General features: G+C 66.8%; 33 protein-coding genes (1 of these 33 running past the window's edge). 16 read left to right on the top strand and 17 right to left on the bottom strand.

The features are described 5' to 3' along the window. The 3 genes in view from APH44_RS14195 to APH44_RS14185 are tightly spaced (at most 1 nt apart) and all read right to left on the bottom strand, a layout consistent with a single transcriptional unit that may run on beyond the window. Positions 1–3223: the beginning of a non-ribosomal peptide synthetase gene (locus APH44_RS14195; RefSeq protein ID WP_054893239.1), read on the bottom strand. The gene continues 9170 nt to the left of window position 1, outside the view; the window shows 3223 of its 12393 coding nt (coding positions 1–3223); the start codon lies at positions 3221–3223; the stop codon falls past the left edge of the window. After that, a complete protein-coding gene (locus APH44_RS14190) occupies positions 3223–14226 on the bottom strand; it encodes a non-ribosomal peptide synthetase (RefSeq protein ID WP_054893238.1) in 11004 nt (3667 codons plus the stop codon). Before APH44_RS14190 ends, APH44_RS14195 begins: the two co-directional genes overlap by 1 nt. Before the next feature lies 1 nt (position 14227). After that, positions 14228–29710, bottom strand: a complete 15483-nt coding sequence (locus APH44_RS14185; protein WP_054893237.1) for a non-ribosomal peptide synthetase — start codon at positions 29708–29710, stop codon at positions 14228–14230. A 569-nt stretch (positions 29711–30279) separates the two neighbouring features. On the opposite strand from APH44_RS14185, the gene APH44_RS14180 reads away from it, so the two are divergent. From APH44_RS14180 to APH44_RS14145, 8 genes are read left to right on the top strand one after another with little or no spacing between them, the layout of a single operon-like run. Further along, positions 30280–31476 (top strand): PepSY domain-containing protein, encoded by a 1197-nt coding sequence (locus APH44_RS14180; protein ID WP_054893236.1) that lies wholly within the window; start codon positions 30280–30282, stop codon positions 31474–31476. Further along, the gene (locus tag APH44_RS14175) at positions 31473–32015 is read left to right on the top strand and encodes a hypothetical protein (RefSeq protein ID WP_054893235.1); all 543 of its coding nucleotides are present in this window, start codon (positions 31473–31475) and stop codon (positions 32013–32015) included. Before APH44_RS14180 ends, APH44_RS14175 begins: the two co-directional genes overlap by 4 nt. Continuing rightward, on the top strand, positions 32015–32335 hold the full coding sequence (locus APH44_RS14170; RefSeq protein ID WP_054893234.1) for a hypothetical protein: 321 nt from the start codon (positions 32015–32017) through the stop codon (positions 32333–32335). The genes APH44_RS14175 and APH44_RS14170 overlap by 1 nt, the downstream gene beginning before the upstream one ends. Beyond that, complete coding sequence (locus tag APH44_RS14165) at positions 32332–32901, top strand: DUF6162 family protein (protein ID WP_054893233.1); 570 nt, start codon at positions 32332–32334, stop codon at positions 32899–32901. Before APH44_RS14170 ends, APH44_RS14165 begins: the two co-directional genes overlap by 4 nt. 16 nt (positions 32902–32917) lie before the next feature. Beyond that, the gene (locus tag APH44_RS14160) at positions 32918–33820 is read left to right on the top strand and encodes a metal ABC transporter substrate-binding protein (protein ID WP_054893232.1); all 903 of its coding nucleotides are present in this window, start codon (positions 32918–32920) and stop codon (positions 33818–33820) included. Beyond that, a complete protein-coding gene (locus APH44_RS14155) occupies positions 33817–34563 on the top strand; it encodes a metal ABC transporter ATP-binding protein (protein ID WP_054893231.1) in 747 nt (248 codons plus the stop codon). The genes APH44_RS14160 and APH44_RS14155 overlap by 4 nt, the downstream gene beginning before the upstream one ends. Continuing rightward, a complete protein-coding gene (locus tag APH44_RS14150; protein WP_054893230.1) occupies positions 34563–35462 on the top strand; it encodes a metal ABC transporter permease in 900 nt (299 codons plus the stop codon). The genes APH44_RS14155 and APH44_RS14150 overlap by 1 nt, the downstream gene beginning before the upstream one ends. Next, positions 35459–36361 (top strand): metal ABC transporter solute-binding protein, Zn/Mn family, encoded by a 903-nt coding sequence (locus APH44_RS14145; RefSeq protein ID WP_054893229.1) that lies wholly within the window; start codon positions 35459–35461, stop codon positions 36359–36361. Before APH44_RS14150 ends, APH44_RS14145 begins: the two co-directional genes overlap by 4 nt. Positions 36362–36461: 100 nt before the next feature. Here the strand turns inward: APH44_RS14145 and APH44_RS14140 are convergent, their stop codons facing one another. Beyond that, positions 36462–37379 carry an AraC family transcriptional regulator gene (locus APH44_RS14140; RefSeq protein ID WP_054893228.1) on the bottom strand — a complete coding sequence of 306 codons (918 nt, stop codon included), beginning with the start codon at positions 37377–37379 and terminating at the stop codon, positions 36462–36464. A gap of 334 nt (positions 37380–37713) precedes the next feature. On the opposite strand from APH44_RS14140, the gene APH44_RS14135 reads away from it, so the two are divergent. Continuing rightward, positions 37714–38448, top strand: coding sequence for an SDR family oxidoreductase (locus APH44_RS14135; protein WP_054893227.1), 735 nt, complete (start codon positions 37714–37716; stop codon positions 38446–38448). A gap of 99 nt (positions 38449–38547) precedes the next feature. Here the strand turns inward: APH44_RS14135 and APH44_RS14130 are convergent, their stop codons facing one another. The 3 genes from APH44_RS14130 to nikR form a co-directional block, all read right to left on the bottom strand. Beyond that, positions 38548–39099, bottom strand: a complete 552-nt coding sequence (locus tag APH44_RS14130; RefSeq protein ID WP_054893226.1) for an AAA family ATPase — start codon at positions 39097–39099, stop codon at positions 38548–38550. Between the two features lie 64 nt (positions 39100–39163). Beyond that, on the bottom strand, positions 39164–39715 hold the full coding sequence (locus APH44_RS14125; protein ID WP_054893225.1) for a GNAT family N-acetyltransferase: 552 nt from the start codon (positions 39713–39715) through the stop codon (positions 39164–39166). 96 nt (positions 39716–39811) lie between these two features. After that, on the bottom strand, positions 39812–40231 hold the full coding sequence (gene nikR, locus APH44_RS14120; protein WP_054893224.1) for a nickel-responsive transcriptional regulator NikR: 420 nt from the start codon (positions 40229–40231) through the stop codon (positions 39812–39814). Positions 40232–40373: 142 nt separating this feature from the next. On the opposite strand from nikR, the gene nikA reads away from it, so the two are divergent. From nikA to nikE, 5 genes are read left to right on the top strand one after another with little or no spacing between them, the layout of a single operon-like run. Continuing rightward, positions 40374–41891 (top strand): nickel ABC transporter substrate-binding protein, encoded by a 1518-nt coding sequence (gene nikA, locus APH44_RS14115; protein WP_371105623.1) that lies wholly within the window; start codon positions 40374–40376, stop codon positions 41889–41891. 1 nt (position 41892) lies between these two features. Beyond that, entirely contained in the window at positions 41893–42834 is a 942-nt protein-coding gene (gene nikB / locus APH44_RS14110) for a nickel ABC transporter permease subunit NikB (protein ID WP_054893222.1), read from the top strand. Continuing rightward, on the top strand, positions 42831–43676 hold the full coding sequence (nikC, locus tag APH44_RS14105; RefSeq protein ID WP_054893221.1) for a nickel ABC transporter permease subunit NikC: 846 nt from the start codon (positions 42831–42833) through the stop codon (positions 43674–43676). Before nikB ends, nikC begins: the two co-directional genes overlap by 4 nt. Continuing rightward, positions 43677–44447 (top strand): nickel import ATP-binding protein NikD, encoded by a 771-nt coding sequence (gene nikD, locus APH44_RS14100; protein ID WP_054893220.1) that lies wholly within the window; start codon positions 43677–43679, stop codon positions 44445–44447. Then, positions 44444–45259: a nickel import ATP-binding protein NikE gene (nikE, locus tag APH44_RS14095; protein ID WP_054893219.1), complete on the top strand. Its 816-nt coding sequence runs from the start codon at positions 44444–44446 to the stop codon at positions 45257–45259. Before nikD ends, nikE begins: the two co-directional genes overlap by 4 nt. 53 nt (positions 45260–45312) lie before the next feature. Here the strand turns inward: nikE and APH44_RS14090 are convergent, their stop codons facing one another. From APH44_RS14090 to APH44_RS14080, 3 genes are all read right to left on the bottom strand, one after another. Further along, positions 45313–47724 carry a TonB-dependent receptor gene (locus APH44_RS14090; RefSeq protein WP_054893218.1) on the bottom strand — a complete coding sequence of 804 codons (2412 nt, stop codon included), beginning with the start codon at positions 47722–47724 and terminating at the stop codon, positions 45313–45315. A gap of 124 nt (positions 47725–47848) precedes the next feature. Then, positions 47849–48769: a FecR domain-containing protein gene (locus tag APH44_RS14085; protein WP_054893217.1), complete on the bottom strand. Its 921-nt coding sequence runs from the start codon at positions 48767–48769 to the stop codon at positions 47849–47851. After that, the gene (locus APH44_RS14080; RefSeq protein ID WP_054893216.1) at positions 48766–49281 is read right to left on the bottom strand and encodes a sigma-70 family RNA polymerase sigma factor; all 516 of its coding nucleotides are present in this window, start codon (positions 49279–49281) and stop codon (positions 48766–48768) included. The genes APH44_RS14085 and APH44_RS14080 overlap by 4 nt, the downstream gene beginning before the upstream one ends. Positions 49282–49520: 239 nt before the next feature. Here APH44_RS14080 and APH44_RS14075 point away from each other — a divergent pair, with 239 nt between their 5' ends. After that, positions 49521–50747: an MFS transporter gene (locus APH44_RS14075; protein ID WP_054893215.1), complete on the top strand. Its 1227-nt coding sequence runs from the start codon at positions 49521–49523 to the stop codon at positions 50745–50747. Positions 50748–50789: 42 nt separating this feature from the next. Here the strand turns inward: APH44_RS14075 and APH44_RS14070 are convergent, their stop codons facing one another. The 7 genes from APH44_RS14070 to APH44_RS14040 form a co-directional block, all read right to left on the bottom strand. Next, complete coding sequence (locus APH44_RS14070) at positions 50790–51842, bottom strand: DUF1615 domain-containing protein (protein WP_054893214.1); 1053 nt, start codon at positions 51840–51842, stop codon at positions 50790–50792. Between the two features lie 26 nt (positions 51843–51868). Further along, complete coding sequence (locus tag APH44_RS14065; RefSeq protein ID WP_054893213.1) at positions 51869–52420, bottom strand: hydrolase; 552 nt, start codon at positions 52418–52420, stop codon at positions 51869–51871. 61 nt (positions 52421–52481) lie between these two features. Next, entirely contained in the window at positions 52482–53201 is a 720-nt protein-coding gene (locus APH44_RS14060; RefSeq protein WP_054893212.1) for a thioesterase II family protein, read from the bottom strand. A 3-nt stretch (positions 53202–53204) separates the two neighbouring features. Continuing rightward, on the bottom strand, positions 53205–53426 hold the full coding sequence (locus APH44_RS14055) for an MbtH family protein (RefSeq protein ID WP_054893211.1): 222 nt from the start codon (positions 53424–53426) through the stop codon (positions 53205–53207). Positions 53427–53595: 169 nt separating this feature from the next. Beyond that, a complete protein-coding gene (locus APH44_RS14050) occupies positions 53596–55014 on the bottom strand; it encodes a short-chain fatty acid transporter (protein WP_054893210.1) in 1419 nt (472 codons plus the stop codon). 188 nt (positions 55015–55202) lie between these two features. Continuing rightward, positions 55203–55859, bottom strand: a complete 657-nt coding sequence (locus APH44_RS14045; protein ID WP_054893209.1) for a CoA transferase subunit B — start codon at positions 55857–55859, stop codon at positions 55203–55205. Positions 55860–55893: 34 nt separating this feature from the next. Beyond that, positions 55894–56592, bottom strand: coding sequence for a CoA transferase subunit A (locus tag APH44_RS14040; protein WP_054893208.1), 699 nt, complete (start codon positions 56590–56592; stop codon positions 55894–55896). Between the two features lie 121 nt (positions 56593–56713). On the opposite strand from APH44_RS14040, the gene APH44_RS14035 reads away from it, so the two are divergent. Next, positions 56714–57625: a LysR family transcriptional regulator gene (locus APH44_RS14035; RefSeq protein ID WP_054893207.1), complete on the top strand. Its 912-nt coding sequence runs from the start codon at positions 56714–56716 to the stop codon at positions 57623–57625. The last annotated feature ends 46 nt before the right edge of the window (positions 57626–57671 follow it).

The following is a 57671-nucleotide window of genomic DNA, read 5'->3' as shown; positions in this document are numbered from 1 at the left end:
GGTGTTTGGGGGTGAAGCGAATACCCGCCTGGCGCGCACGGCTGACCAGCTGGATGGAGACGATCGAGTCGCCGCCCAGCTCGAAGAAGTTGTCGGTCACGCCCAGCGCCTGGCACTTGAGCACGTCCTGCCACAGCGCGTGCAGGCGCAGTTCCAGGTCGTTGGCCGGTGCGACCTGCTCGCTGCCCGCGTTGGCTTCAGGCAGCGGCAACGCCTTGCGGTCGAGCTTGCCGTTGCTGGTCAGCGGGAACGCGTCCAGCAGCAACAGATGGTTGGGCACCATGTAGGCAGGCAGCTGCCCTTGCAGCGCCTCGCGCAGGGCCACCGCCAATGGCTCGTCCTGGCCCGGCTCGGGCACCACGTAGGCCAGCAACTGCTGCTCACGCGCCAGCACCAGCGCCTGGCGGACACCCGGCAGCGCGACCAGGCGCGCCTCGATCTCGCCCAGCTCGATGCGCAGGCCACGGATCTTCACCTGATGGTCGATGCGCCCGAGGTAGTCGATCACCCCGTCGTCAGCCTGGCGCACCAGGTCGCCACTGCGGTACAGGCGCGCGCCGGGTCGGCTGGAGAACGGATCGGGCACGAAACGCTCGGCAGTCATCGCCGGGCGCTGGTGGTAACCGCGCGCCAGGCCTTCGCCACCGATGCACAGCTCACCGGCAGCGCCCGCCGGACACACCTGCAACGCCTCGCCCAGCACGTAGGCGCTGGCATTGTCGATCGGCATGCCCAGCGGCACTACCGCCCCTGACAGCACGGCCGGGACTTCGCACGCGGTGCTGTCGATGGTCGCCTCGGTCGGGCCATAAAGGTTGACCAGGCGCCCTTGCCAGCGCTCGCGCAGCTGTGCACACAACTGCGCACTCAGGGCCTCGCCGCCGCACAGCACGGTGCGCAGGCTGGCCAATTGTTCAGGGCGCGCCTGGGGCAGCATCGCCTGCAACAGCGACGGCGCCGATTGCAGCACGGTGATGCCGTGCGCCTGAACCTGCTCCCACAGTTGCGCCAGCGACTCATCCTGCCCCGGCGCCGCCAGTACCAGGCGCGCGCCGCAGATCAGCGGCAACCAGAACTCCCACACCGACGCATCGAAGCTGATCGCGGTCTTCTGCAGCACGCGGTCCTCGGCCGTCAGCGGCAAGCACTCGCGCATCCACGCCATGTGGTTGCCAAGGCCGGCATGCCGCACTGCCACGCCCTTGGGCTGGCCGGTGGAGCCGGAGGTGTAGATCAGGTAGGCCAGGTGCTCGCCATCCACCGCAACCTGCGGCGCGATGAAATCGCCATCCTGCACCGCGCTCGCAGGCACGAGCGCCAGCACGTCCAGGCCCTGCGGCAGCGGCAGTTGCGCCAGCAGGGCTGGCTGGGCGAGCAGCAGGCCGATGCCGCTGTCGTCGAACATGTAGGCCAGGCGCTCGGCAGGATAGGCCGGGTCGAACGGCACATAGGCCCCACCGGCCTTGAGCACGGCCAACAGCGCCACCACCAGCTCCAGGCTGCGTTCGGCAGCGATGCCCACGCGCACCTCGGGGCCGACGCCACGGGCGATCAGCTCACGTGCCAGGCGGTTGGACCGCGCGTCGAGCTCGGCATAACTGTACTGCTGCCCGGCGCAGACCACGGCGACGGCCTGCGGCGTGCGCTCGGCCTGGGCCTGCACTTGCAGGTGCACCGGGCGGGCATCGGCATGCACCACCTGCGGCCCCTGGGCACGCAAGCGCACCTGCTCGGTTTCGGCGGCGCTCATCAGCGCCAGCTCGGCGCAACGCTGGTCAGGCTCGGCGACGATGGCCGCGAGCAGCGTTTGCCAGTGGGCGACCAGGCGCTGCACGGTGCCGCGCTCGAACAGGTCGGTGGCATAGGTGAAGGCGGCGATCAGCGCGTCGTCGGACTCATGGGTTTCCAGGGTCAGGTCGAACTGCGCGGTGGGATTGTCCCAGGCCACCCCTTCGACGCGCAGGTCACTGCCCGGTGCAGCCTGGGCCTGGCCGCGCGCCGGGGCACTGCGCTGGTGGTTGAACATGACCTGGAACAGCGGCGCATGGCTGAGGCTGCGTTGCGGTTGCAGGGCTTCGACCAGTTGCTCGAACGGCAGGTCCTGATGCTCCTGGGCGCGCAACGCGGTGTGCTTGACCTGCTCGAGGAAGGCGCGGAACGGCTGCTGCCCGTCGATCTCGGCGCGCAGCACCTGGGTGTTGACGAAGAAGCCGAGCAACCCCTCGGTTTCCGGGCGGTTGCGGTTGGCCACCGGCACCCCGACACGGATGTCGTGCTGACCGCTGTAGCGGTGCAGGAACAGTTGGAAACTTGCCAGCAACAGCATGAACAGGGTCGCGCCCTGCCCCTGGGCCAGGCTGCGCAATTGACGACTGAGGTCGGCATCGAGGCTCACCTCCAGGCGCTCGCCACGCAGGCTCTGCACCGCCGGGCGCGGGCGGTCGCCCGGCAGCGCCAGCAGCGGCTGCTCGCCACCCAGTTGCTCACGCCAGTAGTGCAACTGGCGCTCGCGCTCGCCGGCTTCCATCCAGTGCCGCTGCCAGATCGCATAGTCGGCGTACTGGATCGGCAGCGCCGCTGCCACTGGGTCCTGCCCCTGGCTGAATGCACCGTAGGCCCGCACCAGTTCGCCGATCATGATCTGGATCGAGGCGCCGTCGGCGATGATGTGGTGCTGGACGATGGCCAGCACATGGTCGTGCTCACCCACCTTCAGCAGGCTGGCACGCACCAGCGCGCCGTCGAACAGGTCGAACACCTGCTGGGTCAGGGCTTCGACCCGGGCCTTGATGCAGGCATCCAGCGCCGCATCGTCCGGGGTGTCGGCGATCAGTTGCTCGTGCGCCAGGGGTAGCCCTGCGGGCGGCAGGATACGCTGGCTCAGGCGCCCGTCCTGCTCGGCAAAGCGGGTGCGCAGGCTTTCATGGCGCTGCTCCAGCCAGTCGAGGCTGCGCTGCAGGGCGTCGATGTCCAAGTGGCCGCGCAGACGCAGCACGGTCGCCAGGTTATAGGCGGTGCTGCCAGGCTCCATCTGCCAGAGGAACCATTGACGCTCCTGGGCGTAGGACACCGGCAGCGTGTCGAAGGCCGACTGCACCTGCGGGATCGGCAGGTTGGCCGGGGACACCCCCTCCGCCAGCATCTTCTCCAGGTACACGCGGCGCTTTTCCAGCGGCAGGGTAATGAAGCGCTGCGCAATTCTCAGGGCTGCTTGGGTTTCCATCAAACTTCCTCCATTTCGTCAAGCAGCCATTCGAGCTTGCTCAATTTCGATTCATCGACCACTTGTCCACCTGCCTGGCCCAGCGCCTCGGCGAATTGCTCCAGCACCGGCGCCTGGAATACCAGTTGCGGCGACAGCTTCAGGCCCAGCGCCAGTTGCAGGCGCGAGACCACGCTGACGGCCAGCAACGAATGCCCGCCCAACTCGAAGAAGTGGTCGTGCACCCCAACCTGCTCCAGTTGCAGCACCTGCTGCCAGACCTCGGCGACCTGGCGCTCCAGGTCGGTACGTGGGGCCTGGTAGAGCTGGCGCGAAGCGCTGGCGTCGACGGCCGGCAGGGCCTTGCGGTCGAGCTTGCCGTTGGGGGTCAACGGCATGCGTTCAAGCACCTGGATATGCGCCGGCACCATGTAGGCCGGCAGCCGCTCGGTCAGGCACTGGCGCAGCGCCTCGCGCAGATCGTCGCTGCCCGCCTCGGCGGCCTCCTGCAGCACCACGTAGCCCACCAGCTGTGCGCCGCCCGCGCCGTCGCGGGCAATCACCACGGCCTCGCGGACCTGCGGATGGTCCTGCATCAGGGCCTGGATCTCGCCCAGCTCGATGCGGAAGCCGCGGATCTTCACCTGATGATCGAGGCGCGCGAGGTACTCCAGCGTGCCATCGGCCAGGTGGCGCACCAGGTCGCCCGTGCGGTACAGCCGCGAGCCATCGTCGGCGAACGGATGCGGCACGAAGCGCTCGGCGCTCAGTGCCGCGCGGCCGTGGTAGCCGCGGGCCAGGCCCTCGCCACCGATCAGCAGCTCACCGGCCACGCCCGGCGCCACCGGTTGCAGGTCGGGGCCGACGACGAACAAGGTGGTATTGCCGATGGCCTCGCCCAGCAGCGGTGCCGGCTGTGTGGCATCCAGGCGTCGCCGTGCCGACCAGATGGTGGTCTCGGTGGGGCCATACAGGTTCCACACTTCGCCACCCAGGGCGAGCATGCGCAGGCTCAGTTCCGGTGCCAGCGCCTCGCCCCCGCAGAGCATGCGGCAACCGCGCAGCAGCTCGGCCTGCGGGTTGTCGAGCAGCATGCGCCAGGTCGACGGCGTGGCCTGTACCACGTTCACGGCCTGCTCGCGCACCACCTCCAGCAGTTGCTCGGGATCGCGTGCAGCCTGGCGATCCACCAGCACCACACGTGCGCCGCGCACCAGCGGCAGGAAGATTTCCAGGCCGAAGATATCGAACGAGAAGGTGGTCAGCGACAGCACCCGGTCTTGCGCCTGCAACCCTGGCGCAGCCGCCATGCTGTCGAGGAAGTTGCCAAGCCCCCGGTGCGGGACCATCACCCCCTTGGGCCGCCCGGTGGAGCCGGAGGTGTAGATCACGTAGGCCAGGTGGTCGTCAGCCACCGCTACCTGCGGGTCATGTGCCGCCAGCGCGTCCAGCGCATCCGACTCCGCTGCCAGCAGCATCTGTTGTACGCCCTGAGGCAGGGTGCGCCGTTCGGCCAGGTGGGGCTGGGTCAGCAGCAGGCCGATGCCGCTGTCCTGGATCATGTAGTCCAGACGCTCTTCAGGGAAGTCCGGGTCCAGTGGCACGTAGGCGCCACCGGCCTTGAGCACGGCCAGCAGTGCGACCAGCATTTCCAGGCCGCGGTCCAGGCACAGCCCCACCAGGCGGTCTGGCCCCACACCCCGGGCGATCAGCCCATGGGCCAGGCGATTGGCGCGCAGGTTGAGCTCGGCATAGCTGATCGATTCAGCGCCATGAACTGCGGCGATAGCCTGGGGCTGGGCCTGAGCCATGGCCTCGAACTGGCGGTGCACTGGCAGCCAGCTCAAATCGTGGCCGACCTGGCCGCTCCAGTCGTGCAGCACCTGGCGGCGCAGGGCCGCTGGCAGGCTGTCGACCTCGCCCAGCGGGCGTTCGGCATCTTCGACCAGGGCGTCGAGAATCTGCGCCAGTTGCGCTGCCAGCCCAGCGATCTGCGCCGGGGTGAAGCACTGCGGGTCGAAGCTGTATTGCAGGCTCAGTTGCTCGCCGGCGTTGACCAGCAGGGTCAAGGGGTAGTTGGTCTGTTCGAGGTTGTCGATGGCGCCGAAGCGCAGGCCATCCGGTGCGCGCGCCTGCAGCACGTCCGACACCGGGTAGTTCTCGAACACCAGCAGGCTGTCGAACAGGGCTTCACCGCCCTGCCCGGCCCAGCGCTGGATGTCGAACAGCGGCGTGTATTCATGCTCGCGCAGACTCAGGTTCTGCGCTTGCAGGCCCTGCAGCAGGCTGGCAACACTGTGCTGGGCATGCAGGGTCAGCGCCACCGGCAAAGTGTTGATGAACAGGCCAACCTGCTGCTCGACCCCCGCCAGCTCCGACGGGCGCCCCGCCACCGTGGCACCGAAGCACACGGTCTGCTGCCCTTGGTGGCGCTGCAACAGCAGCGCCCAGGCCGCTTGCAGCACGGTGTTGAGGGTGACTTTCTGCTCGCGGGCAAATGCCGCCAGGCGCGCACTGCGCTGGGCATCGAACACCTGGTCGTGCTGGGCGTGGGCCTGCTCATCGCTGGCAGGCGTGGCGCCACGGAAGACTTGGGCCAATAGGGTCGGCTCGTCCAGCTCGGCCAGTTGCGCGCGCCAGAAGTCCTGGTTGCCCTGCTGATCCTGGCGAGCCAGCCAGTCGATGTAGTCGCGGTAGCGTCCGCGTGGCGCCTCCTGTGACTGGCCGTTGTAGTGCTGCAGCACTTCGGACAGCACCTGCGCGTGGCTCCAGCCATCCATCAGGATGTGGTGATAGGTGTAGATGAAGTGGTGACGGCCTTGGCCAAGGTCCACCAGCAGCAGACGCAACAGCGGCGCACTGGCCAGTTCGAAGCCCTGCTGGCGCTGGGCATCGGCCAGGGCCTGCAGGGCCGGGGCTGGCGCGTCCAGGTCACGCAGGTCATGAACGCTGAAAGGCACCTCGACCTGCTGGCGAACCACCTGCAGCGGCTGGGCCAGATCGCCTTCCCAGACGAAGGCGGTGCGCAGGATGTCGTGGGCCTGCACCGTGGCCTGCCAGGCGGCATGGAAGCGCTGCGGGTCGAGGCCATCGATGTCGACACGCATCTGGTTGATGTAGTCGCCGCTGGCCTGCTCGTAGAGGCTGTGGAACAGCATGCCCTGCTGCATCGGCGACAGTGGGTAGAGGTCCTGGATCGTCTGCGCCGCCACTGGCAGGGCATCGAGCTGGGCCTGATCCAGCCCGGCGAGGGGGAAATCCGACGGCGTCACGCCGGCGACACCGGCCGTGCAGCAATGGCTGACCACCGCCACCAGCTCACGCTGGTAGTCCTCGGCCAGACGCTGCAGCGTGGCGATATCGAAGCGCTCGCGGCTGAAGGTCCAGCTGATCTGCAAGCGCCCGTCGAACACCTGGCCGTTGAGGTTGAGCCAGTTGTCCAGCGGCGCCTCGGGTGAATGCTCGGCGCCACGGTTCTCCCCGGCAGGCAGCCAGGCAGGCGACTCGTCGGTGAAGCTGGCATCGAGCTGGCCGAGGTAGTTGAAGGTGATGCGCGGGGTCGGCAGCGCACGCAGGGCGTCGCGCACCGAGGCGTCGCCCAGGTGACGCAGCACACCGAAGCCCAGGCCGTTATCAGGGATCGCGCGCAGTTGCTCCTTGATCTGCTTGAGCGAGTCGCCCAGGCCTGCCGCCGGGGTCAGGCGCACCGGGAACACGCTGGTGAACCAGCCGACGCTGCGGGTCAGATCGAGGTGCTCGAACAGGTCTTCGCGGCCATGGCCTTCCAGTTGCACCAGGGCGTGGTCGTGGCCAGTCCAGCGGCAGATCACACGGGCCAGGGCCGTCAGCAACAGGTCGTTGATACGGGTGCGGTAGGCGGCGGGCGCCTGCTGCAACAGTTGGCGGGTCTGCTCGGCATCCAGTGTGCTGTGCACCGTCACGCCGTCGCAGTTGCGATTGGCGGCGTCCAGGCGCTGGCACGGCAGGCTGTCGTGGGCGCCTTCTAGGGTTGTACGCCAGAAGTCCAGCGACTGCTGCAAGCGCGAGCTTTGCGCGGCGCGTTGCAGTTCGCCGGCCCAGTCGCGCTGCGAACTGGTCTTGCCCGGCAAGGCCAGGGGCTTGCCGCTGCTCAGTTGCTCGAAGGCCAGTTGCAGGTCTTCGAACAGGATGCGCCACGACACCCCATCCACCGCCAGGTGGTGGATCACCAGCAACAGGCGCTGGCTGCCGTCCGGCAGGTCCGCCAGCACGGCGCGCAGCAGCGGGCCATCGCCCAGCGACAGGCTGCGCTGGGCCGATTCGGCCAGGGCTTCCAGTTCGTTGGCAGCATTCAGGGAGCGCTGCCAGAGCAGCTCGGTTGGCTGCTCGCCGAGCGGGCGGTAATGCGCCTGCCAGCCAGTCTCGCGTTGGGTGAAGCTCAGGCGCAGACCATCGTGGTGCGCGACCAGCGCCTGCAATGCCTGCTCAAGGTAACCCGCGTGCAGCGGTTGGGCCGGCTTGAGCAGCACCGACTGGTTCCAGTGGTGACGCTCGGGGATATCGGTGTCGAAGAACGCCTGCTGGATAGGCAGCAGCGGCATCTCGCCAGTCAGCGGGCCCTGCTCGATCAGTTGCGCACCCTCGCCTTCCTGGGCAACGGTCGCCAGCCCTTGGACGGTCTGGTGCTGGAACAGCGCCTTGGGCGTGAAGCGGATACCCGCCTGACGCGCCCGGCTGACCACCTGGATCGAGATGATCGAATCGCCGCCCAGTTCGAAGAAGTTGTCGGTCACGCCAATCGGCGAAACCTTCAGCACTTCCTCCCAGATCGCCACCAGGCGTTTTTCCAGCACGCTGCGCGGTGCCACCTGACGCGCCGGGGCAGTGGCCTGTGGCGCGGGCAGCGCCTTGCGATCGAGCTTGCCGTTGGGGGTCAGCGGCAGGCGCTCGAGGAACAGCCAGTGGGTCGGCACCATGTAGTCCGGCAGGGTCTGCTTGAGCCAGGCCTTGAGCGGCTCGGCATTGTCGTGCAGCGCGGAGGCGACGACATAACCCACCAGCTGGGTGCTCAGCTCACCCTGATGCGCGATCACTGCCACTTCACGCACGTCGGCATGAGCCTGCAAACGCGCTTCGATCTCACCCAGCTCGATACGCAGGCCGCGTACCTTCACCTGATGGTCCACACGCCCGGCGTACTCCAGCACGCCGTCTTCGCGGTAGCGCGCCAGGTCGCCGGTGCGGTACAGCCGCGAGCCATCCGCCGCGAACGGGTCCGGCAGGTATTTCTCGGCGGTCAGCCCCGGACGCAGCAGGTAGCCGCGGGTGATGCCCTCGCCTGCCAGGTACAGCTCCGCCGTCGCCCCGACCGGCACCGATTGCAGTTCGCCGTCCAGCAGGTAGCTGGCGGTGTTGTGCAACGGGCGGCCGATGTTGGCCTGGCCGCCCGCTTCGCGGCGGGTCCAGGTCGAATAGGTGGTGTCTTCCGAAGGGCCGTAGAGATCGTAGACGTGCTGGATGTGCTCCTGCGCGTAGAGCGCCTCCACCACCGACTGCTTCAGCGGCTCACCCGCCAGGTTGACGATGCGCACGCTCGCCGGTATCTGCCCGGCACGCAGCAGCGCGCTGGCCGCCGACGGCACGCTGTTGATCAGGCTCACCCGATCCCGCGCTGCCAGTTCAGGCAGCTCCAGGGCATTGCGCGCCCCCACGATGAAACCGCCACCGGCCAGGGTCACGAACAGCTCCCACACCGACAGGTCGAAGCAGATCGAGGTGCTGGCCAGCACGCCTTGGATATCCGCCTGGCTGTAGACCTGCTGCGACCAGGCCACCAACGCAGCCACGTTGCGATGAGCGATCGCCACGCCTTTAGGGCGGCCAGTGGAACCGGAGGTGTAGATCACGTAGGCCAGGTTATCGGCCACGGCGCGGGCTGGCAGGTCACTGTCGTCGCCGTCCAGCGTCAGCTCATCGAGCAATACGCTCGCGAATGCACCGTCCACCGCCAGTGCATCGAGCACGGAGCGTTCGCTGATCAGCACGCGGGCGGCGCTGTCGTCGAGCATGTAGCTGACACGCTCGGCCGGGTAGTCCGGGTCCAGCGGTACGTAGGCACCGCCGGCCTTGAGCACTGCCAGCAGCGCCACCAGCATCGACATACTGCGCGGCAAGGCCACGCCGACCCGCACTTCGGGGCCGACACCCAGGCTCACCAGGTGGCGGGCCAGGCGGTTGGCGCGGGCATTGAGGGTGGCGTAGTCCAGTTGCTCATCGCCCCAGATCGCCGCCAACGCCTGCGGCGTGCGGCGTACCTGGGCTTCGATCAGGCGATGGATGCACTGGCTGCGGTCGAAGGCCAGGCCGTTGGCATTCCACTGGCGTTCGATGCGCTCGCGCTCGCTGTCCTCGAGCATCGCCAGCTCGCCGACGCGCTGCTCCGGCGCTGCGACGATCGCCTGCAACAGGTTCAGCCAGTGCTGCGACAAGCGCTCGATGGTCTCTGGCAGGAACAGGTCGGTGGCGTAGGTCCAGATCGCCGACCACGCCGTACCCGACTCGAAGGTATTGAGGGTCAGGTCGAACTGCGCGGTGTGGCTGTCCCACGCCAGCGCCTCGACCTGCAGGCCCGGCACCTGCGCCATGGACGCCTCGGCGGCGCGCTCGCCCTGGTGGTTGAACATCACCTGGAACAGCGGGCTGTGGCTCAGGCTGCGCTCAGGGTGCAGGGCCTCGACCAGTTGCTCGAACGGCAGGTCCTGATGGGCCTGGGCTTCCAGGGCGCTATCACGTACCTGCTCGAGCAGGCGGGTGAAGGCCATGCCCGGCTCGACCTCGGCGCGCAGGACCTGGGTGTTGACGAAGAAGCCGATCAGGCGCTCGGTCTCCAGGCGGTTGCGGTTGGCCACCGGCACGCCGACGCGGATATCACCCTGGCCGCTGTAGCGGTGCAGCAGCACCTGGAAGGTGGCCAGCAGCAGCATGAACGGCGTCACCCGCAGCTCACGCGCCCGCTGTTGCAGGCCCTGGACCAGGTTGTCCGGCAGCGCCAGCGCAAGCTGCGCGCCACGGAACGACTGTTCGGCCGGCCGTGGATGATCGGTAGGCAGTTGCAGGAACTGCTCGCCGGCAAGGCGTTCGGTCCAGTAGCCGAGCTGACGCTCGCGCTCGCCGGCCTCCATCCACTGCCGCTGCCAGATTGCATAGTCGGCGTACTGCAGCGGCAATACCGGCAGCGTGGGCGCTTCGTCCTGGCTGAAGGCGGCGTAGCATTGCACCAGTTCCTCGACCAGCACCTGCATCGACCAACCATCGGAAACGCTGTGATGCTGGGTGACGACCAACACATGGTCGTCCTGCGCCACACGCAGCAGGCGCACACGCAACAGCGGCCCCTGCTCCAGGTCGAACACCTGGGCCACCTCGGCCTGCACCCGTGCGGCCAATTCGGCCTCGGTGACCGTTTCGATCGGCAGCGCCAGCGGTGCGGCGGCGTGAATGCGCTGCCGTGCACCCTGCGGCGCCTCGGCGAACGTGGTACGCAGCGACTCGTGACGCGCCAGCAGGCTGTCGAAGCTGCGCTGCAAGGCGGGCACATTCAGCGCGCCGCGCAGACGCAAGGCGCTGGGGATGTTGTAGGCGCTGCTGCTCGGGTCGAGCTGCCAGAGGAACCACTGGCGCTCCTGGGCGTAGGACAGCGGCGCCAGCTCGCCACGCGGTACTGGGAGCAGCGCAGGCTGTGCGGCGTCTGCGGTTGGCGTGAGGCTTGCGACGAACGCCTGCAGGGTGGTCTGTTCGAACAGAGTGCGCAGCGCCACCTGCAGGCCCAGGCCGTGACGCAGGCGCGACACCACCTGGGTGGCCAGCAGCGAATGCCCGCCCAATGCAAAGAAATCGTCCTGCAGACCGACCCGTTCGACCTCCAGCACCTGCTGCCAGATTTGCGCGACTTGCTGCTCCAGCGCCGTGCGCGGCGCCTGGTAATCCTCCTGGCGCAGGGTCGGGGCCGGCAGCGCCGCACGGTCGAGCTTGCCGTTGAGGGTCAGCGGCAGGCTGTCCAGGCACAGGATATGCGCTGGCAGCATGTACTCCGGCAAGTCGGCCTTGAGGCCGCTGCGCAGGCGCTCGACAAGCGCAGACACCTCGCCGCTGCCCTGCTGCGCCACCACATAGGCCACCAACTGCGTACCGGCACTGCCGTCGCGAGCGAGCACCACCGCTTCGCGCACGCCCGGCAGTTGCAGCAAGCGGGCCTCGATCTCGCCCAGCTCGATACGGAAACCACGGATCTTCACCTGCTGGTCGATACGCCCGACGTACTCGATCACCCCGTCGTTGCGGTAGCGCGCCAGGTCACCGGTGCGGTAGAGGCGCCCGCCATTGCCGAACAGGTCGGGCACGAAGCGCTGGGCGCTGAGGTCGCTGCGGCGATGATAGCCGCGCGCAAGCCCGGCTCCGCCGACATACAGTTCGCCGATGCATCCCGGCGCGACCGGCTCCAGCTGGCCGTCGAGCAGGTACCAGGACAGGTCGTCGATCGGCTCGCCGATCGGGCTGCTGGCCGCCCCTTCGAGATCACGCGGGCTCAGCGGACGGTAGGTGACATGCACGGTGGTTTCGGTGATGCCGTACATGTTCACCAGGCGCGGCCCCTGCGCCGCGAAATGCCCGTACCACGGGCGCAGCGCCTGCACCTCCAGGGCCTCGCCACCAAAGATCACCTGGCGCAGGGCACCGAGCTCGGCGGCGTCGCGCGTGCAGGCCACCTGCATCAGTTGCTTGAACGCCGAAGGGGTCTGGTTCAGTACCGTGACGCCTTCGCGGTGCAGCAGCGCGTGGAAATCCTCGGTGCTGCGGCTGGTCTCGTGCGGCACGATCACCAGGCGCCCACCATGCATCAGGGCGCCAAAAATCTCCCACACCGAGAAGTCGAAGGCGTAGGAGTGGAACAGCGTCCAGACATCGTCGGCACCGAAATCGAACCAGCGCTCGGTGGCGGCGAACAGGCGCATGACGTTGTCGTGGGGCAGCAGCACGCCCTTGGGCTGGCCGGTGGAACCGGAGGTGTAGATGACATAGGCGAGCTGGCGCGGATCGCAGGCCAGCTGCGGCGCGCCGGGGTCGGCAAGCGGCTGCGGCGACAGCGGTTCCAGCATCAGCTGGCGCACGTCCTGCGCACCCTGCACACGTGCCGCCAGGTGCGGCTGCACCAGCAGCAGGGCGATGCCGCTGTCGGCCATCATGTAGGCCAGGCGCTGGGCCGGCGCGCTGGGGTCCATGGGCACGTAGGCGGCACCAGCCTTGAGCGTGGCGAGAATGGCCACGATCATTTCCAGGCTGCGCTCGACCACCAGGCCGACCCGCACTTCAGGGCCGACCCCCTGCGCCAGCAGGCGATGGGCCAGGTGGTTGGCCTGGGCTTCGAGCTGGCCGTAGCTGAGCTGGCGATCATCCAGCGTGACCGCGATGGCCTCGGGACGCAGGCGCGCCTGCTCCTCGATGCGCTGGTGAATGCACTGCTGCACCGGATACTCAGCCGGACGCGGATTCCACTCGGCGATGATGTCCGCGCGCTCCTGCGCAGTGAGCAACGGCACCTGCACCAGGGGCGTATCCGGCGCTGCGACCATCTGCCCGAGCAGTTGCAGCCAGTGCCGCGCCATGCGCTCGACGGTGGCCCGCTCGAACAGGTCGGTGGCGTAGGTGAAGGCTGCCGACAGCTGCTCGCCAGCCTCGGCGGTGTCCAGGGTCAGGTCGAACTGCGCGGTGACCGTGCGCACGTCCAGCCCCTCGATGTGCAAGCCCGGCAGGCGCAGCGCCGAGGCGCCATCGCCGCCGAGGTGGTTGTGCATGACCTGGAACAGCGGATTGACCCCGGCATTGCGCTCCGGCGCCAGGGCCTCGACCAGTTGCTCGAACGGCAGCGCCTGGTGGGCCTGGGCGCCGAGCACCGCCGTACGCACCTGCTGCAGCAGTTCACGGAAGGTATTCTGCGGGTCGATGCTGACATCCAGCACCTGGGTGTTGATGAAGAAGCCGATCAGCGCCTTGGTATCGGGGTGCTGACGGTTGGCCACCGGCACGCCGACGCGGATCTCGCGCTGGCCGCTGTAGCGGTGCAACAGCAACTGGAAGCTGGCCAGCAGGAGCATGAACGGCGTCATCCCCTGCGATTGGGCCAGGCTGCGCAGGCCTCGCTGCAACTCGCCCGGCAGCGTTACCGCCAGGCGTTCGCCGCGATGGCTGGGCTGCTGCGGGCGCGGGTGATCGAGCGGCAACTCCAGCACCGGTTGCTCGCCGCCCAGACGCGCAGCCCAATAGCCCAGCTGGCGTTCGCTCTCCCCCGCCTCCATCCAGGCCTGCTGCCAGATCGCGTAGTCGGCGTACTGGATCGATGCCGCCGCCAACGTAGGTTCGCCACCGCCGCTGAAAGCCGCATAGGCGTGTACCAGTTCCTCGACCAGCACCTGCATCGACCAGCCGTCGGAGACGATATGGTGCTGGGTCATCACCAGCACATGGTCGTCATCGGCCAGGCGCAGCAGGTCGACGCGCAACAGCGGGCCCTGCTGCAGGTCGAACAGCGCCTGGGTACGGGCCTCGACGAAGTCGCGCACGGCCTGCTCGGTATCGGCGCTGGCATCAGCGGGCAGGTGCTGCAGCGGCAGCTCGAAGGCCGATGCCGGCGCCTCGATCACCTGGCGCACGCCCTCGGCCGTCTCGACGAAGCGCGTACGCAGCGATTCGTGCCGCCCCAGCAACCACTGGAAGCTGCGGGCCAGGGCCGGCACATCCAGCGTGCCCTTCAGGCGCAGGGCACTGGGGATGTGGTAGGCACTGCTGTGCGGCTCCAGTTGCCAGAGGAACCACTGGCGCTGCTGGGCGTAGGACAGCGGGATAACATCGAGGCCTTCACGGGCCGCCGGGATCGGCAACTGCCCCAGGGTCAGGCCCTTGCCGGCCAGCTTTTCCAGGAAGGCCCTGCGCTGTGACAGCGGCAACCTGATGAATCGCTGAACCAGCGCGATGTTATCCATTACAGCCATCTCAGTTCGTCTCCAACTCGGTGAGGAAGTCATGCATATCGCTCAGATCCTGCTCGAGATCGGTGGTCCGCAACCCCTCCAGCGCCTGCGCATAGCCCTGCAGGTCGTCGGCCTGGAAGATCAGTTCCAGTGGCACCTGTACCTGCAGTTGCGCCTGTGCGGCTGCCGTGGCTTGTGTCGCCAGCAGCGAATGCCCGCCCAGTTCGAAGAAGTTGTCGTCACGCCCTAAGCGGTCGACCTTCAGCACCGCAGCCCAGATATCGGCGATGGCGCTTTCCAGCTCGCCTTGCGGCGCGCGGTAGTCGCGTTGCATCAGGCTGGCATCCGGGGCCGGCAGGGCCTTGCGGTCCAGCTTGCCGTTGGGTGTCAGGGGCAGTGCGTCGAGGAAGACCAGATAGGTGGGGACCATGTAACCCGGCAGTGTCTCCTTAAGACGAACGTTGAGCTGCTCGCGCAATTTAGCCTCGCCGAGCACCAGGCCTTGCGCGCTGGCCAGCACGTAGCCCACCAGTTGCGGGCCACCGACGCCAGGGCGGGCCAGCACCACCGCTTCACGCACGCCATCCTGGGCCTGCAGGCGCGCCTCGATCTCACCCAGTTCGATGCGGAAGCCGCGGATCTTGACCTGGTGATCGACCCGTCCCAGGTAGTCGACCACACCATCGGCGCGCTGGCGCACCAGGTCGCCACTGCGGTACAGGCGTGCGCCCGGCACACCGTAAGGGTCCGGCACGAAGCGCTCGGCGGTGAGCGAGGGGCGGTGCAGGTAGCCGCGCGCCACCCCGGTGCCGCCGAGGTACAGCTCGCCCGCGACACCCTGGGGCAGCAGCGCCGCCGAGTCGTCGAGCACGTAGGCACTGCGGTTGCCGATGCGGCTGCCGATCGGCGCATAGGCTGCCTGGCAACGTTCGGCGCGATCGGCTTTCCAGATCAGCGGGGTGACCACGGTTTCGGTCGGGCCATAGCCATTGATGATGTGCTCGGGCGCAAGCACGGCCTTGACCAGCTCGAACGCGGCTTCCGGCACCGCGTCGCCACCGAAGCAGTAGATGCGCACCGGCGGCGGGTTGCCGTGCTCACGCACGTGTTCGGCCAGCTGCTGCAGGTATACCGGCGGGAATGCAGCGACGGTGACGCCATGCCGGTGCATGGCCGCGCAGGCCTGCTCGGCGGTCCACAGTTGCGGATCGCGAATCAGCAGGCGGCCGCCGTGCAACAGGCAGGTCAGCCAACGTTCATGGGCACCGTCGAAGGCGAACGACATGAAGTGCAGCTCGCAGTCGCGTGCGCTCATGGCGTAGCGCTCACCGATCGCCAGGCAGTGCATGGCCAACGGGCCATGGGCCACGGCAACGCCCTTGGGCTGGCCGGTGGAGCCGGAGGTGTAGATCACGTACGCCAGGCCCTCGGCGTGCACCGGGCGCTGCGGCGCGCTGCTCGGCAGCGAGGCGCTGGCCAGTTGGTCGATGCACAAGGTCGCCACGGTTTGCGCGGCAGGCAGGCGCGCCAGCAACTGCGAATGGGTGAGCAACAACGCCATGCGCGAGTCCTGCATGAGGTAGGCCAGGCGCTCTTCGGGGTACTCCGGGTCGAGCGGCACATAGGCCGCGCCGGCCTTGAGCACCGCCAGCAAGGCAACCAGCATCTGCGGGCCACGCTCCAGCGCCACACCCACCAGCGCCTCGGCGCCCAGCCCTGCCTCGATCAAGCCATGGGCCAGGCGGTTGGCCTGCTGGTCGAGTTCGGCATAACTCATTTGCTGCTCGCCGAACAACACCGCCACCGCCTCCGGCGTGCGCTGCGCCTGGGCCTCGAACAGCTGGTGCACTGCACGAGGCGAATCGAAGCGTGCATCGACGTGATTCCACTGCTCCACCAGTTGCGCACGCTCCTGCCCGGTGATCAGCTCCAGCGCGCCGATGGCCTGGCCTGGAGCCGCCTCGAGCAGTTGCTCGAGGACCTGGCGCAGGTGCCCGGCGACCTGCACGATGCGCGCATCGTCGAACGCTTCGCGCAGGTAGCTGTAGTGCACCTGCAGGGTCTGCTCCAGGGCGATGGCCAGGGTCAGCGGGTAGTTGGTGCGCTCGTGGCTGTCGATGGCGCCGAAGCCCAGGGCGGGCACCTCGGCCTGGCGCAGGGCCTCGGCCACCGGGTAGTTCTCGAACACCACCAGGGTGTCGAACAGCGCCTCGCCGCCCTGCCCGGCCCAGCGCTGGATATCGTACAGCGCGGTGTGCTCGTGCTCGCGCAGGGCCAGGTTGTGCTGCTGCAACTCGGCAAGCCATTCGCCCAGCGCCTGCTCGGCACGCACCTGCGCCACCACCGGCAGGGTGTTGATGAACAGCCCGACCTGGCGCTCGATACCGACGATCTCCGCCGGACGCCCCGAAACCGTGGCGCCGAAGCACAGCGCCTGCTGGCCGGTGTAGCGCTGCAGGAGGATCAGCCAGGCGCCCTGCAGCAGGGTATTGACGGTCACCTTGTGACGGCGCGCCAACTCGCCCAGGCGCTGGGTGAATGCGGCATCGAACTGCTGGTAGTGATCGCCAAACGGCGCTTGCGTCACGACTTCGCGGCGCACGAAGGCCTGGGCCAGTCGGGTCGGGGCCTCGAGCACACTCAGTTGCTCGGTCCAGAAACGCTCGCTCAGCCCGGCATCCTGGGCCTGCAGCCAGGCCAGGTAGTCGCGGTAACGCCCGACATGGCCGATCTCGCGGCGCGCGGCGTAGCGCTGCAGCACCTCACCCAGCAACTGCGAATTGCTCCAGCCGTCGAGCAGGATGTGGTGATGGGTGTAGATCAGGTGGTGACGCTCATCAGCCGTACGTACCAGCACCAGGCGCAGCAGCGGCGCGCGGGCAAGGTCGAAGCCCTGGGCCTGTTCCTCGGCCGCCAGGCGATCGAGGGCGGCGGCCAGGTCCTGGTTGCCGCGCAGGTCGAGCACGCGGAACGGCACCTCGACCTGCTTGTGCACCAGTTGCAGCGGCCGCTCGACATCGCCCTGCCAGAGGAACACGCTGCGCAGGCTGTCGTGGGCGTCCAGCGCCTGCTGCCAGGCCTCGCGGAAACGCGCCGGGTCCAGGCCGTCGATGTCCACCCGCATCTGGTTCACGTAGTCGCTGGCGTCCTGCTGGTACAGGCTGTGGAACAGCATGCCCTGCTGCATCGGCGACAACGGCACGACGTCTTCGATCTGCCGCGCAGCGACCGGCAGCGCATCCAGTTGCGCCTGGGCCAGCGGGTAGAGCGGGAAGTCCGAAGGTGTCACGCCTGCTTGTCCGGGCTGGCAGCAATGCTCGACCAGGGCCTGCAACTGCTCGGCGAAATCGCGGGCCAAGGCTTGCAGGGTGGCGTGGTCGAACATCTGTGTGCTGTAGGTCCAGCTCAGGTCCAGTTCGCCGTCGTACACCTGGCCGTTGATGCCCAGCCAGTTGGCCAGCGGCGCCTGGGCGCTCTGCTCGGCGCCACTGGCCTCGCCGCTCGGGCTGAACAGCGCGCCGTCTTCGGCCTGGAAGCTGCCATCGAACTGGCCCAGGTAGTTGAAGGTCACCCGTGCCACCGGCAAGGCCTGCAGCGCTTCACGGGTCGAGGCATCGGCGAAGCGGCGCAGGGCGCCGAAGCCCAGCCCCTTGTTGGGTACGCCGCGCAACTGCTCCTTGATCTGCTTGAGCGAGTCGCCCAGCGCTTCGGCCGGGGTCAGGCACACCGGGAAGACGCTGGTGAACCAGCCCACGGTACGGGTCAGGTCGAGGTGCTCGGCCAGTTCTTCACGGCCATGGCCTTCGAGCTCCACCAGCACGCTGCCCTGCCCGCTCCAGCGGCACAGGGTGCGGGCCAGGGCGGTCAGCAGCAGATCGTTGACCTGGGTGCGATAGGCGGCGGGCGCTTCCTGCAACAGGCGCTGGGTCGTGGTTTTGTCCAGGCGCGTATGGACCATCGCCGCATGGGCGTTGTCCAGCACCGCCGTTGGTGCGGCGCACGGCAACTCGGCGGCGCCCTGCAGGCGTTGCTGCCAGTAGCCCAGCTCAGCGCTGTGCTCGGTGGCGTAACGCCGCAATTGCTCGGCCCAGTCGCGCTGCGAGCTGGTCTTGCCGGGCAGAGCCAGGGGCTTGCCGCTGCTCAGTTGCTCGAAGGCCAGTTGCAGGTCTTCGAACAGGATGCGCCACGACACCCCATCCACCGCCAGGTGGTGGATCACCAGCAACAGGCGCTGGCTGCCGTCCGGCAGATCGGCCAGCACGGCGCGCAGCAGTGGGCCATTGCCCAGCGACAAGCTGCGCTGGGCCGATTCGGCCAGGGCTTCCAGTTCGTCGGCAGTGTTCAGGGTGCGCTGCCACAGCAGCTCGGTCGGCTGCTCGCCAAGCGGACGGTAATGCGCCTGCCAGCCGGTCTCGCTTTCGGTGAAACTCAGGCGCAGCGCATCGTGGTGTGCAACCAGTGCCTGCAATGCCTGCTCAAGGTAACCCGCATGCAGCGGCTGGGCCGGCTTGAGCAGCACCGACTGGTTCCAGTGGTGACGCTCGGGGATGTCGGTGTCGAAGAACGCCTGCTGGATAGGCAAGAGCGGCATCTCGCCAATCAACGGGCCCTGCTCGATCAGTTGCGCACCTTCGCCTTCCTGGGCCACGGTCGCCAGCCCTTGAACGGTCTGGTGCTGGAACAGCGCCTTGGGCGTGAAGCGGATACCGGCCTGACGCGCCCGGCTGACCACCTGGATCGAGATGATCGAATCGCCGCCCAGCTCGAAGAAGTTGTCGGTCACGCCAATCGGCGAAACCTTCAAGACTTCCTCCCAGATCGCCACCAGGCGTTTTTCCAGCACGCTGCGCGGTGCTACCTGGCGCGCCGGTGCAGTGGCCTGCGGCGCGGGCAGCGCCTTGCGGTCGAGCTTGCCGTTGGGGGTCAGTGGCAGACGTTCGAGGAACAGCCAGTGGGTCGGCACCATGTAGTCCGGCAGGGTCTGCTTGAGCCAGGCCTTGAGCGGCTCGGCATCATCGAGCAATGCCGCAGCAGCGACATAGCCGACCAATTGCGTACCCAGTTCGCCCTGACGGGCGACCACCGCCACCTCACGCACCTCGGGGTGCGCCAGCAGGCGTGCCTCGATCTCACCCAGCTCGATACGGAAACCGCGCACCTTGACCTGATGGTCGATACGCCCCAGGTATTCGATCGACGCGTCTTCGCGGTAACGCACCAGGTCGCCGGTGCGGTACATGCGCCCGCCTTCACCGGTGAACGGGTCGGCGACGAAGCGCTCGGCACTCAGCCCTGGCCGGCGCAGGTAACCGCGCGCCAGGCCCTCGCCGGCCAAGTACAGCTCGCCCGCCACACCCACCGGCTGCGGCTGCAGGTGGCCATCCAGCACATAGGCGGCGGTGCCCGGCAGCGGCCGGCCAATGCTGGCCCGGCCGTTGGCCTGGCGCAGCACGCAGGTCGAATAGGTCGTGTCTTCGGACGGCCCGTAGAGGTCGTGCACGCGCTCGATACCCGGCAGCGCATACAGCGCATCCACCAGCGACTGTTTCAGCGGTTCGCCCGCCAGGTTGATGGTGCGCACACTGGGCGGAATCGCCCCGGCCTGCAGCAGCGCGGCAATCGCCGACGGCACGGTGTTGATAAGGGTCACGCGCTCGCGCGCGGGCAGCTCCGGCAGCGCCAGGGCGTTGTCGGCGAGGATGAAATGACCGCCGCCGGCCAGGGTCACGAACAGCTCCCAGACCGACAGGTCGAAGCAGATCGAGGTGCTCGCCAGCACGCCTTGCAGGTCGTCCTGGCTGTACAGCCCCTGGGCCCAGCGCACCAGCGCCACGGCATTGCCATGGGTGATCGCCACGCCCTTGGGCAGGCCGGTGGAGCCGGAGGTGTAGATCACGTATGCCAGGTGCTCGGCATCGTCATGCTGGACCGGCGCATGGGTCGGTTGCAGCGCCAACTGCGGGTCGTCGTCGAGCAACAGCAGTGACTGGCCTTCGCTGATCACCGACGCCAATTGCGCGGCCTGATCGGCCTGGGTCAGCAGCAGGTGTGCCTGGCTGTCGCCGAGCATGTGCGCCAGGCGCTCGCGCGGGTAGGCCAGGTCCAGCGGCACATAGGCGCCACCGGCCTTGAGCACCGCCAGCAAGGCCACCACCAGTTCGGCGCTGCGCGGCAGTGCCACGCCCACCCGCACTTCCGGACCGACACCCAAGGCGCGCAGGCGATGGGCCAGGCGGTTGGCCTGCGTGTCGAGCTCGCGGTAGCTCAGCTCGCGCTCGCCGCAGATCAGCGCCAGGGCCTCGGGGGCCTGCGCGGCGCGGGCCTGGATCAGACCGTGCAGGCTGGCGTGGGTCGCAGGCGGCAGCGCTGCCGAATTCCACGCCTCAAGCATGCGCTGCTGTTCATCGGCAGCCAGCAGCGGCAGCCGCGCCACCGGGCACTGCGGGTCGTGCACCACGGCCTGCAGCAGGTGCTGCCAATGGTCGGCCAGACGCTCGATGGTGGCGTGGTCGAACAGGTCGGTGGCGTAGGTCAGCGACACCTCGATGCGTGCCTCGACCTCGGTGGTGTCCAGGCTCAGGTCGAACTGCGCGGTGCCGCTGTCCCAGCTGAGCGGTTCGAGCTTCAGGCCTTGCAGGGAGGTCGCGGTGGCAGGCGTCACCTGATGGTTGTGCATGACCTGGAACAGCGGGCTGTAGCTCAGGCTGCGCTGGGGCTGCAGGGCGTCGACCAGTTGCTCGAACGGCAGGTCCTGGTGGGCCTGGGCGCCGAGCACGGCCTGGCGTACCTGTTGCAGCAGTTGATCGAAACCGGCCGCGCCGTCGACCTGGGCCCGCAGCACCTGGGTGTTGACGAAGAAGCCGACCATCGACTCGGTCTCGGCCCGGGTGCGGTTGGCCACCGGTACGCCGACGCGGATATCGGACTGGCCGCTGTAGCGGTGCAGCAAGGCCTGGAACGAGGCCAACAGGTAGACGAACAGGGTCACGCCCTGGGCGCTGGCCTGCTCGCGCAGCGCTGCCACCAGCGGCTCGGCCAGGCTCAGGTCGAGGCGCGCGCCGCGCTGGCTCTGCTCGGCAGGCCGCGGGCGGTCGAACGGCAGCTCCAGCACAGGCTGTTCGTCGCCCAGTTGCTCGCGCCAGTAGGCCAGTTGCCGAGCGCCCTCGCCCGCCTCCAGCCATTGGCGCTGCCACTGGGCGAAGTCGGCGTACTGCAAGGCCAGGGGCTCGACTGCCGCGACCTCGCCACGGCAATGGGCGAGGTAACGCGCCTGCCACTGCTCGACCAGCAGTTGCATCGACCAGCCGTCGGAGACGATGTGGTGCTGGGTCATCACCAACACATGGTCCCGTTCGCCCAGCACCAGCACGCGAACCCGCAGCAACGGCGCCTGGAACAGGTCGAACGGACGGCGGATTTCGCATTGCACTTCGCGGCGGATGGCCGCCTCGTCAGCCTGCGCCTCCATGGCCTGGTAGTCGATCGCGAAGGTCAGCGCCGGGGCGATGACCTGACGGACCTCGCCGTCCTCTTCGACGAACGCGGTACGCAGCGAGGCATGGCGATCCACCAGGTCCTGCACGCTGCGCGCCAGGGCGTCGCGATCGAGCACGCCGCGCAGGCGCAGCGCCGCCGGAATGTGATAGGACGCACTGTGCGGCTCCAGTTGCCACAGGAACCACTGGCGCTCCTGGGCGTACGACAACGCCAGCGGCCGGTCATGGCCCACACTGACCAACGCAGGCCCCGCCTCAGCGGCCTGGGCCTGGCAGGCCTCGGCGAACGCCTCAAGCACCGGCGCCTGGAACAGCACCCGCACCGGCACCTCGCGCTGCAACTGCTGGCGAATGCGCACCACCACCTGCATGGCCAGCAGCGAATGCCCGCCACGCTCGAAGAAATGGTCGGCCAGGCCGATCTGCGGCACCTCCAGCACCTGGGCCCAGATGTCCGCCAGCGCCGCCTGCAAGGCATTGCGCGGGGCGATATAGGCGGCGCTGCTCGCGTCCGCCTCGGGCAGTGGCAAAGCTGCGCGGTCGAGCTTGCCGTTGTTGTTCAGCGGCAATTGCTCCAACACCACGAGATGGGCCGGCACCATGAACTCCGGCAGCGACTGGCGCAACGCGTCGCGCAGCGCGGCGACGAAGGCCGTGCGCGCATCGCCCTGCACTGCCTCGCTGGCAACCGGCACGACGAAGGCCACCAACTGCGCACCCTGGCCAGTCGCCTGGGCGATCAGCGCAGCAGCGCGCACCCCCGGCTGGGCCTGCAGGCAGGCTTCGATCTCGCCCATTTCGATGCGCATGCCGCGAATCTTCACCTGGTGATCGATTCGCCCGACATACTCCAGTGCCCCTTCGGCGTTGTAGCAGGCCAGGTCGCCACTGCGATAAAGCCGTGCGCCCGGCTCGGGGGCGAACGGGTCGGGCAGGAAGCGTTCGGCCGTCAGGCCCGGACGCTGGTAATACTGCTGGGCCAGACAGGCCGGGGCGGCGATGCACAGCTCACCGACCGCGCCGGCCGGCAACAGCTCGCCAGCGCCGTCGAGCACGTAGAGGGCGCGGCCAGCAATGGCCCGGCCAATCGGCACGCCGTGGCTGTCGCTGGCATCGCCCAGGCGGCAGGCATGCACGCTCGAGACCACGGTGGCCTCGGTCGGGCCATAGGTGTTGATCAGCGCGACCTCGCCAAGGCCCGCGGCGTGCCACAGGCGCAGCCCTTCCACCGACATCGCCTCGCCGCCGACGTGCACCTGGCGCAGTGCGCCCAGGCCGCGGCCCGGCTGCGCGGCGCACTCTTTGGCCAGCAGGTACCAGTAGGCCGCTGGCAAGTCGGCCAAGGTGACCTCGTGCTGCACGATGTGCTCGGCCAACTGCTGCACATCCCACAACGCCTCGCCCCGCATCACCAGCGCCGCCCCCAGGGCCAGGGGTGGATAGCACTGCTCGACGAAGCCGTCGAAGCTGAAGGTGGCGAACTGCAGCACGCGGTCGTTGGCGCCCAGGTGCGAATACTGCGCGCCGCTCTGGCAGAACTCGCGCAGGGCGGCATGGCTGATGGCGACGCCCTTGGGCCGGCCGGTGGAACCGGAGGTGTAGATCACGTACGCCAGGTCCTGGGCGTGAGGCTGCACGAGCGGGTCATGCTCGGGCTGCACCTCCAGCGCCAGCTCGCCGGTCACCAGGCGCGGCACCTCGGGTGGCAGGCTCAGGCCCTGCAACAGGCCGTCGTCGCACAGCAGCAAGTCGAGCTGGCTGTCTTCGATCATGTAGCGCAGGCGCTCATCCGGGTAGGCCGGGTCGAGCGGCACGTAGGCTGCGCCACTCTTGAGCACGGCCAGCAGGCTGACGATCAGTTGCGGGCTGCGGCGCAGGGCCAGGCCGATACGTTTGCCCGGGCCCATGCCCTGGGCGATGAGCAGGTGCGCCAGGCGGTTGGCCTGGCGATTGAGTTGGCCATGGCTGAGCGAATGGCCCTCGCACGACACGGCCAGGGCGTCGGGGCTGCGCGCGGCCTGGGCGGCGATGCGCTGGTGCACCAGCGGTGTGGCAGACAGGTCGATCGCTTCGCCCTGGCTGTGCGCCAACACCGCCTGCTGCGCGTTGTCATCCAGCAGGCGCAGGCTGCCCAGCGCAGCCGAGGGCTGCTCGATCATCTGCTCGAGCGCCTGGCAGAAAGCGGCGCACAACTGCTCGACCTGCGCAGCATCGAAGTGTGCCAGGTCGTAGGCGAACTCCACGCTCAATCGCGCACCCAGCTCGATGCCAAGGGTCAACGGGTAATGGGTGCGCTCGTGATTGCGCAGCGCGCCCACCTGCAACCCGGCCGGCGCGCCGTCACGCAGGGCCTCGGCCACCGGGAAGTTCTCGAACACCATCAAGGTGTCGAACAGCACGCCGCCCTGTTGGCCGGCCCAGCCCTGGACCTTGTACAGCGGCACATGCTCGAACTCGCGCAGGTCGAGGTTGAACGCCTGCAGCGTTTCCAGCGCCTCGCCGACCGACTGGCCAGGTGCTGCGCTGTACAGGACCGGCAGGGTATTGATGAACAACCCCAACTGCTCCTCGATCCCCGGCAATGGCGCCGAACGCCCACTGACGGTTGCGCCGAACGCCACGCAGGCCTGGCCGGTGTGACGTTGCAATACCAGGCCCCAGGCCGCCTGGAACAGGGTGTTGAGGGTGACTTTGCGCTGGCGGGCGAACTGCCCCAGGCGCTCGGCGAAGGCACCGTCGAATACATGCAAGCGCTCGCCACTGCCCTGCCCTTGCGCCCGACGCAACGCCGAGGCCAGCAAGGTCGGCCCCTGCAACGGCGCCAATGCGGCCTTCCAGAAGCGCTCGCCGGCGTCCACGGGCTGGCGTTGCAACCAGCCCAGGTAGTCGCTTAAACGCCCGCTGGCGGCAGCCACCGGTTGCCCGGCGTAGGTCTGGATTACCTGAGCCAGCAGGCTGGCATTGCTCCAGCCATCCATGAGGATGTGATGGCTGGTGTAGATCAGGTGCCAACAACCGCCCTGCTGCGCCACCAGTTGCAGGCGGAACAGCGGTGCCTGGCGCAGATCGAAGCCGCGAAGGCGTTCGGCGGCGGCCAGGGCATCGAGGTCGTGCACGCCCTCCAGCACCTGCAGCGGCAGGTCGAGATGGCGCTGCACCAACAGCTGCGCCTCGCTCAAGCTTTCCCAATGCACGCTGGCGCGCAGGATCTCGTGGCGCGCCATGGCCTCGCTCCAGGCCTGACGCAAGCGCGCGGGCTCCAGCCCCTGGATATCCAGGCGCAGCTGGTTGATGTAGGCACCGGCCTCGGGCTCGTACTGGGCGTGGAAGAACATGCCCTGCTGCATCGGCGACAGCGGATAGAGCGCTTCGATAGCGCTGGCAGCGACCGGCAGCGCATCGAGCTGGGCCTGGTCGATGCGTGCGAGCGGGAAGTCGGACGGCGTCGCCTGGCCGGCCGGGGTTTGCAGGCAGTGGGCGATCAGTTGCGCCAGCTCGTCGCTGTAGGCCTGGGCCAGGCCTTCGATGGTGGCGTCATGGTACATCTGGCCGCTGTAGCCCCAGCGCAGCGACAGCTCGCCGGCATAGACCTGGCTTTCCAGGGTCAGCCAGTTGGCCAAGGGGGCCTCGGGATCCTGGGCCTGGCCGCTGCGCTCGGTGGCGGGCGCCCAGAGGGCCTGGGCATCGAACTGCTGGTCGAACTGCCCCAGGTAGTTGAAGGTGATGCGCGCAGGCGTGACCTGGCCGAGCGCCTGGCGCTGGGCCTCATCGCCCAGGTAGCGCAGCAGGCCGTAGCCCAGCCCCTTGCCCGGCACCGCGCGCAACTGCTCCTTGACCGCCTTGATCGAGGCGCCCACATCGTCACTGACGCTCAGGCGCACGGGGAACAGCGTGGTGAACCAGCCCACGGTGCGCGACAGGTCGACATCCTCGAACACCTCTTCGCGACCATGCCCTTCCAGCTGCACCAGCACCGCTTGCTGCGCGCTCCAGCGCGCGACCACCCGGGCCAGCGCGGTCAGCAGCAGGTCGTTGATCTGTGTGCGGTAGGCGGCCGGGGCAACGTGCAGCAACTGACGGGTCAGCTCGGCGTCCAGGCGCGTTTCCAGGGTGCGGCCATGGCGGTTGAGCGCGGCGCCCTGGGGCATGTCGCACGGCAGGTCATGCTCGACACGCTGGGCGCGCCAGTAGTCCAGCTCGCCGGCCTGCTGCGCGGCCAGGGCAGGCAGCCGCGCGGCCCAGGCCTGCCAGGCGCTGGTCTTGGCGGGCAGCGCCTGTTGTGTGTAGGCGTGCTGCAAGTCTTCGAGCAGTACGCGCCAGGACACGCCGTCGACCACCAGGTGGTGGATCACCAGCAGCACGCGCTGGCTGCCATCGGCCATTTGCACCAGTACCGCGCGCAGCAGCGGCCCGTCGGCCAGGTCGAGGCTGCGCTGGGTGGCGTCGCAGAGCGCCGCCAGCGCCTGGGCATCGGCGGCCGTCTCCTCGCACAGCAGCCCGGCAGGCAGCGCACCGTGCTCGGCCTGCCAGTGGCCATCGCGCAACTGGAAGCGCAGGCGCAAGGCGTCATGTTGCTCGACCAGACGCACCAGCGCCTGCTGCAGGCGAGTGCCATCCAGAGCCTGGCGTGGGGTCAGCAGCAGCGACTGGTTCCAGTGCGCCCGTGCAGGCACCGCCTGCTCGAAGAAGGCGCGCTGGATGGGGGTCAGCAGCGCCGGGCCCTGCACCGCGCCCTGCTCGGCCTGCACCTGCGTCGCACGCCCGGCAGCGCCAGCCAGGCCGCGCAGGGTCTGGAACTGGAACAGGTCACGCGGGCTGAACTGCAAGCCTTGGCGCCGGGCGCGACTGACCACCTGGATGGCGATGATCGAGTCGCCGCCCAGTTCGAAGAAGTTGTCGTCCAGGCCGACCTGTTCGACCCCGAGCACCTCGCTCCAGACCTGCGCGAGGATCTGCTGCACCGGCGTTTGCGCGGCCACGTAGGCGCCGCGTGGCGCCGCATCGGGCTGCGGCAGCGCCTTGCGGTCGAGCTTGCCGTTAGGCGTCAGCGGCAGGCGCTCGAGCGGCATCAGGTGGGTGGGCACCATGAACTCGGGCAGCGCCTGCAACAGCCAGTCCTTGAGCCCCTGCTGCCAGCCATCGGGCTGTTCGTTGAGCACCAGGTAGGCCACCAGCTGCTTGCCGTCCAACGCCAGCACCACGGCCTCACGCACCCACTCATGCTGGGCCAGGCGCGCCTCGATCTCGCCCAGCTCGATGCGCAGGCCGCGAATCTTCACCTGATGGTCGAAGCGGCCGAGGTATTCGATCACGCCATCGTTGCGCTGGCGCACACGGTCGCCGGTGCGGTACAGGCGCTGGCCAGCCACGAAAGGATCGGCGACGAAGCGCTCGGCCGTCAGGCTCGGGCGGCGGTGGTAGCCTCGGGCCAGGCCGACACCCCCCAGATAAAGCTCGCCGGAAACACCGGGGGCGACCGGCTCGAGGCCGGCGTCGAGCACGTAGGTGCGCAGGTTGGCGATCGGCAGGCCGATCGGTACGCTGTCGCGGCCTTCGTCGCGGCAGGTCCAATGGGTAACGTCGATGGCTGCCTCGGTCGGGCCATACAGGTTGTAGAGGGCTGCGCCCGGCAGGCGGGCGAACACCTGCACTTGGGCATCCACCGGCAGGGCCTCACCGCTGCAGACGATACGGCGCAGGCTGCTGCAGGCTTCGACACCCGGCTCGTGGATGAACGCCTGGAGCATCGAAGGCACGAAATGCAGGGTGCTGACCTGGAAGCGGCGAATGGTCTCGATCAAGCGCGCCGGGTCGCGATGTTCACCCGGCGCGGCCACTGCCAGGCGCGCGCCAGTCATCAGCGGCCAGAAGAACTCCCACACCGACACGTCGAAACTGAAGGGCGTCTTCTGCAGCACGGTGTCGTCGGCGCCGATGGCGTAGGCCTCCTGCATCCAGTGCAGGCGGTTGGCCAGGGCGCGGTGGCTGTTGCCGGCGCCCTTCGGCCGCCCGGTGGAGCCGGAGGTGTAGATGACGTAGGCCAGTTGCTCGGGGTCGATATCCACCCTCGGGGCACTGGTGGGCTGCTCGTCCAACGGCAACCGGTCGAGCGCCACGCACTGCACGCCCTGGGGCAGCGGCAGGCTGTCGAGCAGTGCCTGCTGGGTCAGCAGCAGGTCGATGCCACTGTCCTCGATCATGTAGGCCAGGCGTTCTGCGGGGTACTCCGGATCCAGCGGCACATAGGCAGCACCGGCCTTGAGGATGCCCAGCAGCCCCACCACCATTTCGACGCTGCGCTGCACGCTGATGCCGACCAGGCTGTCGCCCCGGGCGCCTTGGGCGCGCAGGTAGTGGGCCAACTGGTTGGCGCGGGCGTCGAGCTGGGCGTAGCTGAGCGCGTGCTCGCCAAACACCAGGGCCGGGGCCTGTGGCGCGCGGCGTGCCTGGTCTTCGAACAGCTGGTGCACCGGGCGTTCGAGCGGGTAGTCACGGGCGGTGGCGTTCCAGTCCTGAAGCACGGTGGCAAGGCTGGCGTCATCGAGCATCGGCACCTGCCACAGCGCTTGCTGTGGCTGCTCGACCAGGCCCCGCAGCAGGGCCTGCCAGTGCCGGGCCATGCGCTCGATGGTGGCGGCATCGAACAGGTCGCTGGCATAGGTGAAGGCTGCGTGCAGCACCCCACCTTGCTCGTAGGTGTCGAGGCTGAGGTCGAACTGGGTGGTGCGGCTGCGCCATTGCAGCGGCGCCAGTTGCAGGCCGGACGCCAGGGTGACGGTGGTCAGGTCGGCGACCTGCGGCTGGTGGTTGTACATCACCTGGAACAGCGGTGCGTGGCTGAGGCTGCGCTCGACCTTGAGCGCCTCGACCAGGCGCTCGAACGGCAGGTCCTGGTGCGCCTGGGCGCCCAGCACGGTCTGACGTACCGCTTGCAGATAGGCCAGCACATCCTGTTGCGCTTGTGGCTGCAGGCGCAGTACCTGGGTGTTGACGAACAGCCCGATCAGCCCTTCGACCTCGGCGCGGTTGCGGTTGGCCACCGGGCTGCCGATGCGCAGGTCGCATTGGCCGGTGTAGCGTTGCAGCAGCATGCCGAAGCTGGCGAGCAGGACCATGAACAGCGACAGGTTGTGCTGGCGGGCAAAACCGCGCACCTGCTCGGTCAGTGCCGCGTCGAGCGGGAATGACTGGCGGCTGCCGCTGAAGCTGGGGGTGGCCGGGCGGGCGTGGTCCAGCGGCAGCTCCAGCACCGGCTGCTCCTCGCCCAGCTGGGCCTGCCAGTACTGCAACTGGCGCTCCATCTCGCCCGCTTCGAGCCAGCGGCGCTGCCACAGGGCGTAGTCGACGTACTGGATGGGCAGTGCTGGCAACTGCGGTGCCTGGCCTGCAGCAAAGGCGTCATAGGCGCGGCTGAACTCATCGATCAGCACATTCATCGACCAGCCGTCGGAAACGATGTGGTGCAGGGTCAGCAGCAGTACGTGCTCCTGCGCATCGAGGTGCAGCAGGCGCACCCGCAGCAGTGGTCCTTGCGCCAGGTCGAACGGGCGTAGCGACTCGGTCTCGGCTTCGACACGGACCTGTGCCTCACGCTGGTCGGCGGCGAGGTTGCGCAGGTCGACGCGCTCGATGTTCACGCGGGTGAGCGGGCGATGGGCCTGCTCCAGGCGATCATCGGCCTGGGGTTCGAAGACGGTCGTCAGGCTTTGGTGACGGGCCAGTACGGTGGCGAAGGTCTGCTCCAGGGCGGCGGCGTCCAGTTGACCTAGCAGGCGTACGGCGCCTGGGAGGTTGTAGGCGCCGCTCTGGGGGTCCATCTGCCAGAGCACCCACATGCGTTGCTGGGCGTAGGACAGCGCCTGGCGGTCTGGGGCCTCGACACCGGCGGGGATGGGGAACTGGGAAAAGTCGATGCCCTCCTTGGCCAGGGTCTCGAGGAACACGCGGCGCTTTTCCAGCGGCAGTTCAATGAAACGGCGGGCCAGTTGCAGGGACTTCTCGGCATTCATCAGATTGCTTCCGTACGAGTGGGGTATCGGGCGGGGCCCGGCTATCCCTACGAAACGGATACATCTTGCAAAAAGTTAGGTTTTGGGGGGCGCTGGGTGGTGCTCGAGGCGCGTGAATATTCGATTTGGGGGCGACGTGGAGTCACCTTTTCGCCCTTACGGCGACCTACTTTTTTTCTTGGAAAAAAGTAGGCAAAAACCGCCTGCTCCCACATACGGCCCCTGCGCTGCGCTCCGGGGTTCCCTCGCGCCGGCGCCTTCCGGGCCTTCGCGGACTCCGACTTGCTGCGCAAGTCTACTTCTCGCGACTTCGGCGGGACGCCGAAGGGCGCTGCGCGCCAGGGCCCTACAGACGCCTCTGCTCGGCCTCCTGAGGTCGCGATGGGTGGTGACTGGGGTATCGCGCGCTTAGAAGCAAGGGCAAGGGCAACAGCAAGAGCGGGAGGGGGGGGATTGAAACATTTGCTTGCATTTGAGGCTTCAGGTTTTTGATTCTCATTCGTCCTATTAATTGCAGCCTTCAAGGTTGAGACGAAACTCGACCGCAATTTTCCTCAGAAGAACGACTGATGGCCCGACAAATTAAAAAATCCAAGTCCAAACTGTGGTTTCTGGTGCACAGTTGGCTTGCCCTGCCGATCTGGTTCTTTGTCCTGATCGTCTGCTTCACCGGCATGCTTGCGGTGGTCAGCCAGGAGATCGTCTGGCTGGCGAACCCCGACGTGCGTGCCAGCCAACCGGACGACAACGCCGAGCGGCTGAGCTTCCAGCAGGTCTTGAGTGCGCTGAACAAGGCCGAACCGGACATGGCGGTGCGCTTCATCAGCCAGCCGGATGGCTCGCACTTCGCCCTCGAAGCGGCAGTCACCTACCCCGACGGCACGTCGCCGACGCTCTACGTCAACCCCTACACCGGCGCCATCCAGGGCAAGACCCCCGACTTCAACTTCCAGGCCTTCACCCGCGCGCTGCACGGCTGGTGGCTGGTGCCGTTCACCAACGGCTATAGCTGGGGCTGGTACCTGGTGTCGTTGCTTGGCCTGCCGATGCTCGCTTCGCTGGTCACAGGGCTCGTGGTGTACAAGAAATTCTGGCGCGGGTTCTTCAAGCCGGTACGCACACAGCACGGCTCGCGGATCTTCTGGGGTGACCTGCACCGCCTGGCCGGGGTGTGGTCGATCTGGTTCATCGCGGTGATTTCGATCACCGGCACCTGGTTCCTGATCCAGGCCATTCTCGGCGACAACCACGTCACCATTTCCACCGAGCCGATCGTGCCGGTCATCGCTCGCGAACAGGTGCCACAGAGCCCCGACGGCAATCCGGTGCCGCGTATCGACCTGGACGAGGCCGCCCGCATCGCCCAGGAGGCCATCCCCGGCCTGGATATCAGCTTCATCACCCTGCCCGCCACCGCCTACAGCCATATCAGCATGGGCGGGCGTGGCTGGTACCCGTTGATGTTCCAGACCGCCGAGGTCAACCCGTACACCCGCAACGTCGACAGCCAGTTCCTGCTCGGCGACCGCTCGACCCTGGAGTTCGTCACCGAATCCATGCGCCCGCTGCACACCGGTGACTTCGGTGGCCTGCCGATCAAGCTGATCTGGTTCTTCTTCGGCCTGGTACTCACCCTGATGGTGCTCAGTGGCCTGCTGATCTGGACCAAGCGCACTGCCCAAGCGACCGCCGCAGCGCTCAAGCGCAGCGAGCGCCCGGCACGCGTGCGCAGGCATGAAGACACCCCCGTGGAGGCCCAGCCATGAGCCAGACCCAGACTCAAACCCTGCCGCCCAGCGGCCTGAAGCAGTGGTGGCTGAAATGGCGCTTCCACTTCAACATCCTGCTGATCCTCATCCCGCTGGGCTTCATGCCCAAGTACTTCGCCGATGCCAGCCTGTTCCGCGGCGACAGCGGCCTGGGTGCCAACGTAGTCAAGGATATCCAGGTCGACCGCTGGCGCCTGGACCTGGCCGAGTTGCGTGACGAAGCGCCACGCGCCGACGGCCCGGCCGGACACTTCAAGGTGTTCAACGCCGCGCTCTGCCAGACATGCACCGAGGGCGCGAAGGCCATCTACCTGCGCATCGGCAAGCCGCGCAACCTGCGCGCCGCCGGCTCGATCTTCTTCGGCTCGCCCTACCGCATGAGCACCTCGCTGCCGATCCCGCCCCGCACCCGCCCAGACGCCGAGATCTGGATCACCATCGAAGGCTGGGACGGCAGCATGCACCAGGCATCCGTACCGCTGGCCAAGGCATCGCCAGCCACCGTCGCCTGGCTCGAGAAACAAGGAGGCAAATGATGAAACACCTGTTGCGCAGGCTTGCCCTGCCCCTGCTGACCTTCACCGCCCTGCCGGCATTGGCGCACAACCCGATGTGCGACTGCGTATCGGTGGCGGGCGATCAGATCACGTGCACCGGCGGCTTCTCCGACGGTAGCGGCGCGCCGGGCGTGACGCTGGATGTGATCGGCTACGACGAGCAAGTGCTGGTCGGCGGCAAGCTCGGCGACGACTCGACCCTCACCTTCAAGCGCCCCGACGGCGAGTTCTACGTGCTGTTCGACGCAGGCCCCGGCCACGTGGTGGAAGTCGACCATGCCGATATAGGCGCGCCATGAGCCGCGCCCAGGTCATCCGCCCGGCCGGCGCCGGGCATGAAACCCTCTATGTACTGCTGGCTGCTCTGTTGATCGCCGCCGTCGCCGCGACCGTGGTCGGGCTGCGTGGTGAACGGGTCGACGAACAGACCATCGCCAGCCACCAGATCGACGCTCGCCGTGACCTCAACGACGCCGAACAGGGCGTCTACACCGACCTGCACGTGGCCACCGAGGAAATCCTCGCGCTGCGCCAGGAAAACGGCCAGGCGCCCGCTGTGCAGGCACTGGCCGATGATGCGCTGCCGCCCTTCGTCGATGACACCAGCAGTGCCAGCCGGGGCCGCCATCAGTGGCAGTGGCTGGCCAGTGGCGCCTACCTGGGCTCGAGCCAGGACGCCGACGTTGCCGGCAGCTTCCTGCTGATCCTGCCGCAGGCCGACACCACACCGGCCCAGGTGTGGCTACGCCGCGACCGCAGCACCCGGGCCCCCGACGATCTTGGCCAGGCCGCGCTGATCGCCGCCGGCTGGCAGGAAATCGTCAGCCACTACGACGCCGGGGTCACCCGCGAACACCGTCACTGAACCCAAGGACCGCGCCATGCTCCGCTCCGCCCTCGCCTTTCTCCTGGCCTGCCTGCTCCCGGCACTGGCCCTGGCCGACAGCGGCAAACCGCTGCGCATCGGCATCACCCTGCACCCCTACTACAGCTATGTGAGCAATATCGTCGGCGACAAGGCCGAAGTGGTGCCGCTGATTCCCGCAGGCTTCAACCCGCATGCCTATGAGCCGCGCGCCGAAGACATCAAGCGCATCGGCACCCTGGACGTGATCGTGCTCAACGGTATCGGCCACGACGACTTCGCCGATCGCATGATCGCCGCCAGCGAAAAACCCGACATCAAGACCATCGAGTCCAACCAGAACGTCCCGCTGCTGGCCGCCACCGGCATCGCCGCGCGCGGCGCCGGCAAGGTGGTCAACCCGCACACCTTCCTGTCGATCAGCGCCAGCATCGCCCAGGTCAACAACATTGCCCGCGAGCTGGGCAAGCTCGACCCGGACAACGCCAAGTTCTACACCCAGAACGCCCGCGCCTATGCCAAGCGCCTGCGCGTGCTGCGTGCCGAAGCCCTGGCCAAGGTCACCGAGGCACCGGGCGCGGAGTTTCGCGTGGCGACCATCCACGCCGCCTACGACTACCTGGTGCGCGACTTCGGCCTGGAGGTCACCGCCGTGGTCGAGCCGGCTCATGGCATCGAGCCGAGCCCGGCGCAGTTGAAGAAGACCATCGACCAGCTCAAGGCTCTGGATGTGAAGGTGATCTTCTCGGAAATGGACTTTCCCTCCGCCTACGTCGAAACCATCGAGCGCGAATCCGGGGTGAAGATCTATCCGCTGACCCACATCTCCTACGGCGAATACACCGCCGACAAGTACGAGGTGGAGATGAAGCGCAACCTCGAGACCGTGGTCAAGGCCATCCAGGAGAACCGCGCATGACCGCCGCGGCCAACCTGGTCAGCGCCCAAGGCCCGCGCATCGACTTCGCCGGCATCGACCTCACCCTTGGGCGCACGCGCATCCTCGAGCAGGTGAGCTTCAGCGTTGCCGCCGGCAGCGTGCATGCCATCGTCGGCCCCAACGGTGGCGGCAAGAGCTCGCTGATCAAGACCCTGCTCGGGCAGATGCCGCACCAGGGCCAGTTGACCCTGCACTGGCCCAGCGAACGCGAGGTGATCGGCTATGTGCCCCAGGCGCTGGAGTTCGACCGTGGCCTGCCGATGACCGTCGACGACTTCATGGCCGCCATGTGCCAGCAGCGCCCGGCGTTCCTCGGGCTGTCGCGCCGCGTGCGACCCGACATCGACGCCGCCCTGGCCAAGGTCGGCATGCTCGACAAGCGCAAGCGGCGCATGGGCGCGCTGTCCGGCGGCGAGCGCCAGCGTGTGCTGCTGGCCCAGGGGCTGATCCCCGAGCCGCAACTGCTGGTGCTGGACGAACCCATGTCGGCGCTGGATGAAGCCGGTATCCAGGTGTTCGAGCAACTGCTGCACGGCTGGCGCCAGGCCGGCACCACGGTGCTGTGGATCGAGCACGACCTTGAAGCGGTACTGCGTCTGGCCGACCGCGTCACCGGGCTGAGCCGCAAGCTGCTGTTCGACGCCCCGCCCGCACAGGCCCTGACCCCGGAGCGCCTGCTCGGGCTGTTCTCCGTCCACCCGCGCAGCGAGAGCCTTGCCTGATGAGTTATGAAGCCTTCCGCCAACTGGTCCAGCAATGGGCCACCGCTGGCTACCTGCCCGAGGCCCTGGCCTATGGGTTCGTGATCAACGCCCTGATCGCCGGCCTGATGATCGGCCCGGTGCTGGGCGGGCTCGGCACCCTGGTCGTGGTCAAGCGCTTTGCCTTCTTCTCCGAGGCCGTCGGCCACGCCGCCCTCACGGGCGTGGCCATCGGCATCCTGCTCGGCGAGCCCTATACCGGGCCCTACGGCAGCCTGTTCGGCTACTGCCTGCTGTTCGGCATCCTGCTGAACTTCCTGCGCAACCGCACGGGCCTTTCACCAGACACCCTGATCGGCGTGTTCCTCTCCGTCTCGCTGGCCCTGGGTGCCAGCCTGCTGCTGATGCTGGCCGGCAAGATCAACGTGCACATCCTCGAGAACGTGCTGTTCGGCTCGGTGCTCACCGTCAGCCCTCACGACCTGCTGGTGCTCGGTATCGTCGCCGTACTGGTGCTGGCCCTGGCCCTGCCGCTTTACAACCGCATCATTCTCGCCAGCTTCAACCCACAGCTGGCGGCCGTACGCGGCGTGGCGGTGAAGACCCTCGATTATCTGTTCGTGGTGCTGGTGACCCTGGTGACCGTGGCCTCGGTGAAGGTGATCGGCGCCATCCTGGTCGGCGCGCTGCTGGTGATCCCCGCCGCCGCCGCGCGTCTGGTCAGCCAGTCGCTCAAGGGCTTCTTCTTCGCCTCGGTGCTGATCGCCACCCTCAGCACCTTGCTCGGCATCCTGCTGCCGATCGTCTTCGACCTGCCCGTGCCCTCCGGCGCTGCAATTATCCTGGTGGCCGGTGTGTGCTTCGCCCTCGCCGCCCTCGCCCGCGCCCTCGTCCCCCGCCTGCAAGGAAACCCGGCATGAACCTCACGCTCAAACGCCTCACCCTGGCCCTGGTCCTGGCCGGCGCGCCCACCCTGACGCTGGCCGCACAGCCCGCCAGCAGCGCCGCAGCCACGCAAGTACTGACCACCCTGCCGGTGACCCACAGCCTCGCTGTCGCCTTGCTCGACGGCACCTCGGTGCAGCTCAAGCGCGCGGCACCGGCCAACCTTCCGGCCAGCCGCCAGCCGTCGTACTTCGAGGGACGTGGTGGCGCGAGCCTGCAGAAGGATGCACGGCAGGCCACGGCGGTGATCGGCGTGCGCTCGATCTGGCATGACGACCCGCTCTATCCCATGGCGCGGCGCAGCAACATCCGCATCGTCGAGATCGATGCCGCACGCCCGGTCGATGGCGCCCTGCCCGGCATCGCGGTGGATGGCGACAATGCCTTCGCCAGCTATCCCTGGTTGAACCCGATCAACCTCGGACGCATGGCGGATGTGGTGGCCAACGACCTGGAGCGCCTGTCCCCCGCCGACAAGGACAAGATCCAGGCCAACCTGGCCGGGCTCAAGCGACAGATGCTCGAGCTGACGTCCAGCAGCCAGACGCGCCTGGCCGAGGCGGATAACCTCAGCGTGGTGAGCCTGTCGGAGCGTTTGGGGTACCTGGCCAGCGGGTTGAACCTGGATGTGGTTTCGCAGGCACTGCCGGCAGATGGCAAGTGGGACGAAGCAGCGCTGAAGGCGCTGGGAGAGACCCTCAAGACGCAGGATGTGGCGTTGGTGTTGCACCATCGTCAGCCTGAACCAGAGGTGCTCAAGGTGATCGAGGCTGCAGGCGCCAGGTGGGTGGTGGTCGACAGCGATCCGGAGGATACGGTGGCGGGGCTCAGGAACTCTGTCGATGCGGTGGTGGCCGTATTGGTCAAAGGGTAACGCAACGCCTGCTTTGACAGATCAGAGCATGGACCGGCGATCGCTTCGTACAAGCCAAGGCCGAGCACTGGCACCCGCTGCTCGGCCCGCAGTGGCATCTTCATGAGGGCCGCCGGGCCAGGTTTATGTCCCGAGACGGCGCACACCCAAACTGGCGGCTGTACTCGCGGCTGAACTGTGACGGGCTTTCATAGCCGACCCGGTAACAGGCGCTCGACACATCCAGCCCCTCCCCCAACATCAGCCGCCGGGCCTCCTGCAGGCGCAATTGCTTCTGGTACTGCAACGGGCTCATGGCGGTGACGGCCTTGAAACGGTGGTGCAAGGTCGAGCTCCCCAGGTTCGCGATCCGCGCCAGCTCTTCGATGCGCAGCGGCTGGGTGTAGTGGTTGTTCAACCAGTCGATGGCCTTGCTCACGCGCCGGGTCTGCGAGTCGCCCATGGCCAGCTCGTACAGCCGACGCCCATGCACGCCTCGCAGCAAGCGGTAGTGCAGTTCGCGCAGTGCCAATGGCGCGAGCATGCCGATATCCCGTGGCGACTCCAGCAACCGCACCAGACGCAACATGGTTTCCAGCAGCGACACATCGATCTGTTCGAGAAATAACCCGCGCTCGGGCTCATCCGGTACGCCCGCGGGCGGCGCATCGGCGATCACCTGGGCAAGCTCGGTCGGCTCGAAGTCCAGGCGAATGCACAGGTAAGGCGCCTGCGCGCTGGCCGTCAGCACCCGACCAGACACCGGTAGCGTCACCGACACCACCAGGTAGTTGAGGGGGTCGTATAGATAACGGTCCTCGCCCAGGCCCACCTCTTTCTGCCCCTGCACGATCAGGCACAGCGCCGGTTTGTGCACGGTATGGATGATGTCTGACGGCGCATCCATTCGAATCACGTGCAGCGGCGCGATGGCGGTTTCGTAAACGCCCGGAGCGGTAAAGCGCTCGGTCAGCGAGCGGACGAGTTCACCACGGTACAAGGCAGTGGTTTGCAGGAGAAAAGCATCGTTCTGCGCCATTCAAGGGCTCTCGCATGTTGGAATTCGGCGTTGTATCACGGTCTTGGTGTGACGGCAGACCATGAGGGCTACCTGGCGGCGTCGTCAGGGCCAGGCACCCATTGTCCCCCGCGAAAAACACCTGCGTTAGGTCGAAACTGCCGTCGAGTTGCCTGATCCTTCCGTTCCGGCGCGCAGCACGAGGCTGTGCGGATCACCGACACGAATAGGCAAAGGTCGCGCAGGTTTCGGCACGCATCGTACCGCCTCTCAACCTTAGTCTTTTCTCCGTACCCAGCAGGAACGTCTGCTCTCCCTGCAGACGCCTGAATCTTCATGTACAGGAGATACGCACATGTCCAACATCAACGACAAAGTCGTGCTGATCACCGGCGCCAGCAGCGGCATCGGTGAAGCCGCCGCCAGGCTGATCGCTGCCAAGGGCGCTCACGTGGTACTCGGCGCCCGCCGTATCGATCGCCTGCAACAGCTGGTGAGTGAAATCCGCGCCGAAGGCGGCTCGGCAAGTGCCCGCGCACTGGACGTGACCGACCTCGACTCCATGCACGCCTTCGTCGAATTTGCCAAGGCGCAGCATGGCAAGGTCGATGTGATCATCAACAATGCCGGGGTAATGCCGCTGTCGCCACTGAGTTCGCTGAAGGTCGAGGAATGGAACCGGATGCTGGACGTCAACGTGCGCGGCGTACTGCACGGCATCGCCGCGGTGCTCCCGGGCATGGAAGCGCAGGGGCATGGTCAGGTCATCAACATCTCGTCGATCGGCGGGCTCTCGGTCTCCCCCACCGCCGCCGTGTATTGCGCGACCAAGTACGCCGTCCGGGCGATCTCTGATGGCCTTCGCCAGGAAACCGACAAGATCAGGGTGACGGTGGTGTGCCCTGGGGTGGTGGAATCGGAGCTGGCCGACACCATCACCGACGACACTGCCCGCGAGGCCATGAGGACGTTCCGGCGCGTGGCGCTGGAGGCCGATGCGATTGCACGGGCGCTGGTCTATGCCATCGAGCAGCCGGATGATGTCGATGTCAGTGAGCTCGTGGTGCGACCGACTGCCAGTCCTTATTGAGGACGCCTGAGCGAAGGGGTGTGGGTCGATGGGGTGGATGCAGAAAGCTGTTCATGAGGCGTCCGCCGCCGACTGTTACAGGCTATCGAGCTGATCTTCTCAGCGCTGCTGACTACACCGCTCAACCCGCCCCCTTCGCGGCTCCATGCTTGCGAGAAAAGCCCTGGTATCGCGGTTGGAGCGCAAGCACACCACCCGGCAACCCGCGGGTGCGCTTGCCGCAAGTTGCTCCATCTTCATTCGCGCCGAGCGTCTGGTCTGCCACATGAAGTTGAAGAACGCCGGCAAGTTGGCCAGCCGCTCCGGGCAGTCGTGCGGCAGGTCCGGCCGGGACTGCCCGTGATAACGCAGCGCTCTGCTCAGCACCCGCCAGAAGCGCAGCGACGCCGAACGATCGATCCAGATCAGAAGATCCGCACGAGCCAGTCGATTGCTCCAGGTGGTTGAATGGCCGCCTTCGAATATCCAGCGATCACGCGCCTCGACCTCATGGCACAACCGTGTCTTCTCGTCTCGGCTTCGCTCGACCCAACCGGACTGCCAGTGAATGGTGTCGATGTGCACAACCGGCAGCCCCGTGCATTCGCCTAGTTTGCGCGCCAAGGTGCTCTTCCCGGAGCCGGGTTGGCCGACAATCATGATCCGTTGCATCGAAGCTCCTTTTCGCCATGCATGTTGAATGGGGCGCGCGATTCTACGGAAATGTCCGGCAGCGTCAACCCAAGGAGCGGGCAAGCCAATCACGGCGTGTCATCTCCCATATCTCGACCTCAAGCGGCCCGGAGACGAAATGCCCGTCGCGCCTGTCCACCAGGCGCATGCCTTCATGCTCCGACACTTTTCGAGAGGCGTGATTGGCAACGGCCTTGGGCACCTGCATGACGGGGCGAGACAATGTCTCGAACCAATAGGCGTTGACCACCCGGCAGGCTTCACGCATGTAGCCCTGCCCCCACCACTGCGGCGCAAGCCAGAAACCCCGGTTGTTTCCAGGTTGGTCGTACAGGCTGATGCTGCCGATGATGGGTTGTTCTTCGCCGCGCAGGCGGATCATCCAGTGCCATTCACGGCCCGCGGCCATGGCCGGTAGTGCCATGTCACGCACGTAGACCAACGCGCCGTCTTGCGGATAGGGCCAGGGCACACGGCGATCGAGATAACGGACCACCTCCCACTGGGGAAACAACTGCTGGATCGCTGGCGCGTCTTCCAGTTGAAGGGGGGTGAGCACAAGGCGTTCTGTATACAGCGTCGCGAGGCAATCCATGGCGTTCGTTCCTGAGTACCGTTATGCCGAGGCCTTGATGGTCCGGGATTGATCCGCCGGTGTCGAGCGCAGAAGGAGTGAATCAGCGCGACGCATTCACCGCGTCGCTGCAGGGGGCAGTGGCGCCGGTATCACTTGCACCTGTCCATGCTCCACCCCGCGCTCGACCATCAATTGACGCGACAACTCGCCGATACGCCCACTGGGGCCCTGAAGCACCGAAACCTCCAGGCAATGTCCTGCATCCAGGTGCACGTGCAGCGTCGAGCGGGTCAGGTCGTGGTGCGCGTGCAACGTCTGGTTGAGGCGCTTGGGAAGCTCACGCGTGGTGTGGTCATACAGGTAGCTGACCACCGCCACGCAGGGGTCATCTTCCGGCAAGGCTTCGGCTTCGCGCAGGCCGTTGCGCAGCAGGTCGCGGATGGCCTCCGAACGCCCTTGATAGCCCTGCGTTTCAACCCGTCGATCGATCAGACCGAGCAGCTCTTCATCCAGAGTGATGGTGATCCGTTGCATTTTCACTTCCAGTAAGATGATTTTTAATAGACATCATACCCACTGCTCTTTAGCCTACGGCCTCCATCGAAGTGGGGGACGCAGTGTGAAGCAGCAGCCTGGCAAACGAAAGCCTGCCCTGTGGGGCATTGTTCTTCTCGCGATGAGCGCCTTCGCGCAGGCCGCCACCCCCACGGCGCCGGGTCAGACACTGGTGTACTCCTGGCCGGTCAACGCCGGCCCCATTGACCCGCGCGGATATGCGCCGAATCAGATGTACGCCCAGGCCATGGTCTACGAACCGCTGGTGCGCTACACCCACGCCGGCACCGTCGAGCCGTGGCTGGCGACGGGCTGGAAAGTGTCCGAGGACGGCAAGACCTACACCTTCACCTTGCGCGACGGCGTGCGTTTCAGCGACGGTACGCCGTTCGATGCCGCGGCCGCCAAGGCCAACCTGGATGCGGTCCTGGCCAACAGCCAACGCCACCGCTGGATGGAACTGGTCAGCACCCTCGACCATCTCGAGGCCCCCGATCACCTGACCTTGCGCCTGGTGCTCAAGCACCCTTACTACCCGACGCTGATGGAGCTGGCCCAGGTCCGCCCGATGCGCTTCGGCGCCCCTGCAGCCAAGCCCGGCCAGCCAGTCGGGACCGGGCCCTGGATGCGGGTCGAGTCGCGCCTGGGCGAGTTCGACCGCTTCGTGCGCAACCCTTTCTACTGGGGGCCGCAACCGGCCTACGGCGAAGTCATGGTGAAGGTCATTCCCGACCCCAACAGCCGTGCCCTGGCCTTGCAGGCCGGTGAAATCGAGCTGATCCAGGGTGCCGCCGGCGAGATCAGCGCCGCCACCTTCGTGCGCCTGCGCGACCAAGGCTACGCCACTGCCCTGTCGGCGCCGTTGGCTACCCGCACGCTGGCCATGAACACCGGCCGTGGCGCCACGCGCGACCTGGCGGTGCGCCAGGCGATCAACGAGGCGGTGGACAAGCAGGCGATCATCGACAAGATCCTCTACGGCCTGGAACCGCGGGCTGACACCCTGTTCGCCAGCAACATGCCGTACTCGGACATCGGCCTGAAACCTTATCCATACGACCCTGCACAGGCCAGGCAGGCGCTGGAGTCCGCAGGCTGGACACTGGCCCCCGGTGCCAGCGTGCGCAGCAAGGGCGGTGAGCCGCTGTCGATCGAACTGGTGTTCCTCGGCACCAGTGCCTTGCAGAAAAGCCTGGCTGAAGTCCTGCAGGGCGAGTTGGCCAAGGTCGGTATCCATGTCGAGTTGCGGGCCGTTGAAGAAGGCGCCCTGGTGCGGCGCCAGCGCGAGGGTGACTTTGACATGATCTTCGCCGACACCTGGGGCGCCCCGTATGATCCGCATTCGTTCGTCAGCTCCATGCGTTATGCCGGCCACGCCGACTACATGGCCCAGCGCGGGTTGGCGATGAAGGATGAACTGGACCGGCGCATCGGCCAGGTGCTGGCCAGCACCGACGAGCAACAACGCGCCGAGCAGTACCGCTTCATCCTGACCACCCTGCACGAGCAGGCGGTGTACTTGCCCATCTCCCACCTCACCGCCATCAGCGTGCACCGCGATTCGGTCGATCACGTCGAATTCGGCAGCACCTTGTTCGATGTGCCCTTCGAGGCCATGACCCCCAAGCAGGCCCACTGACATGCTGCGCTACATTCTGCTGCGCCTGGTATTGCTGGCCCCGGTGATGCTCGGTGTGTCGCTGCTGGTGTTCGTGTTGCTGCACCTGGGCAGCACGGACCCGGCCCTGGACTACCTGCGCCTGTCGCACATCCCGCCGACAGATGCAGCCATCGCCGAGGTGCGCCATGCCCTGGGCCTGGATCGGCCCTTGTACGAGCAGTACCTGAACTGGCTGTGGAAGGCGTTGCATCTGGATTTTGGTGTTTCCTACCTGACCGGCCGACCGGTACTGGACGACCTGTTGTACTACCTGCCGGCGACCCTTCAACTGGGCGGACTGGCGCTGGCCTGCACGTTGTTGCTGTCGATCCCGCTGGGGCTCATGGCCGCGCGCTGGCAGGGTCGCTGGCCCGACCATGCAGTCCGGGCGGTGACTTTCCTGGGCGTGTCGATGCCCAATTTCTGGCTGGCGTTCCTGTTGATCGCACTGTTCTCGCTGTCGCTGGGCTGGCTGCCGCCGCTCGGTCGAGGGGGCGCCGGGCACCTGGTGATGCCAGTACTGGCCATTGCCCTGATGTCGATGTCGATCAATGCTCGCCTGCTGCGCGCCAGCCTGCTCGAAGCCAGCGGCCAACGCCATGTCACCTACGCCCGCGCCCGCGGCCTGCCCGAACGCCGGGTGTGGCGCGACCACGTGCTGCGCAACGCCTGGCTGCCGTTCGTCACCGCCACCGGCATGCACGTGGGCGAACTGATCGGCGGTGCACTGGTGATCGAGACCATCTTCGCCTGGCCCGGCGTGGGGCGCTTTGCCGTCTCGGCGGTGCTCAACCGCGATTTTCCGGTGATGCAGTGCTTCACCCTGCTGCTGACCGGCCTGTTGATGCTCTGCAACCTGGTCGTGGACGTGTGCTACGCCTGGCTCGACCCACGCAGCCGGCTGGAGGGCGCACGCGCATGAGTACGCTCTGGGCAATTCGTCGGCCGGCCGTGCCCGGCCATGCGGGGCTGGTCCTGGGCCTGGTGCTGGTTGGCCTGCTGGCGGTACTGGCCCTGTTCGGCCAATGGCTGACTCCGCACGACCCCGATCTGGTCGACCTCGGCCAGCGCCTCATGCCACCCGATGCCAGCCACTGGCTGGGCACCGATCACCTGGGCCGCGACCTGCTGTCGCGCTTGATCGTCGGTACCCGCCTGTCGCTGGGCAGCGTCATGCTGACCCTGGCACTTGTACTGACGCTCGGGCTCGCCGTGGGAGGCCTCGCGGGCTTTGTCGGCGGGCGCACCGACCTGCTGCTGATGCGCCTGTGCGACATGTTCATGACCTTTCCGACCCTGGTGCTGGCGTTCTTCTTCGTCACGCTGCTCGGTACCGGCCTGACCAACGTGATCATCGCCATCGCGTTGTCCCATTGGGCGTGGTATGCGCGCATGGTGCGCGGCATGGTGATTGCCCAGCGTGGTCGTGAATACGTGCTTGCCTCGCGCCTGGCCGGTGCCTCGCGCAGCACCCGCCTGCGCCAGCACGTGCTGCCGAACATCGCAGGCCCCCTGCTGGTACTGGCGACCATGGACATCGGCCACATGATGCTGCACGTCTCGGGCCTGTCGTTTCTCGGCCTGGGTGTGGCACCGCCTACGGCCGAGTGGGGCGTGATGATCAACGATGCCAAGGAGTTCATCTGGAGCCACCCCCACCTGCTGCTGTTGCCGGGGCTGATGATCTTCTTCTCGGTGATGGCCTTCAACCTGCTGGGCGACGCGCTGCGCGACCGACTCGACCCGACCCGGGAGCACCACTAGATGATGCCAGCGACCCTCGAAATCCAGGACCTGCGCATAGCGTCCCACGCCGGTTTGCTGGTGCATGGCGTCGACCTGAAGTTGCGCCGCGGCGAGGTCTGCGCATTGGTCGGGGCCAGTGGTTCGGGTAAATCCCTGAGCTGCCTGGGCATGCTCGACCTGTTGCCTGCGGGCCTGGTGCGTACCCAGGGTCAGTTGCTGCTCGACGGCCAACCGGTGAGCGCCGCCCAGGTGCGTGGCCGCCTGGTCGGCCTGGTGCTGCAGAACCCGCGCAGTGCCTTCAACCCGGTAAGCAGCATGGCCAGCCACGGGCTCGAAACCCTTCGCCAGCACGGTATCACCGGCGCCGCCGCCCGCGAGCGCATGGCCGACTGCCTGGTGGCCGTGGGCCTGACGGATCACGCCCGCGTGCTGCAAGCGTTCGCCTTCCAGCTCAGCGGCGGCATGCTGCAGCGCATGATGATCGCCTTGGCGCTGATGGCCGAAACCCCGTTCCTGCTGGCCGACGAGCCCACCAGCGATCTCGACGCGGTAAGCCAGGCACGCTTTCTCGACGTGCTGATGGAGCTGGTTGGACGGCATGGCCTCGGGGTGCTGCTGGTGACCCATGACATGGGGGTGGTGGCGCGCTGCGCCGATCAGGTAGCGGTGATGGATGCCGGCCGCATCGTCGAGCGCCAAGCCGTGCATGCACTGTTCGACCGCCCTGTCAGCGACACTGCTCGCACCTTGCTCGAAGCCCATCGAATCCTCTGCGGGAGCCAAGCATGAGCCTGCTGCATGTCCAGCAACTGAGCCATCGCTACCTCACCGGCGGCTTGCTGCGAAAACGCGGCTGGCTGCAGGTGCTCGACGGTATCGACCTGCAACTTCAAGGGGGCGAATCGATTGGTTTGCTGGGCTGCAGCGGCAGTGGCAAAAGCACCCTCGCCCGCCTGCTGCTCGGGCTCGAAACTCCGAGCCAGGGGCAGGTCACCTTCGCCGGGCAAGCGGTCAGCCGCCTGCGCGGCGAACCGGCACGAGCCTTCCAGCGGACCGTGCAGTTGGTGTTCCAGGACGCGCCGGGGGCATTCAATCCACAGCGCAGCATCGGTTGGAGCATTGCCGAGCCACTGCGGCACCTGAGCGATCTGAGTGAGGCAGCCCAACGCCTACGGGCCATCGAGCTGCTGGAGCAGATGGGCCTGCACGCCGAGCATGCCGAGCGCTTGCCACAGCAACTGAGCGGCGGCCAGCTACAGCGCGCCAACATCGCCCGGGCGCTGGCAATCTCGCCAAAGCTGGTGGTGCTCGACGAGGCGCTTTCGAACCTGGATCGCGTGCTGCAACTGCAACTGCTGCAACGGCTCGACGCACTGCGTCGCGACAACGGCACGGCTTTCCTGCTGATCAGCCATGACCTGAGCCTGGTGCGGTACTTCTGCCAGCGGGTTGTGGTGCTTGACGCAGGGCGCATCGTCGAAGATCGGGCCGTGGAGGGTGAACTGTCGTTCGAGCATCCCGCAGGGCGCCAGTTGCAGGCCGCCATACTGCCCGAGCGCCCGGCAAGGCGTGGCGCTCAGGTCAGCAGGTCAATTGCGTGAGGCAGTGCGCCTGATATCACGCGGATCAAGCGCGGTTGCCTCAAGACGCCTTATCAGAACGCATACACCAGCGTGGCCGTTGCGCTGCGCGGCGTGCCATACCAGCCCCGCGAGCCGATCGCGGTGTAGTACTTCTCGTCGAACAGGTTATTGAGGTTCAAGGACACGCTGGTCTGCGGCGTGAAGGCGTATTGCGCCATTACGTCGACGATGCTGTAGGCGCCTTGGGTGAAGGTCTCGTTGTTGGGCCCGGCGTCCTTGTAGTACTCCATGCCCTGCCAGCGCACTCCCCCGCCAACCTTCAACTGCGGCAGCGACTGCAGGCGATAGCTGGTGAACAGCTTTAGGGTATCGCGCGGTACTTCGGTGAGCAGGCGATCGCCATCGGCGTTCTTGCTCACCGCGTAGGTGTAGCTCGCGGAGACTTGCCAGTCAGGCAGGATCTCGCCTGTCATTTCCATTTCGAAACCACGGGTCTTGGTACCGGACTCGGCGCGGTAAGCCTGGTTGCCATCCGGGGCAAGGTTGCTGCCGTCGGCCACGGCGAGATTGTCCTGGTGCACTTCGAAAACGCTGAGCGCAGTGGTCAGGCGCTTGTCGAAGAACTCGCTCTTTATACCCAGCTCGTAGTTCACGCCTTCGAGCGGGTCGAGGTAGTTGCCGCCCACGTCCTTGCTGTTCTGCGGCTTGAAGATGGTGGTGTAGCTGGCGTAGGCCGACCAGTTCTCGGCCAGGTCGTACACCAGCCCGATGTATGGCGTGACGACGCCGGTTTCGCTGCGCGAGGTCCGGCGGGTCGCCCCGCTCGAGAGGTTGGTGTTGGCTTCGTCACGTTTCCAGTCGATCACCCGCGCACCGGTAATCAGCGACAGGTCATCGGCCAGGCTCCAGCGCACCGAAGCCACCAGGCCATCCTGGGTTTCGTCCAGCGCATCGCGCGACGACTTGGTGTGAATGGCATCCGGAACCGCCAGCGAGCCGTCCCAGGTATGGATGTTGTCGATGGTCTGGAAAGACCAGAGCGGATAACCGTCATTGCGGTAATACGCCCGGTAATGACTGGCGCCCACATACGCCTGGTGCTCGCGCGACAGCAACTCGAAGGGCCCGGAGGCCGAGAGATCGAACGACGTCTGCCGCGGGTCCCCCGCCCAACGGCCGGTCCAGGTACTGATGCCACTGCCGTCGGGGTTTACGGTGCCGCTGGCGGCGGTGGCGAAGGCGTCGTCATAGCTGCGGCGGCTGTGCTCGGCGTTCAGTTTCAGCTGCCAGCCGTTGTCCAACTGGTGCTCCAGGGTGGTGAACAGGGTTTTCGTGCGGCGCTTGTGATAGCTCCAGTCGGACGCCGAGTTGAACGAGCGCGAAGGCTTGAAATGGCTGCCATCGCTATTGAACATCGGGAAGCCATGGTTGCCCGCACCGTCGTTGTCCATCTCCTGGTATTCGGCGCCTACGGTCAGCAGGGTGCTGTCGGTGACATCCCACTCCACCACGCCGTAGGCCACCTGGCGCTCCAGCGACTGGCGGTCGATATGGCTTTGGCTGTCGGTGGTCGACGCCACGAAGCGCCCACGGACATGGCCGCTTTCGGACAGCTTCCCGGACACGTCCAGCTCGGTGCGATAGTTGTCCCAGGAGCCGGCCTTGAGCGTCAGTTTGCGCTGGGTCTGCAGCGTCGGTTTCTTGCGAATCAGGTTGATGGTGGCGCCCGGATCACCGGTACCCGACATCAGCCCCGTGGCGCCGCGAACCACCTCGACGCGGTCGTAGCTCACCATGTCGGCCAGGTCGTCACGAAAACCATAGCTGTCAGGCCGATTGACGCCGTCGACCTGGTAGCTGCCCACCTCGAAACCACGGACATAGATGTGGTTGGCGTCGCTACCGGCCGGCCCCATGCTGTCGACGACCACACCTGGCGTCTGTTCAAGCACCTGGGCAACGTCCGTCAGGTTCTGGTCTTCGATGCGCTGACGGGTGACCACGCTGATGGACTGGGGCGTCTCGCGTGCCGACAGGCGCAGGCCGGTCGCGGTGTTCGCCGAACCCGTCGCATAGCTGCCAGTACCCTCGGTCGTGCTGCCCAGCCCCGTGGCATCGATGCTGGTGGCCCCCAGTTCCACCGTGCCTTCGGCTGGCGCCTTGCTCAGCACGTAGCGCTTCTCGCCCATCTGCAGGATCCGTAATCCAGTACCTTGCAGCAAGTGGGCGAAACCCTGCTCCAGCTCGAAGCTGCCGTGCAGCCCTGATGATCGCAGGCCATCCGCCTCTTCGTGGCTGAAGCTGATGGTCACGCCGCTGGCCGCGGCGAACTGGCCGATCGCAGCGGCCAGGCTGCCAGCGGGAATATCGTAGTGCTGTGGGGCAGCCCAGGCGGTCGAAGTCGCCAGTGCGGCACTGCACAGGCTCAGCGCGAGGGTCGCCTGGCGAATGCTGCTGGCTAGCGAGGAACGGCGTGCGGACATGAGATTGGGGTTCCTGATCTGGTTGGCATGGGCGCGCCAGATGCGCGCTCCCTCAAGGGCCGAGCCAGCAAAAGAAATCTGTTACCCCGACGCAAAAAAAATCCGGGCAACGCCTATGACCCTCTTACCCCTGCCCGGAGGGCTCCAGGCGCACCCAGTAGTCGGTCATGCGTCGGACGCGGATCGGCAAGGCGTCTTCCAGGCTGGCCAGCGCAACGTTGGTGTCATCGAGGTTGAAGGCGCCGGACAAGCGCAGCCCGGCGACCTCCTTCGAGCAGCCGAGATAACCAGGCCGGTAGCGGGCCAAGGCCTGCACTACATCACCCAAGCGCCAATCGACGCTGACCAGCATGCCCTGGACCCAGGCCTGGGCATCGGGGTCCATCGGTCGCAGCGGCCCGAAACTGTCGGCAGTGAAGCTCAGGCTGTAGCCGGTATCGATGCGCAGCCGTTGCGACATGCGCTTGGCTTGCACCTCCACGGCCTGGGTGGCCACCGTGACATGACTTACGCCAGAGTCCTGGCGCACGCTGAAGCGGGCGCCAAGGGCCAGGATGTCACCTTCGGCGGTGCACACGCTGAGCGGACGCGGATCCTGGGCAGTGTCCACCAGAATCTCGCCCTGGCGCAGTTGAATCAGGCGCTGCCCGGCGTCGAACACGACGTCCACCCGGCTGTCAGTGTTGAGGTCCAGCCGCGTACCGTCGGCAAGCGTCAATTGCCGCCGCTCCCCCACCCGAGTCCAGTAATCGGCACGCCAGGGCGAGACCCGATAGCCCTGCCACCCCACCGCCCCGACCCCGAGCAGCAGCGCCAGGGCCTTCACCGCGGAACGTCGATCCCAGCGTGCGGTCTGCAGCGTCTGCGCCGCACCACGAGGGGCGTTGCCCAGGCGGTACTGCAATTGCTCCAGGCGTGCCCAGGCTTCGGCATGACGGTTGTCGGCGGCGTACCAGGCTTGCCATTGGACGCGGGTAGCTTCATCGACGTCGCTGTCGTGCAGGCGCACATACCAGTTCACAGCATCGGCTAGAATGGCCTTCATGCGTCGTCGATCAGCAAGCAATGCATCAACCCACGGGCCAGGTGCTTGCGCACGGTACTGACCGAAACACCCAGCCGGGTGGCGGCTTTTTCGTAGCTCAGGCCGTCAAGCTGTACGGCCAGGAAGATCGCCCGCGTGCGCTCGCCGAGACCATCGAGCATACGATCGATGGCCATCAACGTTTCCAGCACGGCAGCACGGGTTTCGGCGCTGGGCGCATAGTGCTCGGGCTGTTGCGCCAAGGCTTGGAGGTAGGCGCTTTCCAGGCTGCGACGCCGGTAGAGATCGATGACCAGGCCGCGAGCGATGGTCGCCAGATAATGCCGTGGCTCGTTGAGCATGCCTGCGCTGCGCGCCAGCAACACCCGGATGAACGTGTCCTGGGCCAGGTCCGCAGCATCGGCGGCGTTATTCATGCGCTGACGCAACCAGCCGTGCAGCCAGCCGCTGTGCTCGCGGTACAGTGTTTCCAAACCCATGTGCGCGGCGCCGCCAGCTACAACGGTGGACATCACGCTCCTCCCCGAAAAAGATTATTAGATGCAAATAAGAACATGTCGCAAGTGTACGCAGTGAAGGGGAGATTGGGAATGCCGCGCTGGATGAGGCGAGCCGAGCGTTCCATCGATCACACTGATGATTACTATCGAACGACCTGCCTATAGGCCTTTCGGAACCGACTTCTATAATCGCCCTCCTATTTTCCCGCCTCCTGCGCCTGTTCCAGGCGACAACACTTGGAATCCGTACCATGCCAAGCGTCAATCAGGCCCCCGATGGCCTTCTTGAACACAACCAACAGAGCGTCAAACAGCAGTGGCTGGCGATTCTCTCGGTCGCCGTGGGCGCCTTCGCCCTGGTGACCAGTGAATTCCTCCCGGTAGGCGTTCTCAACGATGTGGCCAGCGACCTGGGCATCAGTGCCGGGCAAGCCGGCCTGATGGTCACCCTGCCCGGTATCATGGCCGCCCTCGCCGCTCCGCTGCTGTCGGTGGGCATCGGTGCCATGGACCGCCGCTACCTGCTGATCGGCCTGACGCTGATCATGATCATCGCCAACTCGGTGGTGGCCTATGCCAGCGACTTCAGCCTGCTGCTGTTCGGTCGCGTGCTGCTGGGTATCAGCATCGGTGGCTTCTGGGCCACGGCCATTGCCCTGAGCGGGCGCCTGGCGCCCAAGGGGGTGGGCGTGGCGCAGGCGACTTCGATCATCATGGTCGGGGTCACCCTGGCCACGGTGCTGGGCGTGCCGGTCGGCACCTGGCTCAGCGGCCTGATGGGCTGGCGCATGACCTTCCTGGTGACCGCCCTGCTGGGTGTGCCGGTGCTGCTCGCGCAGGTCTTCCTGCTGCCACGGCTCAATCCCGACAAGGCCATCCGTGTCAGTGACCTGCCGGCGCTGTTCGTCAATCCGCTGGCTCGGGTCGGCCTGATCGCAGTTTTGCTGATTGGCCTGGCGCACTTTGCCGCGTACACCTATGTCGCACCGTTCTTCAAGCAAAGCTCGGGCTTCGACGGCGCAACCATCGGCTCGCTGTTGCTGCTCTACGGCGTCGCGGGCGTCATCGGCAACCTGTTCGCCGGCTTCGCCGCCAACCGCAGCGTGCGCTACACCCTGCTGCTGGTGGCCTTGCTGATCGGCATCAGTACCGCACTGTTCCCTTACTTCGCCACCGGCATGACTGGGGCGGTGATGCTGATCGCACTGTGGGGCTTTGCCTTCGGTGCCTTCCCGGCCTGTGCCAGCATCTGGATGTTCGTGGTCGCGCCCAAGGATGTCGAACGCGGCATGCCGCTGTTCGTGGCCATGTTCCAGGTGATCATCGCACTGGGCTCGTTCTTCGGTGGGCGGATCGTCGACCAGCTGGGCAGCTCGGTGCTGCTGAGCCTGGCCACGGCGCTGGTCGGTTGCGGATTCGTCACCGTGCTGGTACTGGGGCGTAACGTCAGCAACAGCCTGGCAGCCCAGCCTGCCTGAGCCTTGCAGGGGCTGCGTTGCGGCCCCTGCAGCTTGCGTCGGTCAACGCGTCATGCAGCGCTGGTAGCGCTCGTCCACCCTCCCCGCAAACCACGCCGTGGTCAACTTGCGGGTGATCTTCGGGCTCTTGAGCACGATCCCCGGCAGCACCGCACGTGGCAGTGGCTTGCCCGCCTTGGCGTCAGCGAGGGCAAATACGCCGCGGTACAAGGCGCTGTCCTCGAGCGCCAGGCTGTTCTCCAATTCCAGCTGGCTGCGAATCTGCGGATTGCGCAGCCCCAGCTTCACCCCAAGGCTGCGCGCCGCGCGCTCGGTCGTGCCTGGCAGGATCGCACCCGGTGCGATCAGGTCGCCGTCCAGGGCCAACTCTGCACCCGTCACGCTGTTCAGCGCCGCCTGGAATGCGGCGTTGCGGCTGGCGTACCAGCCTGCGTTGAAGTCGGCGAAGCGGTACAGCGGCCGCTCATAGTGGGCGGGATAGCCCAACAAGTGGGCGATGCCGAAGTACAGGCCGCCGCGACGGCTGAATACCTCCTGGCGAATCGTGCCCTGGCGCTGGTAGGGATAGTCCTTGGCATGGCGTTCGGCAAAGTCGATGCTGACCTGCATCGGCCCGCCGGTACGCACCGGGTTGAGCCCGCCGAGCAACTTGTCGCCCAGCGGCAAGCCGGCGATGAAATCATCGAACAGGGCGCTGAGCTGCTTCTCGCTGCGTACCGCCAGCAGGCGCTGCTGGTAGCTCTGGCCGTTCGCCGAAGGCGTCGCCAGGGCGCCATCGACCAGCAGCCTGGGGATGTGCAGACGCGCGGCGCGGCGGTCGATTTCCTCGCGGGCGATGCGGCCCAGGTTGGGCACCTGGGGGTCGGCGGTGAAGGTGGACTCCTGCTCGGTCACCGCCAGCACCGCGCACAGGTTGCTGCGGCTGGGCGCGATGCCCTGGGCGGTGAACGCGACCTGGATGTCCTCGGCCCAGCCCTGGCGGTCCTTGACCGAGGCAGGCAGCAGGCGCATGAGCAGGGCGCGGACCTGCGCAGGGTCGACTTCGGGCGCCTCCTCGCGGCGCCCGGCACAGCCTTGCAGCAGGGCCAGCAGCATCAGCCCAACGCCCAGCAGCCGCGGGCTCAGGATGGGTCACCGACGATGTAGGTTTTGCTGATATGACGGAACAACGGGTGGCTGGCACTGCCCAGCAGTTCGAACAGCACCATCTCGCGGGTGACGATCTGCGCCCCGGCGTCGCGCATGCGCGCAAGGCCTGCCGCCTTGTTTGCCGGGGTGCGGCTGTCGCAGACGTCCTCGACCACGAACACCTGCTTGCCCAGGCCCAGCAGGCCAAGCACCGTCTGCAGCACGCAGACGTGGGTTTCCATGCCACAGACGATCACCTGCTCGCGCGCCAGCAAGCTGGCGGGCAGGCATTCGGCGGCCACGCAGGAAAAGTGCAGCTTCTCGACGATCTCGGCCCCTGTAGCCGCGGCCTTGAGTTCGGCCAGGGTCGGGCCCAGGCCCTTGGGGTACTGCTCGGAGATCACCGTGGGCAGCTCGAGTTCGGCGGTGGCGGCGAGCAGCCCGCGGGCCCGCGCGCGGGTGCCCTCGGGGTCGCTCATGGCACCGATGAGGCGTTCCTGGATATCGACGACCAGCAGCGTGGCCTGGCGGGGATCGATCAGCATGGGGACAACCCTTGTCCTGTGGGAAAGCCCCCAGCCTCCCCCAGGCAAAGGCCTACGTCAATCATGCCGAAAGTCGATGAGGTTCCAGAGAGGCGGCCAGCAGGCTCAGCACCCGGTCTTCGTGCTCATGGATGAAGAAGTGCCCGCCAGGGAAGACCTCCAGCGAGAAATCGCCCAGGCTTTCGCGACGCCAGGCCAGCAGTTGCTCTTCGCTGGCGCGGTCGGCCTCGCCGCCCAAAACATGCAACGGGCAGTGCAACGGCGCGCGTTGGCGATAGTCGTAGCGGCCGCACATGAGGAAATCGGCGCGCAGAATCGGCAAGGTCAGACCCATGAGTTCTTCGTTGGCCAGCACCTCCTCGGGGGTGCCCTGCAACTGGCGCAGCTCGTCGATCAGCTCGGCATCGGTCTTGGCTTCGCGCCAGCCCTTGCCGTCGTAGTCCTCACGTCGGGTCGGTGCCGCCGTGCCGCAGGCAAACAGTGCGACCGGCGCCTTGCAACCCAAGGCTTGCAGCTCATGGGCCAGCTCGAAGGCGAGCAGCGCGCCCAGGCTGTGCCCGAGCAGCGCATAGGGCGTGCTCGCCGCCAGGCGTTGCTCGCTGGCCAGTTGCCGGGCCAGTGCCTGCATGTCGGTTTGCAGGGGCTCGCCCAGGCGCGCGCCGCGCCCGGGCAACTCCACCGGGCGCACCTGCAACCAGGCCGGCAGCTTGCGCCGCCAGCGGCTGTAGACCATGGCACTCGCGCCCGAGTACGGCAGGCATAGCAGGTTGAGTGCAGTCACGCCTTACTGCACCGCAGCTTCGGCCATCTTCTGGCGCAGGCTCAGGGGGCGCATGTCGGTCCACACTTCATCGATGTAGGCCAGGCAGTCTTTCTTCAGACCGCTCTTGCCTGCGGCGCGCCAGCCGTTGGGGATCGCCTTGTAGTCGGGCCAGATCGAGTACTGTTCCTCGTGATTGATCACTACCTGGAACACGATGTCGTCGCGGTCGAAAACGGAAGTCATTGCCTGTCTCCTTGGGGTGATGATGGCCCGGTCCGCCTGGACGCAGGGCAGCTCTCAGGAAAACGAAGGGAGACGGGGGAAAATTACGCTTTTTTCACGGATCGACATAGCGGCGGGCAGCGCTTGCGGGCCATTGCGGCCCGCAGCGCGGTAGTGCGCGGTGACGCGGCTACGGCATCACTGGTGGCACGTACTGCAAGGTGGTGCCCAGCGCCCAGAGCAGCACCAGCACCAGGGGCACGTGCACCAGCAGTTGCACGAAGGAGAAGCCGATCAGGTCACGCGCCTTCAGGCCCAGCACACCCAGCAACGGCAGCATGTAGAAGGGGTTGATCAGGTTCGGCAGCGCCTCGGCGGCGTTGTAGATCTGCACCGCCCAGCCCAGGTGGTATTGCAGGTCGTTGGCCACCAGCATCACGTAGGGCGCTTCGATGATCCATTTGCCGCCGCCAGACGGAATGAAGAAGCCCAGCACCGCCGAATACACGCCCATCAGCAAGGCATAGGTGTCATGGGTGGCGATCTGGGTGAAGAACACCGAGATGTGGTGCGCCAGGGTCTGTGCGTCGGCGCCCTTGACCTGGGTGAGGATGGCGGCGATCGAGCCGTACAGCGGGAACTGGATCAGCACGCCGGTGGTGGTCGGCACCGCACGGGCCACGGCGTCGAGGAAGCTGCGCGGACGCCAGTGGAGCAAGGCGCCCAGCATGATGAACAGCAGGTTGTAGGTGTTCAGCCCGGAGATGGCGGTGATCGCAGGCTTGGTGGCGAACTCCTGGTACAGCCAGCCGGCTGCCAGGGCTACCAGCAGCAGGATCAGGATCGGGCTGTGCTCCAACCACTCGCCGGGGCGGGTGCGCTGCGGCGCAGGAGGGGCGGTGAAGGTCGGATCGACACCACAGTCCTGGGCGCTGCGCGCACTGTTCGGTCCGGGCGCGGTGGCGTAGGCGACGACCAGCGAGACGATCACCAGCGCAGCCAGCATCACCCCGGACTGCCAGAGGAAGATGGTCTCGGTGAACGGAATGACGCCGGTGATCGACAGGATCGACGGCGGCAGGCTGGCCGGGTTGGCCTGCAACTGTGCAGCCGACGACGACAGGCCCAGCGCCCACACGGCACCCAGGCCCAGGTAGGCAGCAGCGCCAGCGGCGCGGTAGTCCATCTTCAGGTCCGTGCGGCGGGCCAGGGCACGCACCAGCAGGCCGCCGAACACCAGCGACAAGCCCCAGTTGAGCAAGGAGGCGAGCATCGAGATCAGCGCCACCCAGCACACCGCCGAGCGGCCGTTCTTCGGCAGGCGCGCGAGGCGGTCGATCAGGCGCGCAGCAGGCGGGGAGCTTGCGACCACATAGCCGCCAATGACCACGAAGGCCATCTGCATGGTGAACGGGATCAGGCTCCAGAAGCCGTCACCAAAGGCCTTGGCGGTGTCGGTGGGCTTGGCGCCCATGGCCAGGGCCCCCAGGCACACCAGCATCACGGCCAGGGCGGCGAACACCCAGGAGTCGGGGAACCAGCGTTCGGCCCAGTTGGAGCAGCGCAGGGCGAAGCGGGCGGAGCGGCTGTCTTGGATTTCAGCGGCCACGAGTGTTTTCCTTTTTTGGTCTTATTGGTGGATGTTGCTTGTTTATCAACGCAAAACCCCTGTAGGCGCGGGCTTGCCGTGGGAGCGGGCTTGCCCGCGAATACGTTGGTGAATGTACCGGCGCATTCGCGGGCAAGCCCGCCCCTACAACGAGCCCGCCCTTACAGGGGGGAGGTAAAGCAATAGCGTTAGAACGTCATCTCTTTCACATCGTCCGGCACGATCAGCTTGCCGGCGGTTTTCTCGACGATCTCCTGGACGCTCACCCCGGGCGCGGTCTCGCGCAGGATGAAGGCGCCGTTCTCGATCTCGAGGTAGGCAAGGTCGGTAAGCACCTTGCGGATGCAGCCAGCACCCGTCAGCGGCAGGCTGCAACGTGGCAGGAGCTTGGACTCGCCGTCCTTGGAGGCGTGGGTCATGGTAACGATGATGTTCTCGGCGCCGGCCACCAGGTCCATGGCGCCCCCCATGCCCTTGACCAGCTTGCCGGGGATCATCCAGGAGGCGATGTTGCCCTCCACGTCCACCTCGAAAGCGCCCAGCACGGTGAGGTCGACATGGCCGCCACGGATCATGGCGAAGGATTGCGCCGAATCGAAGATAGACGCGCCACGGCGGGCGGTCACGGTTTGCTTGCCGGCGTTGATCATGTCGGGGTCGAGGGTACTCTCGGTGGGGAACTCGCCCATGCCGAGCAGGCCGTTCTCCGACTGCAGCATCACGTCCATGTCGGCGGGCACGTAGTTGGCCACCAGGGTGGGGATGCCGATGCCGAGGTTGACGTAGTAGCCGTCCTTCAGTTCACGGGCGACGCGTTGAGCCATCTGTTCGCGGGTCAGTGCCATGGTCAGGATCTCTTTGTTGTTCTGTGGACGGCGCTCAGGCCTTGACGGTGCGCTTCTCGATGCGCTTCTCGAAGGTGCCGACGATGACCCGGTCGACGAAGATTCCCGGCGTGTGGATCTCGCTGGGCAGCAGCACACCCGGCTCGACGATTTCCTCGACCTCGACCACGGTGATCTTGCCGGCGGTGGCGGCCAGCGGATTGAAGTTCTGGGCGGTGTTGCGGTACACCACGTTGCCGTAGTGGTCGGCCTTCCAGCCCTTGACGATGGCGAAGTCGCCGGTGATGGATTCTTCGAGGATGTACTTGCGGCCGTTGAACTCACGCACCTCCTTGCCTTCGGCGACCGGGGTGCCGTAGCCCGTGGCGGTGTAGAAGGCCGGGATACCGGCACCGCCGGCGCGCATCTTCTCGGCCAGGGTGCCTTGGGGGGTGAGTTCCACTTCCAGCTCGCCGCTGAGCAACTGGCGCTCGAACTCGGCGTTCTCGCCGACATAGGAGGCGACCATCTTGCGGATCTGCCGGTCTTCGAGCAGCACGCCCAGGCCGAAGCCGTCGACGCCGCAGTTGTTGGAGACCACCGTCAGGCCCTTGACCCCGCGGCGCTTGATCTCGGCGATGAGGTTCTCGGGGATGCCACACAGGCCGAAGCCGCCGGCCAGTACCGTCATGTCGTCGGTCAGGCCTTCGAGAGCCTGTTCATAGGTTGCTACGCGCTTGTCCAGTCCGGCCATGCTGATCCGCCTTTGTAGTTGTTTGAGCGTGTGGAAGGCATCTTCACCGCTGGCGACTGATTTGTTAATTTTGTTTTCGTCATCGATTGATAACTTTTGCAAAACAACCTGCGGACCCGCCATGAACGTCAAGCAACTGCGCGCCTTCGTCACCGTGGCCAAGTACCAGAGCTTCGCCCAGGCCGGCGAACACCTGCACATTTCGCAACCGGCACTGAGCCTGACCATCAAGGCGCTGGAGGACAACCTCGGCGGCGCCCTGCTCACCCGTACCACACGCAGCGTCAGCCTCACCGCCGAGGGCGAAGTGCTGCTGCCGCTGGCCCGGCGCCTGCTGGCCGACTGGGACGATACCGAGGAAATGCTGCGCCAGCGCTTCACCCTGCAACTGGGGCGGGTGTCGGTGGCGGCGATGCCGGCCTTTGCCGGCAACCTGCTGCCGCAGTCACTGAAGGTGTTTCGCCAGCGCTACCCCAAGGTCAACGTCACCGTGCACGACGTGATCAACGAGCAGGTGCTGGAACTGGTCCGCCACCGCCGCGTCGAACTGGGCATAGGTTTCGAGCCCGAGCGCAGCGATGCCTTGCAGTTTCACCCGTTGTACCTGGACCGCTTCGTCGCCGTGGTGCCGGGCGATTCACCCTTGGCGCAGCAGCCCCAGGTGAGCTGGCGCGAACTGTTGACTCATGACTTCATCGCCCTGCAACGCCCTTCGGCGGTACGCCTGCTGCTCGAGCAACACCTGGCCGCCGAGCATGGCCGGCTGGCGGTGGCCTTCGAAAGCCACCAGTTGTCCACCGTCGGGCGCATGGTCGCCAACGGTTTGGGCGTCAGTGCCGTACCGGCGCTGTGCATCAATCAGATGCAGGAGCTGGGGGCGCGCTGCGTTCCCTTGGTCGAGCCCACCGTCGAGCGGCGCATCGGGGTCATTGCCCTGAGCGACCATAAGTTGTCCACCGCGGCGCAGGCGTTGCTGGATGTGTTGCTGTCACATACCCGTGCGCCGGAGGTGTGCTCGCATGGGGTTGCGTGAGGGCTGACAGGTGCTTGCCTTAGACTTTTCAGCATCCATGAGATCG

This window comes from Pseudomonas sp. NBRC 111143, from assembly GCF_001320965.1.
GTDB classification, from domain to species: domain Bacteria; phylum Pseudomonadota; class Gammaproteobacteria; order Pseudomonadales; family Pseudomonadaceae; genus Aquipseudomonas; species Aquipseudomonas machongensis.
This window is presented reverse-complemented; position numbering and strand designations above follow the sequence as displayed.

Bases quoted from the DNA above. Each gene is read 5' to 3' on its own strand.
- APH44_RS14190 (WP_054893238.1), bottom strand. From the start codon at position 14,226: ATGGCTGTAATGGATAACATCGCGCTGGTTCAGCGATTCATCAGGTTG.
- APH44_RS14185 (WP_054893237.1), bottom strand. From the start codon at position 29,710: ATGAATGCCGAGAAGTCCCTGCAACTGGCCCGCCGTTTCATTGAACTG.
- APH44_RS14180 (WP_054893236.1), top strand. From the start codon at position 30,280: ATGGCCCGACAAATTAAAAAATCCAAGTCCAAACTGTGGTTTCTGGTG.
- APH44_RS14175 (WP_054893235.1), top strand. From the start codon at position 31,473: ATGAGCCAGACCCAGACTCAAACCCTGCCGCCCAGCGGCCTGAAGCAG.
- APH44_RS14170 (WP_054893234.1), top strand. From the start codon at position 32,015: ATGAAACACCTGTTGCGCAGGCTTGCCCTGCCCCTGCTGACCTTCACC.
- APH44_RS14165 (WP_054893233.1), top strand. From the start codon at position 32,332: ATGAGCCGCGCCCAGGTCATCCGCCCGGCCGGCGCCGGGCATGAAACC.
- APH44_RS14160 (WP_054893232.1), top strand. From the start codon at position 32,918: ATGCTCCGCTCCGCCCTCGCCTTTCTCCTGGCCTGCCTGCTCCCGGCA.
- APH44_RS14155 (WP_054893231.1), top strand. From the start codon at position 33,817: ATGACCGCCGCGGCCAACCTGGTCAGCGCCCAAGGCCCGCGCATCGAC.
- APH44_RS14150 (WP_054893230.1), top strand. From the start codon at position 34,563: ATGAGTTATGAAGCCTTCCGCCAACTGGTCCAGCAATGGGCCACCGCT.
- APH44_RS14145 (WP_054893229.1), top strand. From the start codon at position 35,459: ATGAACCTCACGCTCAAACGCCTCACCCTGGCCCTGGTCCTGGCCGGC.
- APH44_RS14140 (WP_054893228.1), bottom strand. From the start codon at position 37,379: ATGGCGCAGAACGATGCTTTTCTCCTGCAAACCACTGCCTTGTACCGT.
- APH44_RS14135 (WP_054893227.1), top strand. From the start codon at position 37,714: ATGTCCAACATCAACGACAAAGTCGTGCTGATCACCGGCGCCAGCAGC.
- APH44_RS14130 (WP_054893226.1), bottom strand. From the start codon at position 39,099: ATGCAACGGATCATGATTGTCGGCCAACCCGGCTCCGGGAAGAGCACC.
- APH44_RS14125 (WP_054893225.1), bottom strand. From the start codon at position 39,715: ATGGATTGCCTCGCGACGCTGTATACAGAACGCCTTGTGCTCACCCCC.
- nikR (WP_054893224.1), bottom strand. From the start codon at position 40,231: ATGCAACGGATCACCATCACTCTGGATGAAGAGCTGCTCGGTCTGATC.
- nikA (WP_371105623.1), top strand. From the start codon at position 40,374: ATGAGCGCCTTCGCGCAGGCCGCCACCCCCACGGCGCCGGGTCAGACA.
- nikB (WP_054893222.1), top strand. From the start codon at position 41,893: ATGCTGCGCTACATTCTGCTGCGCCTGGTATTGCTGGCCCCGGTGATG.
- nikC (WP_054893221.1), top strand. From the start codon at position 42,831: ATGAGTACGCTCTGGGCAATTCGTCGGCCGGCCGTGCCCGGCCATGCG.
- nikD (WP_054893220.1), top strand. From the start codon at position 43,677: ATGATGCCAGCGACCCTCGAAATCCAGGACCTGCGCATAGCGTCCCAC.
- nikE (WP_054893219.1), top strand. From the start codon at position 44,444: ATGAGCCTGCTGCATGTCCAGCAACTGAGCCATCGCTACCTCACCGGC.
- APH44_RS14090 (WP_054893218.1), bottom strand. From the start codon at position 47,724: ATGTCCGCACGCCGTTCCTCGCTAGCCAGCAGCATTCGCCAGGCGACC.
- APH44_RS14085 (WP_054893217.1), bottom strand. From the start codon at position 48,769: ATGAAGGCCATTCTAGCCGATGCTGTGAACTGGTATGTGCGCCTGCAC.
- APH44_RS14080 (WP_054893216.1), bottom strand. From the start codon at position 49,281: ATGTCCACCGTTGTAGCTGGCGGCGCCGCGCACATGGGTTTGGAAACA.
- APH44_RS14075 (WP_054893215.1), top strand. From the start codon at position 49,521: ATGCCAAGCGTCAATCAGGCCCCCGATGGCCTTCTTGAACACAACCAA.
- APH44_RS14070 (WP_054893214.1), bottom strand. From the start codon at position 51,842: ATGCTGCTGGCCCTGCTGCAAGGCTGTGCCGGGCGCCGCGAGGAGGCG.
- APH44_RS14065 (WP_054893213.1), bottom strand. From the start codon at position 52,420: ATGCTGATCGATCCCCGCCAGGCCACGCTGCTGGTCGTCGATATCCAG.
- APH44_RS14055 (WP_054893211.1), bottom strand. From the start codon at position 53,426: ATGACTTCCGTTTTCGACCGCGACGACATCGTGTTCCAGGTAGTGATC.
- APH44_RS14045 (WP_054893209.1), bottom strand. From the start codon at position 55,859: ATGGCACTGACCCGCGAACAGATGGCTCAACGCGTCGCCCGTGAACTG.
- APH44_RS14040 (WP_054893208.1), bottom strand. From the start codon at position 56,592: ATGGCCGGACTGGACAAGCGCGTAGCAACCTATGAACAGGCTCTCGAA.
- APH44_RS14035 (WP_054893207.1), top strand. From the start codon at position 56,714: ATGAACGTCAAGCAACTGCGCGCCTTCGTCACCGTGGCCAAGTACCAG.